At 37.7% G+C, this 57,671-nt stretch carries 54 protein-coding genes and 1 other annotated feature (1 of these 55 running past the window's edge); of the genes, 20 read left to right on the forward strand and 34 right to left on the reverse strand.

Annotation, left to right across the window (positions count from 1 at the left end; genetic code table 11):
* Positions 1-653 precede the first annotated feature (653 nt).
* Entirely contained in the window at positions 654-1,643 is a 990-nt protein-coding gene (gene trpS / locus MHH51_RS15820) for a tryptophan--tRNA ligase (protein ID WP_339282476.1), read from the forward strand.
* A gap of 79 nt (positions 1,644-1,722) precedes the next feature.
* On the opposite strand, the gene MHH51_RS15825 is transcribed toward trpS, so the two are convergent.
* The 6 genes from MHH51_RS15825 to MHH51_RS15850 form a co-directional block, all read right to left on the reverse strand.
* On the reverse strand, positions 1,723-2,484 hold the full coding sequence (locus MHH51_RS15825) for a DUF3603 family protein (protein ID WP_147210976.1): 762 nt from the start codon (positions 2,482-2,484) through the stop codon (positions 1,723-1,725).
* Positions 2,485-2,896: 412 nt separating this feature from the next.
* Positions 2,897-3,103, reverse strand: coding sequence for a hypothetical protein (locus MHH51_RS15830; RefSeq protein WP_147210975.1), 207 nt, complete (start codon positions 3,101-3,103; stop codon positions 2,897-2,899).
* A 284-nt stretch (positions 3,104-3,387) separates the two neighbouring features.
* On the reverse strand, positions 3,388-4,629 hold the full coding sequence (gene fabF, locus MHH51_RS15835; RefSeq protein ID WP_147210974.1) for a beta-ketoacyl-ACP synthase II: 1,242 nt from the start codon (positions 4,627-4,629) through the stop codon (positions 3,388-3,390).
* 191 nt (positions 4,630-4,820) lie between these two features.
* Positions 4,821-5,759, reverse strand: a complete 939-nt coding sequence (locus MHH51_RS15840; RefSeq protein ID WP_339282477.1) for a beta-ketoacyl-ACP synthase III — start codon at positions 5,757-5,759, stop codon at positions 4,821-4,823.
* 132 nt (positions 5,760-5,891) lie between these two features.
* Positions 5,892-6,848: a BMP family ABC transporter substrate-binding protein gene (locus MHH51_RS15845; RefSeq protein WP_339282478.1), complete on the reverse strand. Its 957-nt coding sequence runs from the start codon at positions 6,846-6,848 to the stop codon at positions 5,892-5,894.
* Positions 6,849-6,867: 19 nt separating this feature from the next.
* Complete coding sequence (locus MHH51_RS15850; protein ID WP_147210971.1) at positions 6,868-7,470, reverse strand: hypothetical protein; 603 nt, start codon at positions 7,468-7,470, stop codon at positions 6,868-6,870.
* A gap of 239 nt (positions 7,471-7,709) precedes the next feature.
* Between MHH51_RS15850 and MHH51_RS15855 the strand changes: the two genes are divergently transcribed.
* Entirely contained in the window at positions 7,710-7,886 is a 177-nt protein-coding gene (locus tag MHH51_RS15855; RefSeq protein WP_147210970.1) for a DUF2929 family protein, read from the forward strand.
* A 296-nt stretch (positions 7,887-8,182) separates the two neighbouring features.
* The gene (locus tag MHH51_RS15860) at positions 8,183-9,004 is read left to right on the forward strand and encodes an undecaprenyl-diphosphate phosphatase (RefSeq protein WP_147210969.1); all 822 of its coding nucleotides are present in this window, start codon (positions 8,183-8,185) and stop codon (positions 9,002-9,004) included.
* Between the two features lie 101 nt (positions 9,005-9,105).
* Here MHH51_RS15860 and MHH51_RS15865 read toward each other — a convergent pair whose 3' ends face one another.
* Both MHH51_RS15865 and MHH51_RS15870 read right to left on the reverse strand, forming a co-directional pair.
* Complete coding sequence (locus MHH51_RS15865) at positions 9,106-9,417, reverse strand: metal-sulfur cluster assembly factor (RefSeq protein ID WP_147210968.1); 312 nt, start codon at positions 9,415-9,417, stop codon at positions 9,106-9,108.
* Positions 9,418-9,625: 208 nt separating this feature from the next.
* Complete coding sequence (locus MHH51_RS15870; protein WP_147211078.1) at positions 9,626-10,390, reverse strand: alpha/beta fold hydrolase; 765 nt, start codon at positions 10,388-10,390, stop codon at positions 9,626-9,628.
* Between the two features lie 153 nt (positions 10,391-10,543).
* Between MHH51_RS15870 and MHH51_RS15875 the strand changes: the two genes are divergently transcribed.
* Together MHH51_RS15875 and MHH51_RS15880 are read left to right on the forward strand one after the other, a co-directional pair.
* The gene (locus MHH51_RS15875) at positions 10,544-11,386 is read left to right on the forward strand and encodes a Cof-type HAD-IIB family hydrolase (protein ID WP_339282479.1); all 843 of its coding nucleotides are present in this window, start codon (positions 10,544-10,546) and stop codon (positions 11,384-11,386) included.
* A 115-nt stretch (positions 11,387-11,501) separates the two neighbouring features.
* The gene (locus tag MHH51_RS15880) at positions 11,502-11,765 is read left to right on the forward strand and encodes a NifU N-terminal domain-containing protein (protein ID WP_077600915.1); all 264 of its coding nucleotides are present in this window, start codon (positions 11,502-11,504) and stop codon (positions 11,763-11,765) included.
* A 165-nt stretch (positions 11,766-11,930) separates the two neighbouring features.
* Here the strand turns inward: MHH51_RS15880 and MHH51_RS15885 are convergent, their stop codons facing one another.
* Together MHH51_RS15885 and MHH51_RS15890 are read right to left on the reverse strand one after the other, a co-directional pair.
* A complete protein-coding gene (locus MHH51_RS15885) occupies positions 11,931-12,362 on the reverse strand; it encodes a hypothetical protein (protein WP_147210966.1) in 432 nt (143 codons plus the stop codon).
* 15 nt (positions 12,363-12,377) lie between these two features.
* Complete coding sequence (locus MHH51_RS15890; RefSeq protein ID WP_339282480.1) at positions 12,378-13,220, reverse strand: YitT family protein; 843 nt, start codon at positions 13,218-13,220, stop codon at positions 12,378-12,380.
* A gap of 256 nt (positions 13,221-13,476) precedes the next feature.
* Here MHH51_RS15890 and MHH51_RS15895 point away from each other — a divergent pair, with 256 nt between their 5' ends.
* A complete protein-coding gene (locus MHH51_RS15895) occupies positions 13,477-14,334 on the forward strand; it encodes a DegV family protein (protein ID WP_156985964.1) in 858 nt (285 codons plus the stop codon).
* 99 nt (positions 14,335-14,433) lie between these two features.
* On the opposite strand, the gene tyrS is transcribed toward MHH51_RS15895, so the two are convergent.
* Positions 14,434-15,711 (reverse strand): tyrosine--tRNA ligase, encoded by a 1,278-nt coding sequence (gene tyrS, locus MHH51_RS15900; protein ID WP_147210965.1) that lies wholly within the window; start codon positions 15,709-15,711, stop codon positions 14,434-14,436.
* A 168-nt stretch (positions 15,712-15,879) separates the two neighbouring features.
* Positions 15,880-16,102 (reverse strand) — a binding site (T-box leader).
* A 124-nt stretch (positions 16,103-16,226) separates the two neighbouring features.
* On the opposite strand from tyrS, the gene MHH51_RS15905 reads away from it, so the two are divergent.
* From MHH51_RS15905 to MHH51_RS15920, 4 genes are all read left to right on the forward strand, one after another.
* Positions 16,227-18,725, forward strand: coding sequence for a transglycosylase domain-containing protein (locus MHH51_RS15905; RefSeq protein ID WP_339282481.1), 2,499 nt, complete (start codon positions 16,227-16,229; stop codon positions 18,723-18,725).
* Positions 18,726-18,892: 167 nt separating this feature from the next.
* On the forward strand, positions 18,893-19,525 hold the full coding sequence (locus MHH51_RS15910; protein WP_339282482.1) for a GNAT family N-acetyltransferase: 633 nt from the start codon (positions 18,893-18,895) through the stop codon (positions 19,523-19,525).
* A gap of 29 nt (positions 19,526-19,554) precedes the next feature.
* Positions 19,555-20,202, forward strand: a complete 648-nt coding sequence (locus tag MHH51_RS15915; protein WP_147210962.1) for an acetoin utilization AcuB family protein — start codon at positions 19,555-19,557, stop codon at positions 20,200-20,202.
* Entirely contained in the window at positions 20,199-21,353 is a 1,155-nt protein-coding gene (locus MHH51_RS15920) for an acetoin utilization protein AcuC (RefSeq protein ID WP_339282483.1), read from the forward strand. The genes MHH51_RS15915 and MHH51_RS15920 overlap by 4 nt, the downstream gene beginning before the upstream one ends.
* Before the next feature lie 104 nt (positions 21,354-21,457).
* Here MHH51_RS15920 and ccpA read toward each other — a convergent pair whose 3' ends face one another.
* The 9 genes from ccpA to MHH51_RS15965 form a co-directional block, all read right to left on the reverse strand.
* Positions 21,458-22,453, reverse strand: coding sequence for a catabolite control protein A (gene ccpA, locus MHH51_RS15925; protein ID WP_156985962.1), 996 nt, complete (start codon positions 22,451-22,453; stop codon positions 21,458-21,460).
* 695 nt (positions 22,454-23,148) lie between these two features.
* On the reverse strand, positions 23,149-24,225 hold the full coding sequence (locus MHH51_RS15930; RefSeq protein ID WP_147210959.1) for a bifunctional 3-deoxy-7-phosphoheptulonate synthase/chorismate mutase: 1,077 nt from the start codon (positions 24,223-24,225) through the stop codon (positions 23,149-23,151).
* 295 nt (positions 24,226-24,520) lie between these two features.
* Positions 24,521-25,117, reverse strand: coding sequence for a YtxH domain-containing protein (locus tag MHH51_RS15935; protein WP_147210958.1), 597 nt, complete (start codon positions 25,115-25,117; stop codon positions 24,521-24,523).
* Between the two features lie 19 nt (positions 25,118-25,136).
* Positions 25,137-25,550, reverse strand: coding sequence for a DUF948 domain-containing protein (locus MHH51_RS15940; protein ID WP_147210957.1), 414 nt, complete (start codon positions 25,548-25,550; stop codon positions 25,137-25,139).
* Between the two features lie 516 nt (positions 25,551-26,066).
* Positions 26,067-27,362, reverse strand: coding sequence for a UDP-N-acetylmuramate--L-alanine ligase (murC, locus tag MHH51_RS15945; protein WP_147210956.1), 1,296 nt, complete (start codon positions 27,360-27,362; stop codon positions 26,067-26,069).
* 382 nt (positions 27,363-27,744) lie between these two features.
* Positions 27,745-30,303, reverse strand: coding sequence for a DNA translocase FtsK (locus tag MHH51_RS15950; RefSeq protein WP_339282484.1), 2,559 nt, complete (start codon positions 30,301-30,303; stop codon positions 27,745-27,747).
* A gap of 132 nt (positions 30,304-30,435) precedes the next feature.
* On the reverse strand, positions 30,436-31,041 hold the full coding sequence (ytpR, locus tag MHH51_RS15955) for a YtpR family tRNA-binding protein (protein ID WP_147210955.1): 606 nt from the start codon (positions 31,039-31,041) through the stop codon (positions 30,436-30,438).
* An 11-nt stretch (positions 31,042-31,052) separates the two neighbouring features.
* Complete coding sequence (locus MHH51_RS15960) at positions 31,053-31,862, reverse strand: DUF1444 domain-containing protein (protein WP_147210954.1); 810 nt, start codon at positions 31,860-31,862, stop codon at positions 31,053-31,055.
* 315 nt (positions 31,863-32,177) lie between these two features.
* On the reverse strand, positions 32,178-32,501 hold the full coding sequence (locus tag MHH51_RS15965; protein ID WP_147211075.1) for a thioredoxin family protein: 324 nt from the start codon (positions 32,499-32,501) through the stop codon (positions 32,178-32,180).
* A gap of 270 nt (positions 32,502-32,771) precedes the next feature.
* Between MHH51_RS15965 and MHH51_RS15970 the strand changes: the two genes are divergently transcribed.
* Positions 32,772-33,212, forward strand: a complete 441-nt coding sequence (locus MHH51_RS15970; protein WP_339282485.1) for a YtoQ family protein — start codon at positions 32,772-32,774, stop codon at positions 33,210-33,212.
* Positions 33,213-33,268: 56 nt separating this feature from the next.
* On the opposite strand, the gene MHH51_RS15975 is transcribed toward MHH51_RS15970, so the two are convergent.
* A complete protein-coding gene (locus MHH51_RS15975; RefSeq protein WP_339282486.1) occupies positions 33,269-33,778 on the reverse strand; it encodes a DUF84 family protein in 510 nt (169 codons plus the stop codon).
* 4 nt (positions 33,779-33,782) lie between these two features.
* The gene (locus MHH51_RS15980; protein WP_339282487.1) at positions 33,783-34,847 is read right to left on the reverse strand and encodes a M42 family metallopeptidase; all 1,065 of its coding nucleotides are present in this window, start codon (positions 34,845-34,847) and stop codon (positions 33,783-33,785) included.
* A 183-nt stretch (positions 34,848-35,030) separates the two neighbouring features.
* Here MHH51_RS15980 and MHH51_RS15985 point away from each other — a divergent pair, with 183 nt between their 5' ends.
* A complete protein-coding gene (locus MHH51_RS15985; RefSeq protein WP_147210950.1) occupies positions 35,031-35,345 on the forward strand; it encodes a PepSY domain-containing protein in 315 nt (104 codons plus the stop codon).
* Positions 35,346-35,412: 67 nt separating this feature from the next.
* Here MHH51_RS15985 and MHH51_RS15990 read toward each other — a convergent pair whose 3' ends face one another.
* Positions 35,413-36,270 carry an MBL fold metallo-hydrolase gene (locus tag MHH51_RS15990; protein ID WP_339282488.1) on the reverse strand — a complete coding sequence of 286 codons (858 nt, stop codon included), beginning with the start codon at positions 36,268-36,270 and terminating at the stop codon, positions 35,413-35,415.
* 331 nt (positions 36,271-36,601) lie between these two features.
* On the opposite strand from MHH51_RS15990, the gene MHH51_RS15995 reads away from it, so the two are divergent.
* Entirely contained in the window at positions 36,602-36,784 is a 183-nt protein-coding gene (locus MHH51_RS15995) for a hypothetical protein (RefSeq protein ID WP_147210948.1), read from the forward strand.
* Entirely contained in the window at positions 36,781-38,250 is a 1,470-nt protein-coding gene (locus MHH51_RS16000; RefSeq protein ID WP_339282489.1) for a sodium:solute symporter family protein, read from the forward strand. Before MHH51_RS15995 ends, MHH51_RS16000 begins: the two co-directional genes overlap by 4 nt.
* A gap of 46 nt (positions 38,251-38,296) precedes the next feature.
* On the opposite strand, the gene MHH51_RS16005 is transcribed toward MHH51_RS16000, so the two are convergent.
* From MHH51_RS16005 to MHH51_RS16035, 7 genes are all read right to left on the reverse strand, one after another.
* The gene (locus tag MHH51_RS16005; protein ID WP_339282490.1) at positions 38,297-38,485 is read right to left on the reverse strand and encodes a hypothetical protein; all 189 of its coding nucleotides are present in this window, start codon (positions 38,483-38,485) and stop codon (positions 38,297-38,299) included.
* Between the two features lie 222 nt (positions 38,486-38,707).
* Positions 38,708-39,763, reverse strand: a complete 1,056-nt coding sequence (locus MHH51_RS16010) for an aromatic acid exporter family protein (protein WP_156985961.1) — start codon at positions 39,761-39,763, stop codon at positions 38,708-38,710.
* 279 nt (positions 39,764-40,042) lie between these two features.
* Positions 40,043-41,428, reverse strand: coding sequence for an NAD-dependent succinate-semialdehyde dehydrogenase (locus MHH51_RS16015; RefSeq protein ID WP_339282491.1), 1,386 nt, complete (start codon positions 41,426-41,428; stop codon positions 40,043-40,045).
* A gap of 193 nt (positions 41,429-41,621) precedes the next feature.
* Positions 41,622-42,788 (reverse strand): hydroxymethylglutaryl-CoA synthase, encoded by a 1,167-nt coding sequence (locus MHH51_RS16020; protein ID WP_147210943.1) that lies wholly within the window; start codon positions 42,786-42,788, stop codon positions 41,622-41,624.
* 301 nt (positions 42,789-43,089) lie between these two features.
* The gene (locus MHH51_RS16025; RefSeq protein ID WP_339282492.1) at positions 43,090-46,176 is read right to left on the reverse strand and encodes an SMC family ATPase; all 3,087 of its coding nucleotides are present in this window, start codon (positions 46,174-46,176) and stop codon (positions 43,090-43,092) included.
* 17 nt (positions 46,177-46,193) lie between these two features.
* Positions 46,194-47,360 carry an exonuclease SbcCD subunit D gene (locus MHH51_RS16030; protein WP_339282493.1) on the reverse strand — a complete coding sequence of 389 codons (1,167 nt, stop codon included), beginning with the start codon at positions 47,358-47,360 and terminating at the stop codon, positions 46,194-46,196.
* A 105-nt stretch (positions 47,361-47,465) separates the two neighbouring features.
* Positions 47,466-48,680, reverse strand: coding sequence for an EAL-associated domain-containing protein (locus MHH51_RS16035; RefSeq protein ID WP_339282494.1), 1,215 nt, complete (start codon positions 48,678-48,680; stop codon positions 47,466-47,468).
* 607 nt (positions 48,681-49,287) lie between these two features.
* On the opposite strand from MHH51_RS16035, the gene qoxA reads away from it, so the two are divergent.
* The 4 genes from qoxA (at position 49,288) to qoxD (ending at position 53,095) form a co-directional block, all read left to right on the forward strand.
* On the forward strand, positions 49,288-50,178 hold the full coding sequence (gene qoxA, locus MHH51_RS16040) for a cytochrome aa3 quinol oxidase subunit II (protein ID WP_147210939.1): 891 nt from the start codon (positions 49,288-49,290) through the stop codon (positions 50,176-50,178).
* 76 nt (positions 50,179-50,254) lie between these two features.
* Positions 50,255-52,204 (forward strand): cytochrome aa3 quinol oxidase subunit I, encoded by a 1,950-nt coding sequence (gene qoxB, locus MHH51_RS16045; protein ID WP_147210938.1) that lies wholly within the window; start codon positions 50,255-50,257, stop codon positions 52,202-52,204.
* The gene (gene qoxC / locus MHH51_RS16050; protein WP_339282495.1) at positions 52,204-52,806 is read left to right on the forward strand and encodes a cytochrome aa3 quinol oxidase subunit III; all 603 of its coding nucleotides are present in this window, start codon (positions 52,204-52,206) and stop codon (positions 52,804-52,806) included. Before qoxB ends, qoxC begins: the two co-directional genes overlap by 1 nt.
* A 1-nt stretch (position 52,807) precedes the next feature.
* The gene (qoxD, locus tag MHH51_RS16055) at positions 52,808-53,095 is read left to right on the forward strand and encodes a cytochrome aa3 quinol oxidase subunit IV (protein WP_147210936.1); all 288 of its coding nucleotides are present in this window, start codon (positions 52,808-52,810) and stop codon (positions 53,093-53,095) included.
* A 69-nt stretch (positions 53,096-53,164) separates the two neighbouring features.
* On the opposite strand, the gene MHH51_RS16060 is transcribed toward qoxD, so the two are convergent.
* Positions 53,165-53,395, reverse strand: coding sequence for a hypothetical protein (locus MHH51_RS16060; RefSeq protein ID WP_147210935.1), 231 nt, complete (start codon positions 53,393-53,395; stop codon positions 53,165-53,167).
* A gap of 198 nt (positions 53,396-53,593) precedes the next feature.
* On the opposite strand from MHH51_RS16060, the gene MHH51_RS16065 reads away from it, so the two are divergent.
* A complete protein-coding gene (locus tag MHH51_RS16065) occupies positions 53,594-54,352 on the forward strand; it encodes a processed acidic surface protein (RefSeq protein WP_339282496.1) in 759 nt (252 codons plus the stop codon).
* A 106-nt stretch (positions 54,353-54,458) separates the two neighbouring features.
* On the opposite strand, the gene MHH51_RS16070 is transcribed toward MHH51_RS16065, so the two are convergent.
* On the reverse strand, positions 54,459-54,689 hold the full coding sequence (locus tag MHH51_RS16070; protein ID WP_156985956.1) for a hypothetical protein: 231 nt from the start codon (positions 54,687-54,689) through the stop codon (positions 54,459-54,461).
* A gap of 412 nt (positions 54,690-55,101) precedes the next feature.
* On the opposite strand from MHH51_RS16070, the gene MHH51_RS16075 reads away from it, so the two are divergent.
* A complete protein-coding gene (locus MHH51_RS16075) occupies positions 55,102-55,917 on the forward strand; it encodes a ZIP family metal transporter (protein WP_147210932.1) in 816 nt (271 codons plus the stop codon).
* A gap of 70 nt (positions 55,918-55,987) precedes the next feature.
* On the opposite strand, the gene prpB is transcribed toward MHH51_RS16075, so the two are convergent.
* Positions 55,988-56,899, reverse strand: a complete 912-nt coding sequence (prpB, locus tag MHH51_RS16080) for a methylisocitrate lyase (protein ID WP_339282497.1) — start codon at positions 56,897-56,899, stop codon at positions 55,988-55,990.
* A 13-nt stretch (positions 56,900-56,912) separates the two neighbouring features.
* A protein-coding gene (locus tag MHH51_RS16085; RefSeq protein ID WP_339282498.1) for a bifunctional 2-methylcitrate dehydratase/aconitate hydratase crosses the window boundary here: on the reverse strand, positions 56,913-57,671 show its 3' portion. It continues 675 nt past the right edge of the window; only the last 759 of its 1,434 coding nucleotides appear in the window; its start codon lies off the right edge, out of view — the gene reads right to left on this strand; its stop codon occupies positions 56,913-56,915.

Genomic DNA, 57,671 nt, shown 5'->3' on the forward strand with positions numbered 1-57,671 from the left:
AACATTTTGTCATTTTCCAAATACTTGCATAGGCTGCTTGCAATTTGTCAAAAATAAATTTATAATAAACTTAATTTAATATTAGAAGCATTGAAGAAGTTATAGTGTGTGTTTAAAAAGTCCGATAAATAGGATCAAGAAGTTCAAGGCGACTAACTTTTTACGAACGGAGCGTATGCTTTATAATACGTGAGTAACGCTTTTGGTGGGGCGAGTAATCGCAAATGTTTTCGATGGGACGAGTAATCGCAGTCCCAGTCCCAGTCCCATTGGAAAAAGTTAATCAACATAGAAATTCCCCGTGTCATCTTTATTGGATTTTTTGAACATCCTCTTATAGTACATCTTTCCCGCTGATTTTTAGAGAGCTTGTGGTGCTGGAAACAAGTATCAAGGTTAGATGGAATTGGGCTTTGGAGCTTTGTTTTAACAATGAAGTGATTCTATTTATAGAATAATCAGGGTGGCAACGCGGTTCATTCGTCCCTATTTTTGGGAATGAGTGGGCTTTTTTTATTGCCTGGGAAATACTTAAACCAATCCCGGCTTATATCAAGTAAAGGAAACTGCTTCTTTGAAAAATGCTCCAGTCAGCTGAAGCATGGATAACAAATATCTTTTCTGCTTTTAAATAAATGAATGAGGTGAGGACATTGCAAACTATTTTTTCAGGAATTCAACCTAGTGGTACATTGACACTAGGAAATTATTTAGGTGCACTTCAACAATTTGTCGAATTACAGGACGAATATGATTGTTATTTCTGTATTGTTGATGAGCATGCAATAACTGTTCCACAGGACAGATTAGCTTTAAGAAAGAACATTAAATCATTAGCTGCGCTTTACTTGGCTTCGGGTATTGATTCAAATAAAGTAACACTTTTTGTCCAATCAGAGGTTTCAGAGCATACACAGCTGGCTTGGATTTTACAATCCATTAACTATGTCGGTGAGCTGGAAAGAATGACACAATACAAAGATAAGTCAAAAGGACAGGAAGCAGTTTCTTCTGCTTTATTGACTTATCCTACACTGATGGCTGCTGATATCTTACTATATAACACCAATGTCGTTCCTGTAGGAGATGATCAAAAGCAGCACTTAGAGTTGACTCGTAATTTAGCGCAGCGCTTTAATCATCGCTTTAACGATATCTTCACTATTCCAGAAATTCGCATCCCTAAAGTCGGTGCCCGTATTATGTCTTTACAGGAACCCACTAAAAAAATGAGCAAATCTGATACAAATCAGAAAGGCTTTATTTCTATGCTTGATGAACCAAAACAAATCGAGAAGAAAATTAAAAGTGCTGTTACAGATTCAGAGGGTATCGTAAAATTTGATAAAGAAAATAAACCAGGTGTCTCCAATTTATTAACGATCTATTCCGTATGTACAGGAGAGTCCATCGAGAGCCTCGAGCAAAAATATGCAGGTAAAGGCTATGGAGACTTTAAACAAGGTGTAGCAGACGCTGTTATCAGTGTTTTAAAGCCAATTCAAGACAGATACGAAGATTTAATTGATTCTGAAGAGCTTGACCTTATTCTTGATAAAGGGGCTGAAAAAGCTTCATTTACTGCTGGAAAGACATTAAAAAAAGCCAAAAAGGCTGTAGGGCTTGGCAGAGTTAGAAAATAAAAAAACAGCATATAGAGCTTAAATCCGAACTAATGAAAAATCCAAGGAAACAGAGATTGCCCATTTCCTTGGATTTTTTTCAATTTTGTTTAGAGGTATTTTCTTCAGATTCCATTTCAGACTCCCACATCTTTTCCAAGAAAGCCTGCCCCCGGATTAGTTTTCTGCAAAGCTCTTCATGTGCTTGGCTCCAGCCATCCTTCAAGCCATTATATAGTGCCTCCCAAACTTCCTCTTCATCCATATATTTGATATAAGGATATTTTTTGGGGTCCCATTCCGTAAGCCAGTATCTCAGCTCTTGCTTATTATTCGTTGTCTTTAATTGATCTAATCCAATCATTAACAGCTGCTTAAGCTGGCGCTCTCTCCTTGTCAGTCCATGAATAAAGGATGGCGGCATGGATAACATATGATAATCCTTTTGATAATTCTCACTTTTAAATGCGTATGATTTTTGTTCTGCTTTTTCAATCATGCTATACACTAATTGTTCCTGCCTTGGAATTAATCTGCTTTTTCTTACAGGAATATAATATCCCGCCGTATCAAAAGCTAGTATTTCCATACCATCTGTTACTACAGCAGCGTATTCCAGTACCGTTCTTTTTTGACCTTTTCGTATTGTCGCTCTTTTGTAAATACTATCGAGTAAATCTTTCGGGAGTTCACGAATATCGTTTTCAATGTATTCGAAAAGCTCACTCGATATGTACAGCAGCGGAACTTGATCTAACAATTCAATTGAATCAGACTTCCGCCATTCATGGAAGGGGCATACATTATACCCGTTCTCTTCCCCTTCAAACCAATTTACCCAAGCATCATGTAAATATAACATTTCCTAACCCCACCTTATCTTCCATTTAATATCTCTTAGTTCAAAAGAGGAGTATGTTCAACCTTTAAGATACGCTGTAATATCTATTAGTACGTATTCAAAAAGTTCGATAAAAAGGACCAAGAAGTTCAAGGCGGCATGTTTTTTACAAACGGGCTTCCACAGGATGTGGTGACTTCTGTGTTGTCCACAAATGTTTTCGGCGGGACGAGTAATCGCAGTCCCAGGACGTGGACGATTTTAATAGAAGTTCCCATATGTTTTCAAATACGTGAGTATTGAAAAAACATGTCAACGAAGAAATTCGCCGTGTCATTTTTGTTTGACTTTTTGAATGTCCTCTATTACTTCCTTTTGAACATGAAGGTTAAAATACATTATGACCATCTCCCATATTTTTATGCGAAATCCCTTATTTTTCTATGTTAAAATGACGGAGTGAAATCAATAAAAGCAGCAATCCTAAAGGAAAAAAATAACACTCCAGCCTTCCTGCTATAAAAATAAAGTAGTCTGCCCAGGTTAATCCGGCGGGGAGAAAATTAAAATATGCTATGATAGTAACACTTCCTGTAACTGTCATTCCAAATCCGACTAAAAATAAAAAGAAAGACCCCATGGTTTCGCCTCACTTGCTTGTCCATTTACTGTCATTCTATGTGCTTGTCCACCAAAAAATACGAAGTTTTATAAAATCCAAGAAAATCAATTGGTCTTTAAAAGATTGGTGTTCTTACCTAGGAGATGAGCTCGGGGTCCATGGAAAGCGCAGTGTATTTCTGGACCTAAGATCTAAAATTACTCCCCCCATGAAATCTGTTGCAGCGGCTATCTCCAGTATTTTATATACTTTCTTACTCTTTAAAAAAGCCTATCTCTAAAAAAGAGATAAGCTTTTTATCATTATGCTTCATATTTTTTAAACACAAGTGCTACATTATGTCCGCCAAAGCCTAATGAGTTACTTACAACCGCATTAACTTCCTGATGCCGGGCTTCATTTGGTACATAGTCCAAGTCGCACTCCGGATCTGGATGTTCATAATTGATTGTTGGAGGAACAATTCCATCAACGATTGCTTTAATGGAAATAATCGCTTCAATTGCTCCTGCAGCTCCCAATAAATGGCCAGTCATTGATTTGGTTGAAGAAATTGCTAAGCTGGAGGCTTTTTCACCAAAGACCGTTTTAATCGCCTCCGTCTCATATTTATCATTCAAATTCGTGCTTGTGCCATGTGCATTCACATAATCAATATCATCAGAATTCAGCTCTGCATCATCAATAGCATGCTGCATTGCACGGGCTGCACCTTCTCCATTTTCTGCCGGTGCTGTTATATGAAACGCATCCCCTGTTGCTCCATAACCTACAATTTCTGCATAAATCTTGGCTCCGCGTTCTTTGGCAGATTCCAATGATTCTAAAATAAGAATACCTGATCCTTCACCCATAACAAAACCATTTCTTTCTTTATCAAATGGACGGCTTGCTTTCTTTGGATCTTCTGTTGTGCTTAACGCTTTCGCTGAAGTAAATCCTGCAAATGCCATGTCGCTGATTGGCGCTTCTGTACCACCGGTAATCATTGCATCCGCATCTCCGCGCTGAATTACTTTGAATGCATCTCCTATGGAGTTCGCACCAGAAGAGCAGGCAGTTACTGTACAAGCATTAATTCCTTTGGCACCTAATTGAATGGAAACTTGTCCTGCAGCCATATCAGGAATCATCATTGGCACGAAGAATGGACTGACACGTTTAGCTCCCTTATCCAAAAACTTTGAATGCTGATCTTCCCACGTCTTCATTCCGCCAATACCAGATCCAATCCATACACCGATACGATCTGCATTTTCATCGGTAATTTCTAATTTTGCATCTTCCACTGCCATTTTCGCAGCCGCTACAGCGTATTGTGTAAATGGGTCCATCTTACGTGCGTCTTTCTTCTCCATATACGCAGCCGGGTCAAAACCTTTCACTTCTGCCGCCGCTTTAGCTGTAAATAGTTCTTTATCCACCTTTGTTACAAAATCAATACCCGACTTTCCGTGAATGATGCTTTCCCACATCGTAGAAACATCATTACCGACGGGAGTTACTGCCCCTAGTCCAGTTATTACGACTCTTTTTCCCACGATTTATATCCTCCTTTTTAGTACGTGTTCAAAAAGTAAGATAAAAAGGACCGAGAAGTTCAAGGCGACGTCATTTTTACGAACGGAGCGTATGCTTTTAAATACGTGAGTAACGTAAAAATGACGTCAACGCAGAAATTCGATGTGTCATTTTTATTTGACTTTTTGAACATCCTCTTTTTACTAGATGAGACTTACCTACCCCAGCGCATCGCAACCGCTCCCCAGGTCAAGCCTCCTCCAAATCCTACTAATACTATTAGATCATTATCTTTTATTTTACCCTCTTTTACTGCTTCAGATAAAGCCATAGGGATTGAAGCAGAAGAATTGTTTCCAAAACGTTCAATGGATTTCGCCATTTTATCCTCAGAAATTCCTAACCGCTCTCTTGCTGCCTCCATGATTCGAATATTTGCCTGATGTGGAACAAGATAGTCAACATCTTCGCGGGACAGTCCTATTTTTTCAACAACATTTATCGTAGACTCAGGCATCTGTCTCACTGCAAATTTAAAAACTTCTCTTCCATTCATTATTATATGTTCTTCCTTATTTAAGTATAGTTCTTTGCCACCGGCACCATTTGCACCAAGTTCAAAAGAAAGTATACCTTTCCCTTCAGATACTTCACCAATTACTGCAGCTCCAGCACCATCACCAAATAAAACACATGTAGAGCGGTCTGTCCAGTCTGTAATTTTGGATAGCTTTTCAGCTCCGACAACGAGTACTTTTTTATACGTGCCAGCAGCAATAAATTGATTTGCTGTAATAACTCCATACATAAATCCTGCACAGGCTGCACCTATATCCATTGCAGCGGCATTTACAGCACCTAATCTATCTTGAATCAGACAGGCAATTGACGGAAAAGCTGTATCTGGTGTTACTGTCGCCACCAAAATTAAATCAATATCCTCTGCTTTAACATCAGCTTCTTTTAAAGCTTCTACAGATGCATGATACGCCATATCAGAAGTATCAATATCGTCTGTAGCTAACCTTCTTTCAAGAATTCCTGTTCTGGTTCTAATCCATTCATCATTGGTATCAACGATTTTCTCTAAATCATGATTTGTAACTACATTTGTAGGTAAATAATGGCCGGCCCCTAAAATACCGATATTCATTTAACCGCGCTCCCCTTCTATATTACATTACTATCAAACATTATGACTTGGTACTAATTTTAAGACAAAATGAATTGGATAGCAAGTTACAATTTTAGCTTTACTCATGAACTGTACTATCCAATTTCACCGTTAATATTCGTTTGGTAACAGACCCGATTCAATATATTCTTCAATATCTTCCTCTACTTGCATTTTCACATATCTTGGAACAGAGGAATGGAACGCCCCGAGAGAAATATAACCATCTCTGAAATCATAGGTGTAAATTTTCCCTTCCAGGTCTTGTTTATTAAAATCATCTGCCGCTGATTTATACAGATCGCCAATCTGCTGAATGGTGCTTGTTAAAACAGCATCAGGAGCAACCTCCATCTGATCCATCATATAGCCAATTGCAAAAAGGCCATCATTTTCTGCCTCTTTTATAATACTTTCACTAAAAGCATCGCCGATCGGGTAAAAAATATCTACTCCTTCATCCTTCATTACATTATAATTATTCAGAGCAAGATCAACATTATTCCAATCATTTATATACTCCAGCTTTGTTTCCGCCTCTTTGTTTACGTAGTTAACTCCTTCAAAGAAGCCCTCTATCTCCGGCTGCCAGAAATAAGCAGCTATAATGCCTATTTCGTTACTGTTCGTCATATGTCCTGCAACCATCCCTGCAAAAAATCCCATTGCATGAGCATTAAAGTTAAGAGAAGTTACATTTTCCCGCGATTCTCCTCCGTTTACATACACAAAATGAACATCAGGGTAACTTTCTGCCAACGGCATAAAATACTCTCCATAAATATTACTGTGGCCGTAAATTAAATTAACACCATCATTCACAAATTGGTCGACAGCTTGCTGCACCTGATGCATTGTTTCTATATTCTCTTCATAAAACACATCGACATCGTACTCATCGCCAATCTCCTGCATCGCCTGGTATCCTTGTTCTGCCCAAGGATTATTATCTATTTCTGCATCCGTTATAAACCCGACATTTTGTATTTCACCTGTCTCAAAATAGGAACAAGCTGGCAGCGTGCAAAATATGAATAGAAGGATTATTGAATAGTAGATATATTTCACCTATAGCACACCCATTCTCTTACAGAAATCGCTTATTAAATTTTTTTATTGTTTTTATTGCTTCCTTTATATTTCTATTTTCCAGCAGAACCTGTTTTTTTTCAACTTTTGTGTTTGTTAAGTTATTGTTAACTGAAGTTACTTCAATTAATTTAGGCAAATGAGTCATTTGTATCCATTGCATAAATACGTTTAAAAAATCTTTAATATAAATGGCTTTATCCTCCCATCCTTTATCTGCATAAGGAATATGTGTGCCATCCATGACTAATCCGGCCTCATCTATTTCCATGCCTTCCCCAATAAGATAAGGCGCTGAAATCACGGAACTGTCTGCATTATCCGATACAATTTTCAGGCTGGAATCTGTTTGAATGTAAAGTATTTTCTCAGCACTTTGTTTTATATTCTTTATCTCTGAACCATCAATGATAATAACAAGATCATAATGATTTGCTATCTGATCTATTTCCTTGAAATGACTGTTCCTACCAAAAAAATCTTCCAGCCCAGTATCAATTCTTGTATCCCGGATGCCATCAACCTGACAGCCTTCATCCAACAACCTCGTCACCACATGGTAACCAACCCAATGGTTATGGGGAATAACTAATATACGCATGGAAAAACACTCCTTTATAGAGATAGGCTTCTAGTTTGCTCCTTTTTGAACAAATTCTAATAGAAACAGCATCACAATTTTTACAAACAGCTATACCTGTAAAATTTAAAAACCAGCCAGTTTATATTAATATTAATTTTTCATGAATTTTTTAGAATGTTTAAAGCAACGAAAAGCTTTTCATGTTAGAATAATATTTATAATGTGTCTTAGACAAGTTAGTAAAGTGAGGTGGACTTATGCGTTATATTATGACTATTTTTTGGGCTGTCGCAATTTCTTTAGCAGTCTCTTATGTACTGACAAGCATGGGTGCAGAACCGTTTGTTATACGTGATGCACTTATTTTAGCGGGAATTTTTGTTTTAGCTGTTTTTGCTTTAGCCGGTTTTGTTTTGAAAGAAGATACCGAGTAAGTAAAACCCCTTGTCTAAATATATGCGACAAGGGGTTTCTATATTTCTAAAAAACATTTGTGAAGCTTATTTGTTAAATGAAAGTTCTATGTCTATACTCTGTAGCATATTTACATAAAAGGACATGCTTCTAAAAACAGAATGCATGGATGCCGGTTCTTAAGCTTTTATCCCTAATAGACTGCAGGGTTAAAATGAAAGTCTACGGCATTTGTAAATTGATTGTACTTCAGCTTTGTCCATTTTAAAAAATAACTGTACAATCATAGAAGAAAAAATAAAGGAAGGTATAAAAAATGGATGCTTTAAGTAATTTATGGACACTGATTCAGTATTTAATTCTTGGTGTTGTTCAGGGAGTTACCGAGCCAATTCCGGTATCCTCCAGCGGACACTTAATCATTGTCAGAGAACTATTCAATATTGAAGCCAGAGGACTTTCTTTTGAAATCTTTGTAAACTTTGCCTCCCTTCTGGCGGTTATGCTGATTTACCGCAAAGATATTGTGCGTCTAATTGTTAACACATGGAAATTCTTATTCAAAGGGGATAAAACCGTTAAAAGTGACTTTATGTTTGTTATTTATCTCGTCATTGCCACCATTCCCGTGGGTGTTATTGGCGTATTATTCGGTGATGCACTGGGCGAGGCATTAAGCGGTACAAACGTAGTTGGTATCACATTATTAATTACAGCACTTTCTCTTTGGATTATCCGTAATCTGCGCGGGCGTAAACAGGATGGTGATTTATCAACAAAAGATGCCATCATTGTCGGACTCGTACAATCTATTGCTGTAACGCCGGGAATAAGCAGATCTGGAGCGACTATCGTAGCATCCATGCTTGTTGGAATGAAGAAGGAAACAGCTTTACGATTTTCTTTCCTGCTTTACATCCCGGTAAGTCTAGGAACAGCTATTCTTGAGATTCCTGAAATCGCTAAAGATCCGGCAATGAGCTATCTATGGGCTCCTTACCTGGTAGCATTTATTGCTGCTTTCATCGCCACCTATTTTGCTCTAAAATGGTTTATGAATATTATGCGCCACGGAAAACTGGAGTATTTTGCATACTACTGTGTAGTCGTTGGTATCCTGGTATTGATTTTCTTATAGAGGATGTCCACACTTATAATACTTAATAAACGAAGGCATCCGCTTTAAAAATTGCGGATGCCTTTGTTATATTTTGCAGTAATAAAATAGCTTCTCTTTTATCAATCCGGAATTCCTAAGGCAATTTTCGCATAACGAGACATGTTCTCTTTACCCCAAGGCGGATTCCAAACAATATTTACTTTTGTTTCTTTTACTTCTGGAATGTCTGATAGAGCATGCTTGATATCTGCTTCAATATGCGCAGATAACGGGCAGCCCATCGCAGTCAATGTCATCGTAACTACACATAAACCATCATCATCCAAATCCACGTCATATATTAAACCGAGATTGACAATATCAATACCTAATTCCGGATCAATAACATTTTCTAATGCACCCATTAAATTCTCTTTCATTGCTTCTTCCATATGTCATCCTCCTTTCCCTATTGCTATTAAACCATAATTTCAGTACGTGTTCAAAAAGTATGCTAATGCGATATTCTTTTTACAGAAAGTGCAATAGAATGCTGAACAGTTTACACAGCATCCGATTAATTCTCCGTCTGTCATTAGTATAAAATTCTCTTCTTAATACATGTTATATTGTCCTTCTCAAACATGTAATGGAATAATTTTACACCAAATGCCGTTCAAACCAGTCTGTTGCATGGTGCATTGCCGGAATGCTTACTTTATGCTCTCTGCCCTTCTCTCCAATAAATTGAAGATGGTCTCCTTTTTTATAGAAAGGCTTTACAGTTTGATAAAAAGAGCTAGAATGCTCAAATGGAACTACTTTATCATTCTCTCCATGCCAGAACATTAATGGCCGTTCATGAAGAGATTCCATGTGATAAGATAAATCAATTTCAGCCAGCTGTTTAAATAAATCATCTAATTCTTCTTTTGTAAACGGGGACTGGCCATTCTTCTCAACATAATACAGCAATTGTTTAGCGTATTCTTGTAATTTAGGTGTCCCCATCATAACAGCAGCTGCGTTCACCCATGAATATTTTACAAGTGCTGCGCTTGTTGTGATACCTCCCATGCTGGTCCCGGCAACTCCGAGTCTATTTTTCTTTAAAAGCTTATTTTTCAATAAGTATTGACGAATTATATCCAGTTCACTAATATTTTTTAATACAATTTCAAAGAAAGCCAGCTGCCGTTCATTATCAGATAATCCGCTGCTTCTCTCGCCATGGTGAAGTGCATCTGGTAAAAGCACACGAAATCCTTTATCTGCAAGCATATAAGCTATTGGCAAATTTTGTTCTTTAGCACTTGTAAAACCGTGAAAATAAACGACGACCGGCCGCTCTTCTTCCACAAACTTTTGATTAATAACATGTAAACAAGGTATGTCCCCGATTGGTTCCTGATAAATTCCTATCATCTTTGACACGCTTCCTTTCGCTTATCAACATCCTACCTCTATTGTAAAGTTTTTGTAATATCTTTCGCAAATAAAGCAGCTTTTATTTAACTTTTCTTTACTTTACATATTTTCAAATCATGGTAACATAAAATCATAATGAGAGGTGACAGAATGGAAAATAAAAATAGACACTTAATCGCACTCGATTTAGACGGTACGTTATTGACAGATGATAAGAAAATAAGCGCAAGAAATAAACAGGCTGTATTTCAAGCGATAGAAGCCGGCCACATTGTTGTGATTGCCACTGGAAGACCCGGCCGCGCCAGTATTCAGTACTATCAGGAACTCCAATTAAAAACGCCCATGGTAAATTTCAATGGAGCGCTTGTACACCATCCTTTGGATACCAGCTGGAAAGGTATTCACACACCGATGCCCCTGACTACTGCCCATCGGATTATTGACATCTCCAACGATATCGAAGTGAAAAATATATTAGCAGAAGTACAGGATCAGGTTTATCTAGACCAGTACAGTGAAGATATTATGACTATCTTTAAAGGCTTTCCTGAGGAGTCCCCTTACATTATTGGTGATATTAAATCAAAATTAAAACATGATCCTACGTCCGTTCTTATTCATCCAGATGCTTCACAGGTGGAGGAACTGCGGGATCATTTAAATGATTATCACGCTGAAGTCATTGAGCATCGTAAATGGGGAGCACCCTGGAATATAATTGAAATCATAAAAAAAGGAATGAATAAAGCGGTTGGCCTCAAACGTATTGCTGATGAATATAATATCGACCGGGAAAATATTATTGCTTTTGGCGATGAGGATAACGATTTAGAGATGATTGATTACGCCGGCGTCGGCGTTTCGATGGGTAACGCCATTGATGAACTTGTCTCTGTTTCCAAACATCAAACCTTAACCAATGAAGAAGATGGTATCAGTGTATTTTTAGAGGAATATTTAAACCTTAAAATGAAAAAAATCATTATTTAATCATCCTTTTATAAGGAAGGCTGGCATTCGAAATTTAAGCAGCCTTCCTTTCTTTATCTCTTCTAGATTTTCTGTTAATATGAACTTATGAACAATTACATGAGGAGGTACTCACATGGCAGTACATATTTCCCCCACACCGAATCCAAACGCAATGAAATATACATCGGATAAGGTTATTTTTTCTGGGACAAACAGTATTTCTGTTATGCCCGGTGATGTAAGTGAACATGAAATATTAAATGAATTAATGAAGCTTGAAGACGTTGATAATGTATTTGGTTATCAAAATTTTATTACAGTTAACAAACATTTTGACGCGGACTGGGAAAATATTAACCCAAAAGTGGAAGAATTATTTGTGAAATTTGGTTATTAAAAAGAGGCTGGGGATCACCCCGCCTCTACTTTTTTTATTAACTGATTAATTTCCAAATTGTTTCCTATAACAGGTAAGTCCGAATAACTCACAATTTCTAAAAATTGTCTAATCATCCGGCATCCTTATTTTCATACTATTTCAGGTCCATATTTATTCTGTAGATTACTGTTCTGTATCTATCGGTACAAAGTTTGCGTTAATTTCTTTATTATCTTCGTTTTTTCCATACATAATAACAATTGGCGGCTCCTCATGCTCTAATATATCGCCTGAAAAAGTCTCCATGATTCCAAAGTTTTGAAAAGCCTCTGGATCCTCCCCTTCAAGCTTTACACTTTCTTCCTCTTGAATAATTTCTCCACCCTGCTCAATTCTGTAGAAAAAAACATCTGCCGAAGTCTTCACCTGACCAATAATATGGAATTGTTCTCCTTCTGCTGTAACATCAATTTCCTGAAACATTACTGCATCCGTTGTCTGATTCTCTGTTTCAACACTGTCTTCAGGACCTGCCGGTTCAATAACTTCCTCTTCTCTATTCCCACAGCCTGCTAACAGCAGCGCCACGGCAATAACAACATACCAACGTTTCATACCATACACACCTTTTTAATCTTTTCTAAAGAACCCATAAATTCCGGCAGTTTCTACAATGTTTGTAAATGCCTCCGGGTCTACTTCATTAATTATTCTTTCTAAATCATACAATTCATATCTTGTAATAACAAGGTACATAAGACTTTTATCTGTTTTTGTATAAGCTCCCTTTGCAGGTAAAATTGTAATACCTCTTATCATCTTATCGTGTATAGCTTTTTGAAGCTCATCTGTTTTCTTTGTAACAATCATCGCTGTAACCTTCTCATAACGGGTATGGATTGTATCAATGACACGAGTAGTTACATAAAGAGTCAGCATCGTGTACAAAGCATTTTCAGGCTCATACATAATACCAGCTATAGCAATAATCAAGGAATTCATAATCAAAAAATAAGTTCCAATCGGTTTATCTTTCAGACGGGATAAAATCATTGCAACAATGTCCATCCCGCCGGTAGAAGCTCCGGCTTTTAATGTTATACCAACACCAATACCTGCAATAACGCCGCCAAAAACAGCGTTTAATATAATATCATTAGAAATTGAAACCAGCGGCAAAATTTCTAAAAAAAGTGTTGAGAAAAAAACAGATATAACACTATAAATGGTAAATCCTTTTCCAACCTTTACCCAGCCTAAAATAAGAACGGGTATATTTAAAAGAGCCAGTAAAATACCTGTAGACAGACCAATACCTAAGAAATCATTAAAAATACTGGATAATAGCTGGGCTGCTCCTGTAAATCCACTGGCATAAACATTTGCTCCAATAAGGAAAAAGTTTAAAGAAATAGCATTTAATAATGCCCCAATTATAACAATACTTATCCTTTTTGCTTCAATATAAAACACAAAACAGCCTCCTTTATTAAATTTTTTGACTAAACATTCAATTAAACGTAAACTTGATATACAATACTTATTTTAAGAGGATGTTCAAAAAGTTCCCAAATGATAAGCGGCGAATCTCTGCGTTGACGTAAATTTTCCGATACTCACGTATTTAAAAGCATACGCTCCGTTCGTAAAATTCACGTCGCCTTGGTCTTCTTGCTTCTAATTCGAAACCTTTTTGAACACACATTTTAAAGAAATGGATGTGATTATAATGTCAATCACCATTCTAGCTGACAGCGCATGCGATTTATCCGAACATTATTATAACGAATATAATATTGAAATGATACCATTAACTGTTCATCTAAAAGAAAAAGACTATCGGGACAGTATTGATATTAGCCCAAAGACGATCTATGATGCTATGCGGGAAGGCCAGACTCCAAAAACATCCCAAGCATCTGTCAATCAGTTTAAAGATATTTTTACTTCCTATGCAGAAGCGGAAAAACCTTTGCTCTATATCGCTTTTTCATCAGAATTATCAGGAACGTATCAAGCCGCAAAGATTGTTGAGCAGGAAATCAAAGAGAGCTATCCAGAAGCACAGCTACATATTATTGATTCCAAATGTGCTTCACTGGGACTTGGTTTAGTAGTATTAGAAGCTGCGAAAATGGCCCGGCAGAATATCTCCTTTGATGAGCTTATTGCGCAAACTGATAAAAATGCTGAACGAATGGAGCATATATTTACTGTAGATAATTTAGAGTATTTATATCGCGGCGGCCGTGTAAGCAAGACCGCAGCTTTAGTCGGAGGCTTATTAAATATCAAGCCTCTCCTGCATGTTGAAGATGGAAAACTCATTCCTTTAGAAAAAATTCGCGGATCTAAGAAAGTACTTAAGCGAATGATCGAGGTAATGGACAAGCGAGGCAATAATTTAGAAAACCAAATCATTGGTATCAGCCATGGTGATGATCTGCCTCGTGCACAGGAGCTTTCAAAAATGATACAGGATAAATTTAGCGTGAAAGAAGAGAATATTATTATAGAAATGGTTGGCTCTGTGATTGGCGCACATTCCGGTCCAGGAACTCTGGCCTTATTCTTCTACAATAAATAATAATCTATTCTTACTTTTTTACAATAAATGGATAAAAAATAGATTTGACGATAAAATAGTGTCAAATCTATTTTTTCATTTACTCTTTGAACAGTCTTTTTATTGAAAACGAATTAAGTAGTATTTTTTCTTTCCTCGGCGAATTACTGTGAAGGCATCCCCTAAACGATCCGCCTCATCTACAATGTAATCCAAATCCTGTACACGGTCTCCATTAATATAGATAGCTCCATTTTTCACATCTTCTCTTGCCTGACGCTTGGATGAAGAAATAGAAGCATTTACTAATAAGTCAATCAGACCGACAGGCTCCTTCAAAACATCATGATTAGGAACATCCTTAAACGCCTGTTCTACTTCTGTGACATTCAACTGCTTTATATCTCCGCTGAATAATGCTTCAGAAATTTTTTGAGCCTGAACCAGTGCAGCTTCATCATGTATGCTGCGAGTCATTTCTTCTGCCAGACGCCGTTGGGCAACGCGTTTTTCCGGCTGACTTTCCACCTCTTTTTCCAATTCTGCAATTTCTTCATCAGACAGGAAGGTAAAGTATTTAATAAAACGGATAACATCGCGGTCATCTACATTAATCCAAAACTGGTAAAATTCATACGGGGATGTTTTTTCTGGATCTAACCATATTGCATTACCAGCAGTTTTCCCAAATTTCACTCCATCTGCTGTCGTAATAAGAGGTACTGTTAAGCCGTACACTTCTGCTGTTTCACCTTGATTTTCTCTGGAGCGGCGGATAAGCTCCAGTCCGGCAGTAATATTACCCCATTGATCACTTCCGCCAATTTGCAGTGTACAATTTTCTTCTTCGTACAGCCGTAAAAAGTCTAAAGACTGCAGAATCATGTAACTGAATTCAGTAAACGTAATCCCCTGTGCAAGCCTTGCTGAAACGGAATCCTTTGACAGCATATAATTGATGCCAAAATGCTTCCCTGCACCGCGAAGAAAATCAATAATTGTCATATTCCCTAACCAGTCATGATTATTACGGGAAATAACCTGATTGTCATTGGATGTATCATCCATATCAACTATTTTTGCGATTTGATTTTGTATACTTTCCGTAAAACCAAAAACAACCTCTTCCGTATTTAGGCTGCGTTCACTTGACCGCCCGCTTGGGTCTCCAATCATCCCTGTTCCGCCGCCGACTAAAGCAATAGGCTTATGCCCTGCCCGCTGAAACCTGCGCAGCATGGTTAAAGGAACCAGATGACCAATATGCAGACTGTCCGCCGTCGGATCAAATCCACAGTATAATGTTACCTGATTATTTTTGAGATGGTTTTCTAAACCTTCTCTATCAGTAACTTGATTAATTAATCCTCTGTTTTCTAGGTCTTGTAAAATGCTCATGATTCTTCCTCCTTGATTTTTGTTTCACCTGTAGCTCTTGCTGTTTGGTCTCATAATTAGAATGTTCAAGTGTTCTCTATTCTTAAAGGAGAGTCTTACAGCCAGCTCCAGCTGCGATAAATCCATTTTTTAGATAAGAAAATAAAAAACCCGTCTCCTCTCATGAAAGAAAGGGACGAGTTGGATTCGCGGTACCACCCTTGTTGCTGTAATTTACAGCCACTTAAGGTTTGTTAACGATGTTTTACACCGTTCTTCTTATGAGCAAACAGTCAATAAGAAGAATAGCTCCAGATTGTAATTCGCATGTGAATGTATGCTGACTTGCACCAACCGTCAGTTCTCTAAAATAGGGACTCACAATACTACTCCGATCCTTCAATGCTTTTTAATTATATGATACTATTCATAGCACAAATAACATTTCTGTGCAACTATTTTCTTATCATCCTACTACCAAACTCCATTTTCTCTATGTTATAATAAATATAGAATTAGGAGGTCTAATGTAGATTATGAAAGAAAACCTGCAACGTTTTTTTAATACTATAAAGAACTGGTGGAAAAAAGGTGTTCTCCAGCAGGCATCAAGAATTACATATGACGTTGTTTGGAATATTGTATTATTTGTCATGATTATTGGTGTCATCGGAGGAATTTTCGTCGGTGGAATTGGACTGGGATACTTTGCATCACTGGTCCATGATGAACCATTGAGAAGTGAAGCATCTATGGCAGATGATATTTACAATTATTCTGAGACGTCCAGTATTTATTTTGCAAATGATGTTTACTTAGGAGATATCAGAAGTGATTTATATCGTGAGGAAGTAAAGCTCGATAATATCTCTCCTACATTGGTTGATGCTGTTATCGCAACAGAGGATGAGTATTTTCACGAGCACGAGGGTGTTGTGCCAAAAGCTATCTTAAGAGCAACGGCGCAGGAATTTCTAAATTCCTCTGTACAGACAGGAGGAAGTACTCTCACACAGCAGCTTATTAAGAATCAAATTCTGACTGACGAAGTATCATTTGATCGAAAAGCCAAAGAAATATTATTAGCAATGCGGCTGGAAAATTACTTTACAAAAGATGAAATCATAGAAGCTTATTTAAATATTATCCCTTACGGAAGAAATTCATCCGGCCGCAATATTGCAGGTATACAAACTGCATCCAAGGGTATTTTTGGCGTTAATGCTTCCGAACTGACTCTTCCACAGGCAGCCTATCTGGCAGGGCTCCCACAGGGACCTTCCTCTTACACACCTTTTACAGCTGAAGGAGAACTAAAATCAGAGGAAGATTTACAGCCTGGTATTAAACGTATGAAAACTGTTTTAAACCGTATGCATGATATGGAGTATATAACGGATGAAGAACTGGAAGAAGCTGCAAATTATGATATTGCCGGTGATTTTATAGATGCTGTCCCTTCTTCCACAGATCAATATCCTTATGTCACATATGAAGTGGAAAAACGGGCGAAAGAGATTATTCGGGGATTATTGATGGAAGAAGATGGAGTTACAAAGGAAGATTTGGCAGAAGATGATGATTTAAGGAAAGAGTACGCAGAACGCACAGAAAAAGAATTACGCGATGGCGGCTATCAGATCCATACTACGATTAATAAAGAAATGTATGATGCTATGGAGGATGTCGCAAAAAATTATTCAGACTATGGTTATGCCCAAACCTATACGGCTACAAACAGTGACGGAGAAGAATACGAAGTAACACAGCCTATTCAGGCAGGGGCTATCATGGTTGAAAATAATACCGGTAAAATTCTTTCCTTTGTCGGCGGCCGCGGTTTTGATGAAGAGCATCAGGTAAATTTTGCTACAGATACTAAACGATCTCCCGGCAGTACGATTAAACCTTTACTTGACTATGCACCAGCGATGGAGGAAGGCGTTATTCAGCCTGCAACATCTATTGCAGATTATCCACAGTCATTTCCAAATGGGGGCCCTCCGATAAGAAACTACGGCGGAGGGAATTATGGAATTGTTTCCGCACGCACTGCGCTTGCAAATTCATATAATATTCCGGCTGTAGATACGTATCTGAAAATCATTGATAAAGATCCTGCTGCTAAATATTTAGAAAAGATGGGTGTTACTTCTTTAACAGAAAGCGATCATACTATTCCTTCTCTCTCTATTGGAGCTATGGACTATGGTATGTCGGTAGAAGAAAACGTTAATGCCTTTTCTACATTTGGCAATAACGGCAAATTTGCAGATGCTTATATGATTGATAAAATTACTAACGCTGAGGGCGATGTCCTTTATGAGCATGAAACAGATCCTGTGGAGGTATTTTCTCCACAAACGACTTATCTGACTGTAGATATGATGCGTGATGTTATTGATAATGGAACAGCCAATTATATTAATTCCCAGCTTCAAAATACAAATGTTGACTGGGCAGGAAAAACGGGAACATCCAACGATTATCATGACGCCTGGTTTGTTGCGACAAATCCAAACGTCACATTCGGCACCTGGATTGGCTATGAAAAACCGGCATCGATTGATCATCCTTATCATCTCACATACAGTCAACGTAATATGAAGCTGTGGACAGAATTAATTAATGCCTCTGCAAAGGTCGATCCGGTTTTAGTAACACCAGAGAAGCGATTTGAGCGGCCGGACGGCATTGTCGAGCGAAGCTATTGTGCAGTATCAGGAAAGCTGCCATCTGATTTATGTAAAGAGGTGGGGCTTGTCAAAACAGATTTATTTGACTCGCGCTATGTACCTACGGAAGAAGATAACAGTTTAATAAAAGGCAGCAGGCTGATTCTTAAATCAGACGATGGCGGAAGCTCATTCAGTAAAGGAAATGGAATTATGTTTAACCCTGACTGGCTGAGAGAAGAAGGCTACGATGATATGGGCGACTTTTCAATGCTCTATCCAAGAACAGAAACTGATAAATGGTTGAAAATAGGTATTCCCGCCAGTATGTCATCATCCGGCTCAAGCGATGATGATTAAAAAATTATATTTTGAGTAAAACTTCAAACTATCAAGAGGTTCTTTGATAGTTTGAAGTTTTTTTGTCATCCGTTTCCTGCAATTATCAAAAAATACTAAAAAAACGTAACTATTTTCTGTATAATAGATGGTAAGAGCATTTTGTATTTCATAAAGGTGGTGAATGGATGAAACATACAAAGGAATTTGATTCAATTCTTTTAGAAACAGATGCAGGAGTATTAACAATTGAAGGGCCTGTTTCGCGCTCACAGCTGGAACAATATCATTTTCATGAGGAATTAACTGCATTTCGTCCTGCTGATAAGCAATTTGAAGCTCTCTTGGACATTTCAAAATTAAAAGAAGCACGGATTTTAATCGCCCGTACCACGGATACGATTATTGGGTATGTGACGTACTTGCACCCTGACCCATTAGAACGATGGTCCAAATTTCAAATGGAGGACTTAATTGAACTGGGAGCAATTGAAATTATCCGTAAATATCGCGGCGGCGGTGTCGGATCTACACTGCTCCGTCAATCTATGCAGGATCCATATATGGAAAATTATATTGTTATTTCAACGGAATATTATTGGCATTGGGACCTTGATTACAGTCAATTAAGTATCTGGGATTATCGTAAAGTGATGGAAAAGATGATGGCTGCTGGCGGCCTGCTTCCTGCCCCTACTGACGAGCCTGAGATCAACTCCCACCCTGCTAACTGCTTAATGGTCCGAATTGGAAGCAATGTTCCACAGAAATCGATTGAGTTATTTGATAAGATGCGTTTTTTAGGAGTAAACCATTATTAAAAGAGATATAACTGAAGGGGGATTTTACCATGCTGGTTGAAGAATTAATGAACCGAAATATGATAACGCTTCCACCAACAGCAACGATTAATGAAGCTCTGCAGCTGCTGGAAAAACATAAAATTAGACACATTACTATCGTTGACGACAATATGGAGATTCTTGGCATCGTTTCTGATCGTGATGTCAGAGATGCAAGTCCATCTACTTTTTTGGATACAAGTGACTTCCACATTCTCAACAAAGAAATCCAGACCATCATGACAAGCCCTGTTATCACCATTCATCCTATGGATTTTGTGGAAGAGATTGCTTATATTTTCTATGATAAAGAGATTGCCTGTCTGCCGGTTGTGAGCCGAAATAAGCTTGTTGGTGTTGTGACAGAAAAAGATATGCTTTATAAATTAATTCAGTTAACTGGAACGCATGAACAGAGCTCTCTCATTGAAGTAAAAGTGCCTGATAGACCTGGTGAGCTTCCAAGGGTTGCGGCTGTTTTCGGAAATCATAACGTAAATATTGTTTCTGTATTGCTCTATCCTTATAAAGACCCTGACTATAAAATACTTGTCTTTCGTGTCAAAACATTAAATCCTATGCCAATTATTAATGATCTCCGGGAAGCTGGTTATACACTGCTCTGGCCAAATAATATTATGGAGCCGAAAAAATGACAAAAAAGGCTGGTTTTATCTATACTCCAGATTTTTTAAATTATCAATTCTCAGCAGATCATCCATTTAATCATAAAAGGGTTCTGCTTACCAAAGAATTGCTGGAGGAGCAATCCACATTAATAACGGAGGATTTAATTACGCCGCGTATTGCTGCGGATGACGAGATTGCACTTTTTCATGATGCATCGTATATTGAAGCAGTGAAAAGAGCCGGCAACGGGGATTTAAAAGAAGATCGGGCACAGGAATATGGCTTGGGAACAGAGGATACTCCTATTTTTTCAAATATGCATCAGGCTTCCGCCCAATTAGTCGGAGGTACTCTCACAGCTGTTGATAAAATCTTAAATGGAGATTATAAAAAAATAGCCAATATTGGCGGCGGACTGCATCACGGGTTCCAGCGGAAAGCTTCCGGATTCTGTATTTATAATGATTGTGCGATTGCTATTAAATATTTACGTGAACAGGAGGATCTAAAAGTCCTCTATGTAGATACAGATGCCCACCATGGGGACGGCGTACAATCGGGCTTTTACGATGATCCAAATGTATGCACCTTTTCCATACATGAAACGGGACGCTATCTATTTCCCGGTACAGGCAATGTAAGTGAAAGAGGAATAAAAAGTGGACATGGCTACAGTTTTAATTTACCTATTGATGCATTTACAGAGGATGGATCTTTCTTAGAATTATATGAAACTGCTTTACGAAAAATTGCTGCATTCTTCAAGCCGGATATTATTGTGACTCAAAACGGTGCTGACAGCCACTGTCTTGATCCTTTAACTCATCTTTGTGGAACTATGAAGTCGTTTGAAAGGATACCTGCTATTGCTGCAGAAATCGCTGATACGTATTGCAATGGAAGATGGCTGGCTGTCGGCGGCGGCGGTTATGATATGTGGCGTGTTGTTCCACGTGCCTGGGGACAGGTATGGAATGTGATGAAAACGGGTATACCATGCAAGGGACCGTTACCTGAAACATGGCTAAAAAAATGGCAGCAGGAATCTCCTGTCACTCTTCCTGCAAGCTGGCAGGACGGGACGGATATTCAGCCGAATATTCCGAGGAAAGCGGAAATCACGGAGAAAAATAAATTATTGTTGGAAGACATGCTTAAATATACTGCTATTATTTAAGCATGTAAGTATTCATAGTGCTAAGCATTATAAATTACTTATGAAAAAGACAAAGCAGATTATCAGATGTCATCTCATAACTGCTTTGTCTTTTTAAGAATACTTTATTTCGTAGAATCTCTAAACTCCATACGATGCGGCAATACAACGTTCTTCTCTTCTACTTCTTCATCATTCATATACTTTGTCAGAAGCCGCATACCAACTGCACCAATATCATACGTTGGCTGAACAACTGTTGTCAGCTTCGGACGAACCATACTTGCCAAGCGGATATTATCAAATCCAAATACCTCAATATCTTCAGGTACATTCAGTCCATTATCCTGTGCACCGTGAATAACGCCTAAAGCAATCTCATCATACATAACAAATACAGACGCCGGACGGTTCTCTAATTTTAAAAAGTGCTCCATTGCTTCTATACCAGTAGAATAAGCATAAGAACCTTTATAAATGTAATCTTCATTTGGCTCCATACCAGACTCTTTCAATGCACGCAAATATCCATTTGTTTTTAATGTATTCACACTTGTATCTGCCTGGCTCCCTACTAAAGCGGGCAGCTGGTTTGTTTTCTCAATCAATGATTTAGTAGCTTCATATGCAGCCAGCTCATAATCAATATTAACAGAAGGGATGGTATCTGTCGGATCATACGTAGAAGCAAGTACAACCGGAACAGAGCTTGTCTGGAACTGATGAATATGCTCTTCTGTTATATTTCCGCCCATAAATAGAATACCATCTACCTGTTTTTCGAGCATCGTATTGATTAATTCTATTTCCTTGTCCTTGTTTTGATCAGAGCTGCTTAAAATAATATTATATTTATACATCGTTGCAATATCCTCTATTCCGCGAGCGAGCTCTGAAAAGAAAATATTAGATATATCAGGAATAATAGCACCGATTGTTGTTGTTTTCTTACTTGCCAGTCCACGAGCAACTGCATTGGGACGATATCCTAATTGTTCAATAGTTGCTAATACTTTCTTTCTTGTTGTTGGTTTTACATTTGGATTTCCATTGACAACCCGTGATACAGTTGCCATTGAAACATTTGCCTCTCTTGCTACATCATAAATTGTAACAGTCATATTTATCTACCTCCTAAAATTCAATTTAAACAAGAACTAATGCTGCATCTAATTATATATCATACGCTACCATGAAAAAAATTACAAAGTTTTCATGAAAACAAAATGAAAATTTTCATAAATACACTTAAGTAAGTGTCCAAAAAGTATCCAAATTAGAAGCAAGAAAGTCACGTCAACGTAGAAATTCGCCGCTTATCATTTGGGTACTTTTTGGATATCCTCTTAGTATAACATACCTTATTATTATTATATCCAAACCTGTACCTTTGAAAACCTTTTACATTATTTATAGATATACTCTTTTCTTGCATTAGAAAAACTAAGAAAATCATTTGGTCTTTAAAATACTGATGTTCTTGCCGTGGAGATGTCCGCTACGGGAAGTCGCTTTCCACGGGCCACGCCTCAGCCTCCTCGAAAGAAGACCACTTTCCGCGGGGTCTTCACCTGTTGCTTTTCCCGCAGGAGTCGACAACATCCGCTCCCATCTTTGAAGAAATATGTTTCATTTGCTTTCTTTCAAAGAAATGAAGATAATTCTAGCGACGCTTTTTGATGGGGCTTAAGATTACTCGCCCCATGAAAACCGTTGGAACGGCTATCCTCAGCATTTTATACTTTCTTACGCTTTAAAAAAACTACCTCAAAAATTATACCATTAATTTTTGAGGTAGTCTTTATAATAGTCTTTATTATTTTTTCAAACGATTTTCAACATCTTTAATTTCTTTAAAGAATTGATCAAAAGTAGGGATATCCATTTGCTGTGCCGAATCAGATAACGCAACTGCAGGGTCTGGATGAACCTCGGCCATAACACCATCTGCTCCAACAGCAATCGCTGCTTTTGCTGTAGGCAATAATAAATCTCTTCTGCCTGTTGAGTGGGTTACATCAACGAAAACAGGTAAATGTGTTTCTTGTTTTAAAATAGGTACCGCAGAAATATCTAATGTATTACGTGTTGCTTTTTCGTATGTACGAATTCCGCGTTCACATAGCATAATATTTCTGTTTCCTCTGGACATGATGTACTCTGCCGCATTGATGAATTCTTGAATTGTTGCTGATAATCCGCGTTTTAATAGTACAGGCTTGCCAGCATCTCCTGCAGCCTTCAATAATTCAAAGTTTTGCATGTTTCTTGCCCCAATTTGTACAACATCAATATAATCTACTGCTTTTTCTAAATCAGCAGGATTTACAATTTCACTAATAACAGCTAAATCATACTCATCTGCTACTTTTTTCAGAATCTCTAACCCTTCTATTCCAAGTCCTTGGAAATCATATGGAGAGGTTCTAGGTTTAAACGCTCCGCCACGAAGCAATTTTAATCCTTTTTCTTTCACGGAAGCAGCTACTGCAGCTACCTGCTCATATCCTTCTACTGCACAAGGACCAAATACATAACTGATTCCACCGGCTCCAACTTGTTCACCCTTCAGATCAACCACTGTATTTTCAGCCTGTTTTTTTCTGGATACTAAGAGTGCTTTGCTGTTATCTTCTTCCTGAAGCTCAAGACTAGCTTTAAAGATTTCTTTAAAAATATGTTCAAGGGTCGAATCTTGAAAAGGACCACTATTATTATTTTTAATTTTATCTAGCATTTCACGCTCACGCACTGGATCAAAGCGTTTAATACTCTGCTTGGTTTTTAAATCACCAATCTCTTGATTAATACTTGCTCTCTTGTTAATCAATTCTAGTATTTCCAGATTAACCTTGTCCATTTGCTGTCTTAACTGCTCCATTTCATTACTCATTTTACACTCTCCTCAAATCTCTTAATCATTTAGAATAATTAGAGACCATTATAGCTAAGTTTTTTCTATTTGTCACCACTTAATTAATGTAAAATTTTAATTCTTAAAGAAAATCGGAAAAAAGAAGCTTCTTTTTTGGATATGCCTGGAAATAAGATATTGAACGTTTCTGCTTTTAAGGGTATAAATACTGTATGTTTTCCTTGTGGAAACGATTAAGCTGTACTATTGTACCTGGAAAATTTATTCAAAAAAACATTGATGAGTATTTTCCTCATCAATGTTTCTTTAAGTATTATGATTTTTTATTTACTTCTTTTTTCACTTCATTGGCTGCCTGCTTTGTTTCTTTTTTTACTTCTGCTGTTTTTTTAGAAACTGTTTCTTCAGCTTCTGCTTTTTTATCTGCAGCCTCTTTTTTTACATCTTCTATTTTATCTGATATTTCTTCTTTTAAGTCAGATGCTTTATCTTTTGCATCGTCCAGTTTGTCTCCAGCAGTATCTTTTAAATCTTCTGCTTTATCCTGAGCATCACTTAGTTTGTCTTCTACAGCACCTTTTAAATCAGCTGTTTTCTGTTTTACGTTTTCTGTAATTTCCTGAGATTTACTCGCAACTGTTTTTGATAAGTCTGAAGTTACATCCACAGCTTTTTTTGTTAAATCAGAAGTTGCCGAGTATGCTTTGTCTTTTAATTCTGATCCTTTTTCTTGAGCTGTTCCTGCTAATTCAGTGGCACGATTTTTCACCTGAATTGCTCCATCATTAATATCCCCGCGCAGTTCTTTCCCTGATTTCGGTGCAAGTAATAATGCGGTAGCAGCCCCTACAAAGCTCCCTACAAGTGTACCAATAATAAAATCCTTCGTGTTAATTTGATTATCTGCCATCTTTATAACCTCCTGAGATTTAATTAGAATTCGTCTTGCGCTTATTCCAATACTCAAAAATCGAAGCGCCCCATTTAACTGCCTGAGCAGCTTTTTCCTGATCCTCTTTTGAGTGCTTAGAAATAATATTGGATAATTGCTGTAATGACTTATTAAAGTCCTCTACTGTATCACCTATTCCCTTTGCTCCCTGAATTAAACCATCAAGTTGAGAAGATTTTTGAGTTAAATCATCTACAAGTCCTTTAGATTTCTCAACAACCTCTGTTGCTTCTCCGGCAACTCCCTGCACTTGATGATTAATCTTACCTAAGGTGTTACGAACTTCGTCCATCGTTTTTTTAGTGTTAACTAATAAAATGACCATATAGACCATTAAAATGAGCAAGGCAACTATGGCAATCGCCAGTGCACTATAGAGGATAACTTCCATTATACTATCACTCCTTTGTTCCTTATTCGTCTGTGCCGATTAAAAGCTTTATAAGGGATAATATGTACTTCTTAAAAAGGTTGTCCGAGCAGCCAGATATAATGCAGCAAACAGTACACGTTCCCTGTTTATACCCGTTCTACGGAAAAGCACAATTATTTACCTCTTTAAAGTATGCATGATGGATGCAGAATCATTTCTCAGAAGCAGCTCTGCTTCAGCCAAACCACATTTCATGCCAGTTCAATCTGTGCCATAATTTATTCTTACCCTGCTTTTTCAAAGAATAAACTACATTTCCTCTTAAAAAGATTTAATCCTTATTTCTATTGTATCTTATTTTTCTGTTTAAATACAACATCAACCTTATTTAATAGCTGAGGTTAAATAAATATTATATGCTTTTAAGGCAGATTTCTATTTCCTAATTGAGATACTATATACTCGATATTACCTCCTCATAAATTAACTTTGCATAATAAAAAAGCAGTGAACTCAGAGTTCACTGCTTTTTTATTATGCAAATGTTTTTTCGTAGGATTTCTGGAATTTTTGGATATCTCCAGCACCCATAAAAATTAACACGCTGTCTTTATATTCTTGTAGTACCTCTGTATGTTCTAAATTTAAAATATCACTCTCAGGAATAAGATTTTGTAAGTCTTCAATGGTTAATTGACCGGATTGTTCACGCGCCGATCCAAAAATATCACATAGATATACTTTATCCGCCTGATTCAGACTATCTGCAAACTCTTGCAGGAATGTTTTTGTCCGCGTAAATGTATGCGGCTGGAATATAGCAACCACTTGCTTTTGGGGATATTTTTTCCGCGCTGTTTCAATTGTTACCGCAATCTCTTTAGGATGATGCGCATAATCATCCACTACAACCTGAGAACCAATTTCCTTCTCCGTAAAACGGCGCTTTACCCCTTTAAATGTACTTATTTCTTTCATACATTCTACCGGCAAGCCTTCATAATGGCATATTGCTATGACTGCAAGTGAATTTAAAACAGTATGGTTACCAAATGTAGGAATAAAGAAATGTTCATAGTAGGTGCTTCGAACAAACACATCAAATTCCGTACCATGCTCTGTCTCTACAACATTTTTTGCCTGGAAATCATTTGTTTCATTAAATCCATAATAAATAATTGGTACTTTTGTGTGTATACCCTGCAGCTCTTCATCATCACCACAGGCAACAATTCCTTTTTTCACGCGGTCAGCCATTGATTGGAAAGCATCTACAACATCATCTAAGCTTGTAAAATAGTCTGGATGATCAAAATCAATATTTGTCATAATCGCATAATCCGGCTCATATCTTAAAAAGTGTCTGCGGTATTCACATGCTTCAAAGGCAAAATATTTACTATCAACATGTCCACGTCCTGTCCCATCTCCAATTAAATAAGAAATAGGATAAGCACTCTCTAAAACATGCGATAGTAAACCTGTAGTTGTTGTTTTCCCATGTGCACCCGTAACAGCAATACTTGTGTATTGTTTTAACCATTCTCCTAAAAATTCATGATACCAATAAAATTTGCAGCCTTGCTCTTTTGCTTCTTTAATTTCAACATGATCCTCCGGAAAAGCATTTCCAGCAATAATTGTGTAATCTGATTTAATATTATCCTTTGAGAAAGAAAAGATAGGGATATTTTTTTCTTCTAAAGAGACCTGTGTAAAGATACGATTATCAATATCTGATCCTTGTACCTTCTCACCTGAATCATGAAGGATTTGCGCTAATGCGCTCATCCCTGTACCTTTTATACCTATAAAATGGTAAGTTGTCATAAAACGAACCTCCAACGTTTTTTCATCTATTCATTTTCATGTCATTTTGTCTATAATTATTAGCATTTTTTTCCATGGTGTGGGTAACCGCTATCCCATTCAATGGATTATAACAAATAAATTACTTATTTTAAAGCAAAATTTTTTATTTCAAAGCTTTTGAAAGCAAATGTAAGAATACTGACCGTTCTTATAAAGAAAAAAACTATTTCTGCATAACTGAATGCCTATATCTCATTCTATACAGATAATGTATCAGATGTGCTTTTGCCTCAAAATTTCTTCCCTTCTTAAAAAGCTCCCTTTATATTTTAGTAACTTTCTAGAATTATAGCAACTTTTTTCGCTCACTTTTTTCTTGCATCAAGAAAGAAGAGACAGCTTACATACTGTCTCTCTGTGTTTTTGTAATTAAAATCTCCCGCGCACGGCTTCCATTTTGACCAGAAATAATTCCTCTTTGTTCTAATGAGTCAATTAATCTTGCTGCACGGTTATAGCCTATTTTAAAATGCCTTTGCAAGGAGGACGTGCTTGCACTATTCTGTTGTAATACAAAGTCGATAGCAGCATCTAAGAGGTCATCTTCCTCTTCATCTATCTGTATTTGTTCTAACAGCTCTTCCTGTTCAAACAGATACTGTGGTTCAGCCATTGATTTTGCATAATTTGCAACACGTTCTATTTCCTCATCGGACACAAACGGGCCCTGTAAACGAACACTTTTACCAGCTCCATTTTCTACAAGAAGCATATCTCCTTTTCCAAGTAATTTTTCTGCACCACTGGAATCAATAATGGTTCGTGAATCTACTTGAGAAGATACACTGAATGCAATTCTTGTAGGTATATTTGCTTTAATCAGACCTGTAATAACATCTACTGATGGACGCTGTGTTGCAAGCAGAAGATGAATACCGCAAGCTCTTGCTTTTTGAGCAATTCTGCTGATTGCATCTTCGACATCCTGTGGAGACATCATCATTAAATCTGCCAGCTCGTCTATGACAATAACAATATACGGCATTTTTTTATCCGTTCTTCCTTCACGCATCATTTTTTGATTGTATCTGCCAATATCTCTTACTCCTTCATTGACAAAACGGTCATAACGATCCTCCATTTCTGCTACAGCCCATTTAAGACTTTGTGTAGCAGCTTTTACATCTGTAATAACAGGCGAAACAAGATGAGGTATACCATTATATGGAGCCAGCTCAACCATTTTCGGGTCAATCAAAAGAATCCTTACATCCTCATGACTGGCATTGTATATTAAGCTCACTAGAATTGTATTGATACAGACACTTTTACCGGAACCGGTAGCTCCTGCAATCAAACCATGCGGCATCTTATTAATATCAATTACTTTGGGCATCCCTTCAATCGTGAGACCTAGGGCTACACTCAACGGAGACCGGCTGTCTTTAAAATCATCTGATTCAATAATACGCTGGATCCCTACCATTTCAGGATGCAGATTAGGAACCTCAATACCTACAGTGTTTTTTCCCGGTATAGGTGCTTCGATACGAATATCCTTCGCAGACATATTTAATTTTAAATCATCTGCCAAATTTTTTATTTTACTAACCTTCACACCCATCTCCGGCTGCACCTCAAAGCGTGTTACAGCTGGTCCCTGCGTTGCTTTCACTACCTTCGCCTTTACCTGGAAATGCTTCAATGTTTCTTCCAGCAGATTTTGCTGCTCTTCAAGCCATTCCTCATCCTCTTCTGTGGATTTAACAGGAGGATCATTTAATAAATGTAAAGGAACATCTCTCGTTTTTTGCTCAAGAGGCGTAGCAGTAATTGTATTAGAAGGTACTGTGTTTTCAACATGTGCTTTGTTGATTTTTTCTTCTGCTTTACGCAGCTCCCCTTCCCGCTTTTGATGTGCTTCCTGCAATCGCTGAAATGTTTCCTCACGTTTTTTCTGTTCATGTAAATTCTTTTTATCCCGCGGAGTCATCATTACATTAAAAGCCGTTGCAGTATTGGTTCGCTTACTATAATCAGGTGTTTGGTTACCGGCTGTTGTATGAATTGGATTTCTTTTTTGAGATTGAGCATCCTTTTCCTGTATGGAAGTTTTTTCCTGATCAGCTGTTTCTTTTATTTCTTTATCCTCTTCAGTACTGACTTCCTGCTCTTCTTCTTTTATTTGCTCTAATTCTGTATCCTCTGCTGAACTATCCTTCTGGAAGCTGTTTGATTTACTTTCTTCCTTCAATAAATCAGTTTGTTCTTCCTCAGAATGATATATTGCATTATTTGATGACAGCAGTATCCCCTGCTCTTCCGCCAGTGCTTCAGAATGGACAGCTGTATCTTCTATAGCAGCGGCTGCTTCATAATCTGTTTGATAGTTCGTTTCTTTTCTTTGATAAGCAGGCACTTCATGAAGTAATTTAGACTCTCTTGACTGAAAACCGTAAATTGGGGATGGAACCTCAGTCGGCTGAAAAGGAACATCCGGATTTTTCTTATAAACTTTTCTGCCCGTTTTATTTTCTTCCTGCAATTTATTACGTGTATGCAGCGAAGGTTCTTTTCTTCTTTGATTTGGCAATGTACGGAGATTCTTTGAGTTTTTATCTGAAATGGTTTCTTTTCTTTGCCTGTTCTCTTTGTTCTCTCTATTTTCTCTGCTCTCTCTGATTTGCCTTCTTTCTCTTCTTTCCTGTACAATTTCTTGATTTCTTCTTTTGTAGCTTGGTTGTTTGTCAATTGGCTGTTCTTTCTTTTGATCAACAGTATCAGGAATTACCGGAAACTTAAATGTTCGTCCGGAAGGATAATGGTATGTCATTTTTGTCTGGATATTTGGTTGTTTTTCAAAGTCTTCCACTTCAACCTCAATTAATTCTTCTACTTCCACTTCTTTTGTAAATATGTTTTTGAGCCGTTCTTTCCATTGCTCCCACCACATATGCATTCACTCATTTCCTTAATTGTTCATACTGTTTATTTTAGCAGTTTTTTACGGGTATTTACATTATTCCTGCGATAAAGTTCAGCTTTGATCTACCTGTTAAAAAATCCCCTGCCGGCACAAGGGATTTGTAAGTTAAAATGTAAATTCTTCACCAATTTGATAAGCATCGTCTAGTACGTAAATACCTTTTTCCTGCGGTGCATTTGGTAAGCCCAGTTCTTTTTGCGAACAAACCATTCCATTGGAAGGTACGCCTCTTAATTCAGATGCTTTTATTTTCATACCGCTTGGCATTGTCGCACCTACTTTGGCTACCACAACCTTTTGGCCTTCATCAATATTAGGGGCACCACAAACGATTTGTAAGGTTTCTTCTCCAACATCAATTTGACATACACTTAATTTATCCGCATTTTCATGAGCCAGTTTTGACTTAACAAATCCTACTACAAATTTCGGACGCAAATCAAATTCAAGGGGGTCATCTATACCTTTTTGCTGGAAAAGTGTACGAATTTCTGCTAAAAAATCCTCTGTTAAAGGAATGGCACCCTTTTTTTCATCTAAATTAAAATATGTGGAAGCTTGAAAGATATTATATCCAAGCACTTCCCCCTCTATTGAAGTTATTTTTGTAATATCATCATTTGTTTCTTTCTTCCATTCGTATCGGTTTCCTTCTTTAATAGGGAGAATCAATACATCTCCGATTCCCTGGCGGTTATAAAAAACATCCATCACATTCACTCCTAATTTTTCTCAGGTCTATTTTTCGCCAATATAAATACTGGCTCTAATTTTTTATTTTCATAAACAAATGGCAAAGAAGTAATCGGAATTCTTCCATCTGCAAAAAACTTCATGGTCATCTGTGCTAAAATATCATAACCTGTTTTATTTTGAATGTCACCTAAAATAAGAACATCCTGATGTGGTACAGCAACGGTTAATTCCCCTTTTGCATTCGCAAGCATTTCTTCTAAGAATGCTTCATTTAAAATGCGGCTGGCATCGTAACCGTCCTGTGTTGCGAGAAAATAGAAATCATTTCCTGCTACCTGGTCCACTTTGGGCTGATAAGATAGAGAACGAATATTAAAAGCCGCTATTTCATCCAGCCTTTCCTTAGTCCATTCTTCTTCCCCTAATAATTCTTCATCAATAAGGCGGTAAGATTTTCCTAAATCAAGTGCATAGAAAACCCTTGTTTCCGCAGTGTGATCCTTAAAAATAAGCTTTTTTCCTGCCTTTGTTTTCGTTGGGAAAGAAGGAGAACGCAGCACTGGAAAAATCTGCTTCTCCATTCCTTTTAAATGCTGTGTCTGATTCATGATTTTCAGCGCTTCGTGAACATGCTCCACAATTTCATCGACAGCTTCCATACCCCGCTCATTGTATTTAGCAATTAAGTTAGGCAGGGAAACCGTCATTCCTTCTTTTGATTCTTTCCACTCAATTCGCACTGCATCATCATCACGCTTGTACACAATTCGATAATCGGGATTTTTCAATTCATCCTCCAGCAGATGCTTCATCTTGATGCTGGTCATTTTTGCCATAAAAATGCCTCCTTGTTTATTTAGAAAGCCCCTCTAAAAGTGCATGTTCAAAAAGTCCGATAAATAGGGCCAAGAAGTTCAAGGCGACGAATTTTTTCCGGACGGACTTTCACAGGACGTGATGACTTCTGTGTTGTCCACAACAGAAGTTCCTCTATGCCTAACAATACGTGAGTAACGCTTTTGGTGGGACGAGTAATCGCAGTCCCATCGGAAAAAATTCGTCAACGTACTTCCGCAGGATGCGGTGGCTTCTGCATTGCCCACATGACGTAGGCGTTCTTAGTAGAAGTTCCTTTTATCGCCGTGTCATTTTTATTGGGCTTTTTGAACATCCTCTAAAAAGGATTCAATTTCTTCTTTCGTTTTTCGATCCTTACTAACAAACCGGCCAAGCTCTGCTCCTTTTTCAAACACAAGAAAGCTTGGAATGCCATAAATATCATACTCCTGGCACAGTTCAATAAAATTGTCCCGGTTCACCTCAATAAATTCAAATTGCGAATATGCTTCTTCTATTTCAGGCAATACCGGTTCAATCACACGGCAATCCGGACACCAGCCTGCAGTAAATAAAAAGACAACAGGTCCTTCCTGAATATACGCATTAAATTCTTCTGTATTTTGTAATTCTTTCATTTTAAACACCCTTTCTCTTTCTCTATAATAGCTTGCTGCCCATTTTCTTTCAATCAAGTTACCTTGTTTCATCTTTCCCTGAAGAAAATCTGTTTAGCAATCGTTCCAGGTTATACTATGCTAGTTACATTAATTATCATAGGTTGTTATTTTTTCTTTTACACAAATAACATTTTCACAAAAAAGCCTTTTGTCACAAGTAATCAAATAACTTAACAAGATTTAAAAAAACATTTACTATAAAGATAACATTGATTGGGAGGGATTGGAATGAATTTAACTGTTTATCTGGCTGGACAAATTCATGATAATTGGAGAGAAGAGGTTAAAAAGCTTGCCGAGGAAAAAAAGCTTCCTTTAACATTTGTTTCCCCACAAACAAATCATGATCGTTCTGATGATATTGGTGAGGCAATTTTAGGAAAACAGCCTGGTAATTTTTATCGCGATGATGCTGCTTCAAGTGTTAATAATTTCCGAACACAGGTTTTAATGCAGAAATCAGATCTGGTTATTGTGTTATTCGGAGAAGAGTATAAGCAATGGAATACTGCCATGGATGCAAGCACTGCTATAGCTTTAGGAAAACCAACGATTATTATTCGCCCAGAGAAATTAATTCATCCTTTAAAAGAGCTGTCAAATAAAGCAAATATTACCGTAGAATCTGTAGAGCAGGCTTTAGATGTTATTGCGTATATCTACGAATAAGTAAATTTTGGTGATTAACAAAAAACAGGCCTTCGGGCCTGTTTTTTTATTGTTAACTATTTATTTGCAAAATCAAGCTGTCCTTTAAGAAGCTGTACAACATGTGTAAACATATCTTCTCTTGACACAAGGTTATTTGTAAAAATACCAATCGCACCTTCATGACTGCGGACATTTTCTTTTTTTGTATATGCGTCCATCACAACACTTAATTCACCAGCTGTTTTAAGTTCTTTTTCAATTTCTTTTGGAAGAGCTATTCTTGCTCCACTGGCTGTAAACAGTTCTCCGTCTGCTGTAGCCAATGCTCCCCAGTTACAGAGAAATAATGTATCATCTACATACATTACTCCTCCTTCTAAACCGATTCCTATTGAACCAGCCTCGCCTGATATGCACCCCTTCGCACGATTAATCGCACCAATCCGTGTTTCTTCATCTGAAAAAGGCTGAACAGAAACATTCGATGGAATTTCCAGTGAGTTCACCTCAAAATTAGAAAAGACATTTCTTACAGCCTCTACTTTTGTCGGATTCTTCGAGCCTATAATAACAGTTTGCTGCATTTTGTCAGCTCTGCTTTAACCCGGAAACAACTGTCTCATCAGTTGTTTTAACAAGTTTAACAATTAATTCTTTCGCGGCCGCATAATCATCTACATGAATAATGGATGCTGATGTATGAATATATCTTGAGCAGATTCCGACAACTGCTGAAGGGACTCCATCACCAGATAAATGGACACGACCAGCGTCAGTACCGCCTGGAGAAATAAAATATTGATAAGGAATATTATTCGATTCTGCTGTGTCGAGTACAAACTCTCGCATACCTTTATGCGTAATCATCGTACGGTCATAGATACGCAATAAAGCTCCTTCTCCTAATTGTCCAAATGCTTTCTTATCTCCGGATGCATCATTTGCCGGCGAAGCATCTAAAGCATAAAAAATATCAGGCTTTATCATATTAGCTGCCACTTGAGCTCCACGTAAACCTACTTCTTCCTGTACAGTTGCACCAGAATAAAGCTGGTTTGAAAGGGTTTCTCCCTGCAGTTCTTTTAAAAGCTCAATGGCTAAGCCGCAGCCATAACGATTATCCCAAGCTTTCGCCAGGATTTTCTTCTTGTTAGCCATTGGTTCAAATGGCGTAATCGGAACAATAGTATCTCCTGGTCGGACACCGATATGTGCTACATCCTCTTTATCATCCGCTCCGATATCAATTAACATATTTTTTATCTCCATCGGCTTGCCACGTTGTGCATCTGTCAGTAAATGCGGTGGAATAGACCCGATAACTCCAATAACCGGCCCTTTTTTTGTCATCACCTGGACACGCTGGGCCAGCATAACCTGACTCCACCAGCCCCCCAATGTCTGGAAGCGGAGCATTCCGTTATCCGTAATCTGTGTCACCATAAAGCCGACCTCATCCATATGCCCTGCTACCATCACTTTAGGCCCTTTACCATTTTTCACGCCAAATACTCCACCTAAATTATCCTGAATAATTTCATCGGAGTATTTTTCCAGTTCTTGTTTCATAAAATTACGAACGGCATGCTCATTACCTGGTGCGCCCTGTAATTCTGTTAAAGTCTTAAACAATGTAAGCGTTTCTTTATTCATTAAAAAGCCTCCTAAGTATATTACTGCATCGACTAAAAAACTGTATTAACACTACTGCAAGTATACTCGAAAAAGTGAAACTCTTTCCAGTATTTATGTTCAATTGTTTGTATTTCTCCGTCAAATTACGATATACTACACATATAGCAGACATTGAATCTTACTAAAACAGAGGTGAATAAATTGAGCAAAAAGAAGGTATTACTTGCAGCAGCAATCGGTATTGCTATCGGATATATTGCACGTGAACAAGTAAGTAATCAAACAAAAATCACTCCAGAAAAAGCATTAAATCATGCAAAAGAAATGTTTAAACGTAATGGACCTATCAGCGGCTCCTGGATTTACATGAAACCGGAAGAATTAGAAAGAAACGGTCTGCTTTACGATGTGTACCGCGGTGGAGTAACCAGAAATATTGATGGTGCTAACAAACAATTTGATTTCTACGTAGACATAGAAACCGGCGCAGTTATAGATACAGAAGCAGCCGTTTAATACAATGCTTATTCAGGGCAGCTTTCTCTTTTAGAGATTGCTGCTCCTTTTATTTTCACTCTACCGTTTATTTATAAGCGTAGCGCATACGCTTTATTTGATCTATTATTTCTCCTGTTTCATTAAACTTAATTGCCCTGAAATACGCATCATGATAAAAAGTAAACCATGCATTCTCTTTATAGCCCTGATCCATCCAGTATTCTTTTTGTAATACGGATTGGACAGGGTAATCATCATATGCAAGAACCCAGAGCTTATTTTGATGTGCATGCGTCGGCATAATATCTGCCATATGTAAAAAGCTCTCCTTATCATCTTGGAACCGAATAATAGCGTGTCCATCACTATGACCGCCGGTATGGACCATCGTTAATCCTGATAAAATTTCCACTTCATCTGTAAAGGTACAAATTTGTTCACTAATCGGCTTCCAATTTTCCTCCCAATACGTATTTACCGACCGGATATTAGGGTGCCGCATCTCATCCCACTCCACCTGAGAAACATAAATTTTTGCTTTTTTAAACACAGATTCATATTTTTCTTCATCAGTAAGCTTTGTTAAACCATTCGCGTGATCATAATGAAGATGTGTCATTAATACGATCTCAATGTCATCAACAGTAAGACCCAAATCCAGTAAAGATGCTTCTAATTTCGTTTCTTCCAACACCCCAAAATTTCTTTTCTGTTTCTCAGATAATTTATTCCATCCAATTCCTGAATCAATCAGCAAATAAGAGCCATCCAGCTCCATTAAAATAGGATCTGTACGCAGCTCGATTTGATTTTTTTCGTTATTTGGATATTTTCTCTCCCATAACGCCTTTGGCACCACACCAAACATAGATCCGCCATCCAGATGTGTTACGCCCCCGTTCAGCCAAGTGAGCTTCGCTCTGCCAACCTGTAAAGTTTCCATCTTAATCCTCCTTTTTTCTTCTAAGTTTATCTGATAAATCAACATCTCGCAAACGCTGTCATAAGAATCAAAATGTATGGTTTAAACACATATAACTAATCCCCTATTCTTTGGCTAAAGCTTTCCTTATCCCTTTACCAGAAGTCAGGTTTTAGCTGTTTTTTCATTTAAGCGTTGTTTACTTTCACCATTCGGAAAATCGCAGTTTAAAATTATATTTTCACATTCACAAAAAAATGTGGCAAATTTATGAACTATCTGCTATGATTGTTAATGAATTCACATTCTTTTCCTTGTGAATTGAATCACATATATAAATGGAGGTATTAACATGAAGGAAAAAAGCTTAGCGATTATTATTGGAATTATTGTTCTTGCTGCTTTTATTATTCCATTTACACTTCTTAAAGACGTTGAAAAATGGTATGGAAGCTTTCTTTTTTGGTTGATATTAACTTTAATTGTAATCGCATGCAATACAATACTGACAAAAGATTGGGGCAATGAGGAATGAATGTGTCGCTTATTTGGTGGGGATTAGGAATTTATATTGCTGTATCTGTTTTTATCGCTTTTTTATCACGGACCGGCAAACAGACTAATATGGGAGCTTATTTCCTGGGAGACCGAAAAATGGGAGGTTTTGTTTCTGCATTAAGCTATAGTGCTACTACATACAGTGCATTTATGCTGGTCGGATTAGCAGGACTCACCTATCGTGGCGGTATCGGTGCACTGGGCTTCGAATTAATTTATTTAATGGGTGTATCGTTAATCGCATTTTTTGGTCCCCGTTTTTGGATTGTGGGCAAAAAATATGGATATATTACACCTTCTGAAATGATTGGTGATCGTTATCAAAGTAAAGCTGTGGCCATTGCAATTGCTATTAGTAACTGTCTTTTTCTCATCCCATATAGCGCCGTCCAGCTGGCTGGTGTAGGATATTTACTACAGGGGGTATCAAACCAGCAAATCTCTTTCAGTAGCGGGGTAATTATCGCTGTCATTTTAGCAATTATATTTGCTTATATAGCCGGAATGCGCTCCGTTGCCTGGACAGATTCTCTGCAATCGCTATTTATGATTATCGGATCCACTTTGGTTGTCCTCTTTTTAATTCATGAGTTAGGCGGTTTCGCAGGATTCTTTCAGCAGCTGGAAACTAATCATCCTGAAATGCTGACAGTGCCTGGTAATGGCTATTTTAGTTTTTTAACATTTATTGGATTAACCATACCATGGTTTTTCTTTAGTATTTCCAATCCGCAAGTCAGTCAACGTCTGTTTATGCCCGCTTCTTTAAAAAGCATGCGGCATATGCTGTTAGGATTTATGATATTTGGATTGATTTATACCTTTGTATCCATATTCTGGGGTTACTCCGCTTTCTTACTGGAGCCAGGCCTGGATAATCCTGATTTAGCAACACCTGTTGTACTGTCCTCATCGGCAATACCGCCTGTTTTGGCTGTTATTGTAATGGTAGGTATTATTGCCGCTGCAGTCTCAACCATTGATTCTATACTGCTTACATTATCATCTATGTTTGCAAAAGACGTATATGGAAATATTCGCAAGGATACCACAGATCGCGTGCAGCTTAAGATTGGAAAATTTATTATTCCTGTTATTGCCTTGCTGGCTTATTTATTCGCAGAACTGCAGTTAGATTTGATCGCAGTATTATCCGTTGCTTCCTCTGCCGGCTTAATCGTTGTTGTTCCGGCTATTATCGGCGCATTCTTTTGGAAAAGAGGAACAGCTGCTGCTGTATTAGCGAGTACCATCATCCCCGGTACCCTTGTTCTGATTTTAGAGCTGCTGCAGGCAAAACCGTTCGGACTAGCTTCTGGCCTATGGGGGCTTATTCTATCAACATTACTGTTCATCTTTGTTAGTTTATTCACAAATGCTCCAACACAAAAGGCGAATGAATTTATTGATTATATAAAGGAAAACCTTCAAAATAAAAAATAATAAAATCCATAAAAAATCGTGTAGATAGAGTTACCTACACGATTTTTTATGTTAATGAAGAAAGCATTTGATGCTGCTGCTTTTTAACAATTTTCATTTGTTCTTCTATTTGCATCCGCAGATCTTCCGGGATATGCTCCTGTTTGCTTTGCTGTAAAGTCTGGTAGGTTTCCTCATACCGTTCATACATATAATAAAGATTTTCTAGTTCATGACGAGATAAAAAACGTACCAAATTGATACTCCCCCTTCTATATATAGTATTACTACTATATACAAAATAGGAGATAACTATACCCATTTTCCTGGTATTGACAAGCAAAAATTTACCGCAGATAAACTTTTTTATAGAGGAAGAACAAAAGCTCTTGCGAAATGAATTTTCGTTTTATGTTTCCTTAAACATAAAACGAAGGAGACTGCGATATCACAATCTCCTTCGTCTCATATCTATGCTTTATATCTTGCCATCTGCATGTAATCCTTTTTTACGGACATATTTTTCCAACTTATCCAGTTCATAAAAAAGTTCCACGATACTATTCGCAACAGGAAAAACATAATGCCATTTTTCATAGTCTGTACCCTGCAATGCATCAATTAAATTATTAATCGTTACACCCATCGCCTGTTTTGTCTCTTTTTGTAAATCTCGGTCCAAGACGATGCGGTCTTCATACATAAGGAAGACATTTTCACTATAGTTATTGATTTCACTGACCAATTTTTTAATCAAGAAGGATTTACCGGCTGCCATTTGTTCAATTTCCTTTAAATTTTTCTCCAGCTCTACAATCAGTGTATGCTTTTTCCGCAATACCTGTATCATTTGCTTATAGATCACAATATTCCGGAAAAACGATCTTCGTTTTCGAATAAATAATCTATTTTTTTCATCTGTAATAATATCAAAATAGTCTCTTATTTTATTTATTTGCTTCTCCACTTTTCTTTCTTCATCACGAATTTGCGGTACACTCATTGTATTGCTCGGAATAACCCGCAGAAGAAAATGAGAGCTCTCACTGGCTTCCTTAATCATCTGAAACAGAATCTTTTGATGGTTTGGGGGATTTACAAATACATTAACAATAAAAGCAGAAAGCACCCCAATGGCTACCAGAGATACACGGGATAAAATATACACAAAATTAATATGATCTCCGTGACTTGCTACCATCATACTGACAATGGTTAAAACCGTTAAATTAATTGTTTTGGTCAAGCCCAGCTTGATATTAATTGCAATTGATAAAATAACAACTGCCCCGACTGAAATAGGGTGACTGCCGAGTAAAAACACCCCTAAGATGGCGAGCGTTGCTCCGACAGAATTTCCAATAACTACTTCTTTAATATAATTAAATGAGCGCATAATAGACGGCTGCATTGCTATAACAGATGCAATCGCTGCGATAACAGCATATTCCATATCAAAAAAGCTTGTAATTAATAATGTTAATGTTACTGCCAGCCCTGTCTTTAACATCCTGGGGCCAATATTAAATTCCATTCACCTGCACCTCTCTAGAAGTAGTATACAGCTTTCCTTCAAACGTGTCACGGAAATAAAACACCGTTTTTTCTTGTGAATTTGAAAGTAAAATGATTCAAATACATTTACCTTCTATTTCATTTGATAAGCTTTATCAGACTGAATTCCGGCTTCTGAAGCCAAAGATTCAGTCTGTAAAGGATACTTGCCTGCACTTAGATATTTTTCAGGAATTAGAAATAATATATAGTTATTTTCAATTACAAGCATTTTACTGCATACATTTTCAGATGCGGATTATAGCTGAATGGACAGATATTTTACCTCAACATATTCATCAATTCCGTGGTGACCGCCTTCCCGGCCGAGTCCGCTCTCTTTAAATCCTCCAAATGGAGCTTGTGCTGTTGAAGGTCCTCCATCGTTAATACCCACAATGCCATACTCTAATTGCTCGCCAACCTCAATTGCTGTAGTAAGGTTTTCCGTGAATAAATATGCTGCTAATCCATAAGGAGTATTGTTAGCACGTGCAATAACCTCCTCCTTGGAGTCGAACGTGGTGATCGGAGCCAAAGGGCCAAAGGTTTCTTCCTGCATACACAGCATCTCATCATTTACATTAGTTAATACAGTCGGAGCAAAAAATAAACCTTCATTTGCTTTTTCATCACCTAACAGTTTTTCTGCTCCTTTGTTCAGAGCGTCCTTAATATGCTCCCGCACTTTTTCAACTGCTGACTGATCAATTAAAGGACCAATTTCTACTCCTTCTTCTAATCCATTCCCTACTTTAAGCTGTGCTGCTTTTTCTGCAAAAGCCTTTGCAAACTCCCGCTCAATAGACTCATGAACATAAATTCTATTTGCACAGACACAGGTTTGCCCCGCATTACGATATTTAGAAGCAATTGCTCCATCTACTGCTTTTTCAATGTCTGCATCCTCCATAACAATCAACGGAGCAAGGCCGCCAAGCTCCAGAGAAATCTTTTTCACAGTATCAGCAGATTTTCGCATTAATAATTTCCCTACCTCTGTCGAGCCTGTAAATGATATTTTCCGAACACGCGTATCCTCCATCCAGGCATCACTAATTTCACTGGAGCTTCCTGTTACAATTTGAAGCACGCCCTCTGGAATTCCTGCCTCTATCGCAAGCTCGCGCAGACGAATAGCTGTTAAAGGTGTGGCGCTTGCCGGTTTTACAACTGCCGTACAGCCGGCTGCCAATGCCGGTGCAACCTTGCGGGTAATCATTGCGGCTGGAAAATTCCATGGTGTAATCGCTGCAATGACACCAACAGGCTGACGGGTGACAACAATTCTCTTATCTCTCGCTGTTGCAGGAATTGTTTCGCCATAGAGCCTTTTTCCCTCTTCTGCGTACCAGGCAATAAAGCTGTTGGCATATTGAATTTCTCCGGCTGCTTCCTTTACAGGTTTTCCTTGTTCCATTGTCATGATTTCAGCTAATTCGGATTCATGCTGTTCAATAAGTCTGTGCCATTTATTTAATAAAGCACTTCTTTCATAGACGGATTGTTTCGACCATGCTGGAAAGGCTTCGTATGCTTTATCAACAGCTTGCTCAGCCTCCTTTTCCCCACCTTTTAAGACCGTATCCACTACCTCACCTGTTGCCGGATTCGTTACTTCAATAACTTCTTTACTTTTTGTCATTAGAATACCCTCCAACTTTCATGATATGCTTCACTCTACCCCAATTATACATCTTGAAATCATCAATTCCACCTATTTGAATGAATATAAAATGAATATAAGCTGATAAAAATACGTTTCCTTCACATTCACTTTTTATTTTTCAACAAAAAAACTCCCTGACAAAAGTTATTGCCCGGGAGATTTTATATTCCTATTTAGCTGCATAGCTGCGAATGTGATCTTTTACACCGGCTAAACAGATTTTTGCCGGATCTTCATCAATATTCAGCTGTTTCTCACTGCCATCTGTTGGAAGTGATTCTTCAAATACTTTCTCATATGCTGCTACAGAAATACATTTTCTATTTGCAAACATTGCTTGGTGCTCTGCTGTCTGCAGATGCTTTTTATAGTCCGGCTGCAGTTTTCCGGAGAAGAATTCACCGACAGCTCCAGAACCGTAGCTGTATAAACCGATCGTATCTCCTTCTTTTAACTCATCCTGATTTTCTAATAATGAAATCAAACTGAGGTAAAGAGAGCCTGTGTAGATATTGCCTACATTACGATTATATTTCGTACTGATTTGATAATTATTTTTTAACCTTTCCTGTACTTCCTCAGGTGCATCCTCAATCACTGTACGCAGTGCTTTCCAGCCCATTTTTGTATATGGTAAATGAAAAGCTATTGCAGCAAAATCCTCTAAGCTTCTACCAGTTTGCTCCTGGTAGTCTTTCCATACTTTTTGGAAGAAAGCAATATATTGTTCATTGGAGTATTTCCCATCCACATACGCTGTTGTGGAATATACCGGTCTCCAAAAATCCATAATATCCTCTGTATAATATGTGCTTTCACTTTCCAGATCCAGTAATCTTGGAGATGCACTTACTAAAATAGCCACTGCACCAGCGCCTTGCGTCGATTCACCAGGGGTATTCAACCCGTAACGTGCAATATCAGAAGCTAATACAAGAACTTTTTTATCCGGGTGAAGCGCAATATGCCCTTTTGCCATTTGAATTCCCGCAGTTGCACCGTAGCAAGCCTGCTTCAGCTCCACCGAGCGTGCCCTTGGATTCAAACCTAATAATTGATGTATATAAACAGCAGCTGATTTGGAATGATCTACTCCAGACTCTGTTCCAAAAATAACCAAATCTATTTTCTCTTTATCTTCATCATCTAAAATCTGTTCCGCTGCATTAGCTGCTAAAGAAACTGGATCTTGTGTCACTGGTGGAACAGCCATTTCATCCTGTCCCAAACCAACGGTAAATTTACCTGGATCAATTCCCCGTTCTTTTGCTAAATCATTCATATCTACATACAGATGCGGTGCATAAAACCCTAGTTTATCGATTCCAATCTTCACTATTATTCCTACCCTTCTCCTTACTAATATGAGGCTGCTTTAAAAAGCTCATATCCTGCGTTTTCAGTAAATCAAAACTTTATATACTTGGTGCAATAAAAATTCTCCCGAGATGTAAAACAATATCATATCGGGAAGAAGCCATTATATTTCCTTGGCAATATATTTCTTAATTATTCAGATGTCAATCCAAAACAATTATTGTCGAAAAATACAATAATTAAATGATAATACAAGGATTGTTTAAATAGCAAACAAAATAGCGTTATTTTATCTTTTAGCAGATTAATCACGGAGCCATTTATTTAACAATTATTTCTGTTTTACTGAATCCTTCTTTTGTTTTATGAACTTCTATCGCTGCCGGAAAAACATCCTTCAGCTCCTGCACATGCGAAATAACACCTATCATTCTTCCGGATTGCTGCAGCTGTATAAGCGCATCAATCGCTTTAAGCAAGGATTCTTCATCCAATGATCCAAAGCCTTCATCAATAAACATTGTCTGAATAACAATATTCCCCTGGAAGCTTTGAATGACATCACTCATACCAAGTGCAAGACAAAGAGAGGCATGGAATTTTTCTCCTCCAGACAATGTTTTTACATCTCTGGTCTGCCCTGTGTATTGATCATAGACATCTAATCCTAGTCCACTTTGTTTTCCACGTGATTCCTGGCGGTCACTTCTCGTCAGATAGAATTGTCCATTGGAAAGATCGTTTAAGCGCAGATTTGCAGCCTCAATAATTTGCTCTAGATACTCCATCTGCAGATACCGTTCAAAAGATATCTTTTTGGGATTTTGTCCCCGCAGAGTATCATATAAATCTGTTATTACCATCCGCTTTTTCTCCACATTTGCAGCTTGAAGATCAAATTCCTGTAACTGGTTTATATAAAATGTCATGTCCTTCTTTTCCTGCTGCAGCTGCTGCAGCTTTTCAAGATTGACTTTTGTTTCTTGCTTCCATTTTTCTAAGACAGTTTCTATCTCCGATACATCTTGTTTTGATTTTCCTTCCAGCTTCTTCTTAAGTTCGGAAATTTGTTTTTCTAATTGATAGCCTTGTTTTTCATAATCAGCAAGCCTTTTTCTCACAGACTCATAAGTAGATTCATCCCACTTTACTTGCTGATATGTCAGCTCTGTAAAATCTGCCTGCTCTAACTTCTCCTGAAAGATTTTCTCTAAGTTGTCTATTTTCTGTTTCCGTTTTATATGATTTTCTCGCAGGTTATGCACGTCAGCCGTCCATTTTGTAAATGCTTCCTGTACGTTTCTATAGTTTTCCTGCACATCTGTCCAGCGCTTTTCCATTTGTTGCTTTTTGGTTCTTAAATTGCTGATTTCAGCTTCCAATTTGGAAAGAATGCGTAAGCTCTCTGGAATCTGGGTGAATTGCTGCTGATAAACCGCCCTCTTACTTTGATAATCAGTTTGAAGCTGACTGACCCGGCTACTTTGTTCATTAACAGCAGTGTCACTTTGCTTTTGTTCCTGACGCGTCCTTGCTAATTCTTTTTTACATTCAGTTAAGCGTGCTTTAGATTGCTCCAGACGACCTTCCTCGCTTTTTTTCTTCTTCCCTTTCTCAACGATTTCCTGATATTTTTGCTCCGGGTTAGAAAATTCCAATTCGTGCTGAGTAAGCTCCTGTTCTAATGCTTGTTTTTCTGATTGATAAGCTTTTATATTTGCAGCAAGTTCCCGCCAAACAGCTTCTTTTTCATCCATCCGTTTTTTTGACTGTTCCAGCTCCTCTTTGGTGACTTCTGCTTCCTTTGTTGCAGCTGGCGATGGGTGCTTTAAGCTGCCACAGACCGGACAAGGCTCACCATCATGCAAATGCACAGCTAATACATGTGCCTGATTAGCAAACCAGGCTTGTTCCAGCCGTTTATAGCCTTCTTTCTCCTTCAGGTAAACAGCTTCTTTATTCTTTAAGGCTGCCTCACCTGTTTGTATTTGCACTACTTTTTCTTTATATTTTTTCATCAGCATTGCCTGCTCGCGGAGCAGTCTTAATTCGTCCCTTACTGCCTCCAGCTTATCTGAATCTTTATCTAACAGTTCTTCTTCTTTTTCCAGGCGGTCGATTTGTTTACTGCGTAACTCATGGCGCTCTTTTAATTTATCTAACTGTGATTCTCCCTGCTTTAATTGGGCATCTAGTTTCTGAATCTCCATTTTTTTTTCTTCTAATTCTTTTACAACAGGCAAAAAGCCTTCCAGACGATTTACTTCTATTGATATTTTATCCCGTTCTCCCGCATTTTCCTGTTCTTTTTTAAAATCAACTTCTGCCTGCTGTTTTTGATTTTCCATTTTTGTCTGTTGTGCTTCCAGCTGCTGCAGCGCTTTGTCACCTTCTTCGAACTCTTTACTTGCTTCTTTCAGCTGATGTTCATATGGAATAATCAACTTTGCCTGCTCTGCCGCAGACACTTCACTTTTTAATCTATCCATTTCTTTAGCTTGTTCTTTCCATGATGTGAAATGATTCTGATGCATCTCCAGTTCAGAAAAATTCTCATTAACCTGTTTTGCATGGAATAATTGATTTTGAACATATTCCTGCTGCTTTGTTGCTTCTTTATAGAAACTGTCCACTTCTTCGATAGTCTGTTTATTCTTTCTCAATTCTAATTCCAGTACCTCAATAATCTGATTTGCATTAACATGCTCTCTGCTTGCCAGTTCATGTATATCAGAATCATCCGCAAGCTCCAAAGAAAAAATTTGCGCACGCAGCTGCTCCATCCGATTTAAAATACGCTGATTTTCTTGCTCTAATTTTGCTTTCTTCTCTTTAAGCAGTTCATTCATATATTTATAATGCTCTGTTTTGAACAAGCGTCTTAATATTTCTTCTTTGTTTTCTGTACCGGAAGTAAGTAATTTACGAAATTCCCCTTGTGGAAGCATTACAATTTGTTTAAATTGATCCGGTGTCAGACCGATAATCTCTTCTACTTTTTGATCAATTTCACTTACCATTTGCCTGTCTACACAGGGAAATTCCCCTTCTTCTCGTATTTCATAAAATTCACATTTATCTCCAGTCTTACTTTTATTCCCTTTCTTAACATGACCAAGCTGACGAAAAATACGATATGTTTTATCCTGTATTTGAAAAACAAGCTCAGCCGATGTATGTATATCTTCATCTGCAAAGTCACTGCGCAGCATGCGTTGATCTTCCCGATCAGATCCACTTGCTTTCCCATATAATGCAAAAGCTATTCCATCAAATAACGTGGTCTTCCCTGCTCCCGTTTTCCCTGAAATCACAAAAAGTGTATTCCCCTGAAGCTCGTCAAAGTCAATGGTTTCTTTTTCTTTATAAGGCCCAAAAGCATTTAATGTTAGTCGTAATGGCTGCATTCTATTTTCACCTGCTTTTATCTGGATGCTTTCCGTTCACTGGCTGCATCCTGAATTTCTTGAAATAATTCATTCATAATTTGATTAATTTCTTCTGATGCTTCCTTCTCCGTCACTTCCTGATAAAAAGCATCAAATAATTCCATTTCACTTAAGCTCGTCTTCGGAGCCTGATTCTCTGTGTAATTATTTGCACCTGTTGTTGTTCTGATTCTTTCAACATGCATGGCGTTTGGAAAAATAGAACGTACCTTTTCCATTGGCGATAATACCGGCAGCTCATCCAGTAATTGCACAAATACATAATCTTCACTTCGCGGCTGTTTATAAATATCCTCCATCTTCATTTTTAAAGAACGGATTTCCCGTTTAGGAATAAGGAGCTTCTTCTCCACCTGAATTTCCCCTTTTTCATCCAATTCCACTACTAAATATCCTTTTTTATGATGTTCCTCTGATAAGGAATATTTCAGTATTGACCCGGAATATCGGATTTTTTCTTCTAATACATGATGAGCCTGGTGGAGATGCCCCAGAGCCGTATAATGAAAATCTTTAAACAGATGTGCATCAACATGCTCTGCACCGCCGATGGATAAGGGACGTTCAGAATCACTTGTATTTTCCTCTGTCTCGCCAAAAGGAGTTACAAAGGCATGTCCAACATAAACATGACGCGCTGCCGGATCCATATTTTCTTTTATGCGATTAACCAGAAAAGCATTTGCATCCTGATGATTGCGGATATCCTCTTCTTGAAACAAGGCTTTCACCACACTCGGATCCGCATACGGATTAAGATGAAAATGTACTTCACCAAATTCATCTGAAAGAATAATCGGCTTTCGATTTTCCGACAATTGCCCAATAATATGATAGCCATTTTCTTTCATCAGCCGGCTGCCAAAATGAAGTCTGCCTGGACTATCATGATTCCCCGCAATCGCTAAGACAGGTATACCTAATTGATTAATAATCCTGCCCAAAGTTCTATCCAATAAATCAACTGCTTCCACTGGCGGTACGGCACGATCGTATAAATCTCCTGCAATAATAACTGCATCTGGACTCTCTTTTTCTACCGTCTCAACAAACTGATCCAGAATAAACGCCTGGTCTTCAGTCATATACACTCCTTGTACCAGCTTACCTAAATGCCAATCTGCTGTATGAATTAATTTCATTTTGCAACCTCCCGACGAACCATACTTCCATTTGATTTTCATATTTCTTTTTCACAAAGTTATTCCGGCTTGTAAAGTCCTGTTGTATGTACAGAACCCTTTTATTTATAACAAGCCTTCTTTTTCAATCAAATAACTATAAGGAATATCAAAAAATATATAGCGCTGGTGCGACAACGGATAAGCATAGGTTCTAATCAGCTCTGAACGTTCAATATCTGTATATAAATCAGATAAAATTCCTTTTTTTTCAATATTCATCCGCATAATATTTTCGAAAAAATATGGACGCCAGCTCCAATTTTTATGCATTCCCTCTTGTAATAATATCCAATTCCCCTGACTATCCTTCTCTACATTTGCTGATACTTGTAATCCAACGCTATTACAGATATATATACGAAATACAAAATCTTCACAGCCTTTAGCAAGCTTTAGTAACCAGGCATCATCATTTCCTGGTCTCACCTGTGACAAAAGCCCGTTAATAGTTCCATGAACTAAATCTAATAATTCAAATTGCGCTTTGGCCTTCTGTTGTTCATAGGTTACGAATTCTCTAAAATACTCGGTTAATTTACTTTTACAGCAACCTTCCTCAATAAACTCCTGCTGCGGCGAAGTCAGGTAACTTCCCTGGTAATATTCTCCCCCGCTTTTCCAGGCAAAGTTCAATTGATTATAAGAACGTATTCCTTTAAATAATAGAGATGCACCTATTTTTCTGGATAGCATCGATACACCAAAATAAACATCCTTATACAAATGCGGCAGGAAATCATCCTTTAAAAATGATGTATCTACTTTTATAAAAGAAGGATGTAAAATAGCTAATTGATTTAAACTGCCATTCGGATAAGCTAATTCAATACTAATTTTAACTCCTAAAGTTTTTAAATATTTAATGATATGATTTAGCTGATCCATGTTGCCGGTCAGACAAATATCTTTAATTTCCAGAATTATTTTATTCAGATCTAATCCATTTTCTTGATAATCATGAAGTAAATTAATGAATGTTTCACCATTATCACGAACGAGTAATTCCGCATCATAATAAAAAGAAAGGTATCCTGGATAATTTTCCTGTAATTTCTTTTCAATCGCTTTTTGATGAATGTATTGATTAACTTCCAGACGAAATTCATCCGGTATAGAAGTATCATCGAAGAGCCAATCCAAACGCTGCTTTCTGCCATTTTCATCTAAAAAATAAGCAATTACTTCATAGCCGCTGATCAGCTGCTTGTCTGCACGGATAATTGGTTTATAATAAGGAAGTAATTGTTCTAAATCTATTAAAATATCTAGTGGATCCATACTGACTCCCCCTTCATGTCATTATATCATATTCCATTTTAAACCTTTTTGCGTATATTTTTATACGGATATTTTTACATACTCCTTCAATAATAACAAAATAATAAACTGAATCCTTATTCCATGATTTTTTACTATCATGAATTATTATTTAATCGTACAAATTTTCCAACAGAATATGGGAAATCCCATACTACCATTTTTTATTATTGTCAAGTTTTTTCGACATTTTTCGACACTTTTCAAAAATATGTAGAAGTTTTCTTGAACATTTTGTGAAGTGTTTCTCAATGTCTTGTAATTTCTTTACATCAGTATTAATATTGTTTCTGCTATAGAGTTATACTAAATTAATTGTGTGTTCAATAATCGAAAGAATATTTTCCAATTTTCTTTGAACAACCTCTTAATAAAGTGAAACTTCATTCGGCGGAGGATTTTCATCCCCGCTGAATGATAGTTGAACCAATCGGGCCGTTACTGGCTGTTTAAACTCCCATATAGAGCCTTTAATTCTTCTCAATTCTTGAAGTTGGAGTCTTACAGCCGGTTACACTTCGATAAAAACCAGACAATCTTATACACAATCAAGGGAAGGGGTATTAACATGAAGTTAAAGTGGGCCTATTTAGCAATTTTAACAGGTATTGCCGGATTACTGGCAGGCTGTGAACCATTACTCGTACTTAATCCAAAGGGTCCCCAGGCAGAGACAACTGCAAATGTGATTTGGTTATCTATCATTACAATGTCTTTCATTGTTGTTGTTGTCCTAGTAATGCTAACAGTTATTTTATTTAAATATAGAGCATCAAAACAAGATCCTGATTATGAACCTCCACATATTGAAGGCAATAAATATGTGGAAGGGATTATTGTCACAATTCCAATTCTAATTGTTGCTTTTTTATCTGTTGTTTCCACTATTTCAACGCATCAAGTGGAAAGTCCTCCGGAAGGATATGCTGAAGATGAACCAGTCGTTATTTACGCATCATCTTCTAACTGGAAATGGCATTTCAGTTATCCGGAGCAGGATATTGAAACAGTAAATTATGTTTTCATCCCAACAAATCAAAATGTGGAATTCCGTTTATATTCTCACGGAACAATTTCAAGTTTTTGGATTCCGCAGCTTGCAGGGCAGAAATATGCGATGGCTGATATGACAAACTACTTGAATGTTGTTGCAGAAGAGCCTGGAGAATATATGGGAAGAAACTCCAACTTTAATGGAGAAGGTTTTGCAGAGAATGAATTTACAGTAACTGCGCTCGCTCCAAGTGAATTTGATTCTTGGGTCGAAGATATTCATAATACTGCCGATCCGCTTACAGAAGAGAAATTTGAAGAATTATTAGAGCCTGGACATTTAGGACAAATGACTTTTAATGGTACTCACCAGGAATTTAAACCTGCGCCTGAAGGAGAAAACAGCCCTCATGATCACGGAGGTTCCTCAGATTCAGAAGAGGAAGGCGAACATCACCACCACTAAGTCATTTATTTGGCTAGCAGCACACTCCTGGAGTGTGCCTGAATATTTCTAAGCTCTAGAAAGGAGTTTTATCATAATGGATTTTTTTGATAGATTTACAATTCCACCCCATGATGATCCAATGCTTTATGCGTCCATCGTTGCAATTGGACTTGTAAGTATTGCGATTGTTCTCGGTGTTACCTATTTTAAAAAATGGGGTTATCTTTGGAGTGAGTGGTTAACAACAGTTGATCATAAACGTATTGGAATTATGTATATTATTTCAGCATTGCTGATGCTTTTCCGAGGTGGCGCTGACGCTGTTATGATGCGGCTGCAAACTGCTGTTCCGGATAATTCCTTCTTAGATGCACAGCATTATAACGAAGTTTTCACCACACACGGTGTTGTTATGATCTTTTTCATGGCAATGGCATTTATTATCGGTATGATGAACTTTGTTGTTCCGCTTCAAATCGGAGCAAGGGACGTTGCTTTTCCGCGTTTGAACGCGCTCAGTTTCTGGTTATATTTCGCTGGAGCTATGCTATTTAATATTTCCTTCGTTGTCGGAGGATCACCAGATGCCGGATGGACAAACTATTATCCGCTGGCAGGAACAGAATTCAGTGAACATGTCGGGGTTAACTACTATAACTGGGCACTGCAAATTTCCGGTATCGGGACCTTGATGACGGGAATTAACTTTATCGCTACAATTATGAAAATGCGTGCACCTGGTATGACATTAATGAAAATGCCAATGTTTACCTGGTCTGCATTAATTACAAACCTTATAATCGTGTTCGCGTTCCCTGTATTGACAATTGCTTTACTAATGGGAACATTAGACCGTCAATTCTTTACCAACTTCTTTACAACAGGAGACGGCGGTATGGATATGATGTGGGCAAACCTGTTCTGGATTTGGGGACACCCTGAAGTATATATTCTGATACTTCCTGCATTCGGGATTTACTCACAAATTATCGCTACATTCTCTCAGCGTAATTTATATGGCTATAAATCGATGGTTGCATCGATGGTTATTATTTCCTTGCTATCCTTTATGGTATGGGTTCACCACTTCTTTACTATGGGACAAGGCGCAGTTGCAAACAGTATATTCTCTATCACAACAATGGCAATCGCTGTGCCGACGGGAATTAAGATATTTAACTGGCTTCTGACGATGTGGAAAGGAAAGATACGATTTACGACACCAATGATGTATTCTGTGGCATTTATTCCGTTGTTTACCATTGGCGGGGTAACAGGTGTTATGCTAGCAATAGCAAGTGCTGACTACCAATATCACAACACAATGTTTTTAGTAGCTCACTTCCATAATGTAATCATCCCTGGTGTTGTATTCGCGATGATTGCCGGTCTCATTTATTATTGGCCAAAAATGTTTGGTTTCTTGCTGAATGAACGTATTGGTAAATGGGCATTCTGGAATATTGTTATTGGTTTCTGCCTGTCCTTCTTCCCAATGTACATTACCGGTTTAAACGGTCAGGCACGAAGAATGTACACTTATTCAGAAGCATCTGGGTTTGGTCCTTTAAGTATGGTGTCCTTCTTTGGTGCGTTGCTCTTAGCAATCGGGTTCGTATTGATCGTTTATAACGTTTATTACAGCTTCCGATATGCACCAAGAAATGTCGGGGACGACCCTTGGAATGCACGTTCTCTTGAATGGGCAACCCATAATCCAGTTCCAGAATATAACTTTGCTATTACACCAAATGTTAATTCAAGTGAAGCATTCTGGGATTATAAGAAGAACGGACATGACTTATTTAAAGGTGAAATTAAGGACATTCATATGCCGAATAACAGCGGCTGGTCCATTATTTTTGCCGGTATCTTCTTTGTTTTTGCCTTTTGCTTCGTATTCCATGTATGGGTAGGAGTGATTATCGCATTCGCCGGTATTATTGGCTGTCTGCTGTATCGTTCCTTCGAAAAAGATGATGGGCATCATATTCACAAAGAAGAAATTGAAGAAACGGAAAAGAAATTTGGAGGTGCTAAGTAATGAAACTTGATTCCAAAAATCTGCCTCTTGAATATAGCACCGAAACCAATAGAATGAATATCCTTGGATTCTGGATTTTCCTAAGTGCGGAAATCATGCTGTTTGCGACCCTGTTTACATCGTATTTTGTTTATGTAGACCGCGGCGTGGGCAGCGGGCCCGCCGGGGCAGAGATTTTTGAATTGCCACCGGTATTGATTGAGACATTCCTTCTCTTGACAAGTAGTTTTACGATTGGATTAGCGGTCCATGCAATGCGTATTAATCGTGTAAAAGCAATGATTGGCTTTATGGTAGTTACACTTCTCTTGGGTGCTGGATTCCTCAGCGTGGAAGTATATGAATTTATTCACTACTACCACATAGGTGCAACATTACAGACAAGCGGTTTTACAGCAACACTCTTAACAACGCTCGGGACGCATGGAGCCCACGTAACGTTAGGGCTGTTCTGGGGTATCATGATTATTATTCAAATCCTTCGCAATGGCTTAAATGCGCGGACAGCGAATAAAACATTTATATTCTCCCTTTACTGGCACTTCTTAGATGTTATGTGGATCTTCATTTTCAGCTTTATTTACTTGAAGGGAATGATGTAGCATGAAAGAACTTTTTCCACTAAAACAGGTTAACGGATATATCTTTTCGCTACTCCTTACTGTTGTTGCATTAAGTGTCTATTTCTTTGACATGTCTTTTGCAATGGGATTAACCATTCTTGTTGTTACAGCATTTATTCAAGCAGGGGTGCAGCTCGTTGTATTTATGCATGCCGGAGAAAGTGAAGATAAAGGCGGTATCTATGTCCATACAATTTATGGCGTAGTGCTGGCTCTGTTAACTATCCTTGGTTCATTACTGGCAATGATATGGGGATATATGTTTTAAATAAATTGAAAAGCTCAGGCATCGATGCCTGAGCTTTTTTATTACATTCAACTATCAACTTTTCACCGACTATAACTGCTTCTGATTTTGATTCTTTCTCCTAATATTCTCTTCCACTGCAACAAGGAACAACCCCATAATAAAGATAAATGTGCCGCCCTCTGCTAAGCCGATACCTATAGCTGTCACCAGTGGTATAGCGCTTACAAAGTAACCGTATATAAACATTATTGCACCAATTGTAATTAATGTCCCGCAGACTAGAGACAAGCCTTTTAATAATTTTTTGTTAATTTCCATGAATCTCATCTCCTTTAATTATAGTATGCCTTTTGTTCAATAATTTGTCAATATCTTTGTGTCAATTTATCGAACAAGCAAATTTACTCTTGACTCGTGACTTTCGGTTTATTTTTTTTACCTTATTCTTATAAGCATGGAATTTCGTCTTAAAACGCTTTATACTTAAGATATAGTATAGTTACAGGAGGATGAAGGATGAAAAAGAAATTATTATCTGTATGTTTTGCACTGGTACTTATGATTGGCCTTTTACCTTCCCAGGCATTCGCTATTGATGCTGATGACACTCAATTGGAAAGTTTTTTAGAATCCATTGATTGGGAATTGGAAGATTATGAAGGTTATCTGGCGGATTTTGGCCTTGAATTAGCTGATTTTGAGGATGCTTCCTATTTAGGTACACCGCTTACCGAAGAAGGTTTAGAAGAAATTTATGATACATATGATCTAACATATGATGAATTAAACAACCTGTTGTATGAAGAGGAAGGATTCCTTGAAGAGGATGAAGAATTTCCGGATAGTATCTGGTACATGTTTATCGAGGATATTGAATTCAGTTTAGATTTAATTATGAATGATCCTCTTACTGCATTGGATGAAGATCTTTCTGAAGAGAATTTAGAGGCTGCTGCGGAAGAATATGGTTTTGGATCTATCGAAGAACTGGAAGAACTTTTCAATTTATATGAAGATTCCATTAACAACTATACAACACTTTTTGAAATTGAAAATGCAACTGAAATTTATGTAGCAATGGAAGATGGCTCTGACTTAGATGATGAAACGTGGGGAGAAAATGACGATGTATCAGAAGATGATGATCTTTGGGAAGATAACACTGACCTTTCTTTAGATATGCTGGATACTTCAATATTATCAGATGAACCAATTTTTGATATTTACGCAATGATCACAGTTATGCTTTTAGAATCTGCATTAGATTTCAAATAATCTTACTTTCGGGAATTAATACTTATCCTTACGTTTTTTTATTTTATACAAAATAACCTTCTTCCAAGATGACAGATTAAATCTCTTCATGGAAGAAGGTTTTACATTATATAAAGCTCTTATTTTTTAATAACTGCCTGATTTCCATTAGATCGTACTCTTCTTCTATTTTTTCCTTTATAAATGTTAAAACCTCTACTGCTTCAATTTCAAAATATGTTATTTGGTCAACAATTTTTGTTGGTATATATCCTTTAAAAGAATCCAGCCACTCCCCTATTTTATACATGGGTGCTTGAATAACCTTACTCATTCCTAATAGGCTGATAACATACATCTTTATTTCACCGACCTTATATTTCTTTCATTTTTTCTTAAGTTTATTATACCTGTGAAGTTCATTTAAGGTATGGAATAATTAAGTAAAAATAATAACAATGAGGAGACATGCAGAAAGCCGGATTATTGTTAAAAACTATTCCCGATATTTACTATCCCATACTGTATCTTAATTTAAACTGCCAAATCCCTAAATAGTCCTTACTGAAATCTGCGATGATTGGGCTAGAAATGCATACAGTAAACAGACACTCAAACAAGTTCTCTTTTTTCCTTTTCATTCTTGTGTTCAAATATGTATGATTGTTTTTTCATCCTATTTAATGATAAAGTAATAAAGTTAGCATAATTATTAGTTCTTGAATAAAAAAATATATGATAAACGAATGGAAAAGAAAGGAATAGACATCATGTTAGAGATTTTTCAAAATTTTAGCCCTGTCATGCAGGCCTTATTAGCAACAATTTTCACATGGGGAATGACTGCACTCGGGGCAGCAATAGTATTTGCAACAAAAACCGTTCATCAAAAACTGTTAGATAGTATGTTAGGATTCGCTGGAGGTGTTATGATAGCAGCCAGCTACTGGTCATTACTCGGGCCGTCTATCGAAGCATCAACAGATAATGCCATTGGCCCCTGGTTTCCTGCATTAGTCGGTTTTTTACTGGGAGGCGGATTTTTATGGGTTATTGATAAAATCCTTCCCCATCTTCATCCAAACACAGAAAAAAAAGATGCTGAAGGGCTCGCACCATCTAAAAGAAAACGAAGTACATTACTTGTACTTGCAATTACAATTCATAATATCCCTGAAGGTCTCGCTGTCGGAATTGCTTTTGGCGCATTAGCAAATCATAGTACCGAGGCTGCTTTAGCGGGGGCAATCACTCTTGCCATCGGAATAGGAATTCAGAATTTCCCTGAGGGTGTTGCTGTTGCAATGCCGTTACGTGGTGAAGGAATGTCCCGAGGAAAAAGCTTTATGTATGGACAATTCTCTGGACTGGTAGAACCAATTGCCGCTGTAATAGGTGCATTAGCTGTTGCTCATATTGAACCATTGCTTCCTTATGCGTTAAGCTTTGCAGCTGGAGCGATGATCTTTGTTGTTGCGGAGGAGGTTATTCCAAGCTCTCAGGAGAATGGAAATAGAGATTTGGCAACCATTAGTCTGATGATTGGTTTTGCACTTATGATGGTGCTTGATGTCGCATTAGGTTAAGCTTGTATTCCTTCAAAAGAAAAGGATACCTGTTATTTTAGAATCTAAAATAACAGGTATCCTTTTTTGTTCACTTAAAATAATCCTCTATTACAGTCTTGGAAATTCCCTGATCAAGTGCTTCAAATTCACCATATTGAATAGCTTCATAGAGTTCTTTTCTGGTTTGCATATTCTCTAATCCATTTTTCTGTGTACCCTCATCCCGAATCAATTCAAAAATTCGTTCATAAGCTTTTGCAGCCACACGTAAAGAAGTTACTGGATAAATAACCATATCAAAGCCTGCATTTTCAAATTCTGACGCTGTTAAATAAGGTGTTTTCCCAAATTCTGTCATATTGGCCAACAATGGTGCATCCACTGCCTCAGCAAAAGCCTGGAATTCTTCATTATTTTGAAGAGCTTCCGGAAATATAGCATCTGCTCCAGCTTCAACATAACCTTTCGCACGATCAATTGCACTATCTAAACCTTCAATAGCTCTGGCATCGGTTCTCGCCACAATATAAAGTGTCGGTGCTACCTCTTTAATTGCGGCTATCTTTTGCATCATTTCTTCCTTGGTAACGACATTCTTTCCATTCAAATGTCCACATTTTTTAGGAAGCTGCTGATCCTCCAGCTGAACTGCAGCTACATTCGCTTCCACCATTTCTCTCGCTGTACGGACAACATTCAGGACACCGCCAAAGCCTGTATCAATGTCTACAAGCAATGGTAAATTGGTTGCCCGGATAATGTCCTTTGCCCGGTCAGCTACTTCCGCAGAGGTTACAATCCCTAAATCAGGTAATCCCCTGCTTGCAGTATAAGCAGCTCCGGATAAATACAGCGACTGAAATCCAGCCTGCTTTGCTACTAATCCTGCCATTGCATCATGTGCTCCAGGAATTTGCAAAATTCCCTTTTCCCCTGCCATCTGCCGAAACTGTTCAGCTAGTTCATTTTGTGGGAATGGATTATCTACAATCCAAGCCATTTTTTCTCACCCTCTAATCTAAAAATAATTCTATAAAATCAGTAATTGCCATTTGCTTTATCGTATCATAATTTATCGTCTGTTGTTTAATACGCTCTGTCTGTTTTTCTGTAAACTGCGTTGCTAAATTAGCTTCATACTTTTTAATTATTTGCGGGAATGCTTCCTTCCTGCGGAATCGATGCCCTAAAGGATATTCACAATCAATGATATCTGTGGAAGTGCCATCCATAAAATGAACCTGCATAGCATTCGCAATAGAGCGTTTCTCCGGATCCAGATAATCCTCTGAATACTGTTTATTCTCTGTTACTGTCATTTTAGCGCGAAGCTCATCAATACGCGGATCTTCCGCCACATCGTCTTCATAATCCTCTGCAACGATATTTCCTTTTAATAATCCAATCGCTGCAATGTACTGCAAGCAATGATCTCTATCTGCCGGATTATGGAGCGGTCCTTTTTTATCAATGATACGGATAGCTGATTCATGCGTTGATATAGTAATTTCTTTAATTTCATCAATGCGGTCTATCACTTCTGGGTGTAATTGAACAGCTGCTTCTGCTGCTGTTTGCGCATGAAATTCTGCCGGATAGGAAACCTTGAACAATACATTTTCCATCACATAGCTATCAAGCGGTCTCTTTAATACAAGTTCTTTTCCTTTAAAAAGAACATCCTGAAAGCCCCATCCTTCTGCACTTAAAGCAGTTTGATAACCCATTTCCCCCTTTACAGCCATGAGTGCCAGCCGGACCGCACGGCTTGT

Origin of the sequence: Oceanobacillus sp. FSL K6-3682 (genome assembly GCF_037976165.1) — a bacterium.
Classification (GTDB): Bacteria; Bacillota; Bacilli; order Bacillales; family Amphibacillaceae; genus Oceanobacillus; species Oceanobacillus sojae.

Coding starts and splice junctions, on each gene's coding strand:
- MHH51_RS15825 (WP_147210976.1), bottom strand. CDS start 2,484: ATGTTATATTTACATGATGCTTGGGTAAATTGGTTTGAAGGGGAAGAG.
- MHH51_RS15830 (WP_147210975.1), bottom strand. CDS start 3,103: ATGGGGTCTTTCTTTTTATTTTTAGTCGGATTTGGAATGACAGTTACA.
- MHH51_RS15840 (WP_339282477.1), bottom strand. CDS start 5,759: ATGAATATCGGTATTTTAGGGGCCGGCCATTATTTACCTACAAATGTA.
- MHH51_RS15850 (WP_147210971.1), bottom strand. CDS start 7,470: ATGCGTATATTAGTTATTCCCCATAACCATTGGGTTGGTTACCATGTG.
- MHH51_RS15855 (WP_147210970.1), top strand. CDS start 7,710: ATGCGTTATATTATGACTATTTTTTGGGCTGTCGCAATTTCTTTAGCA.
- MHH51_RS15860 (WP_147210969.1), top strand. CDS start 8,183: ATGGATGCTTTAAGTAATTTATGGACACTGATTCAGTATTTAATTCTT.
- MHH51_RS15865 (WP_147210968.1), bottom strand. CDS start 9,417: ATGGAAGAAGCAATGAAAGAGAATTTAATGGGTGCATTAGAAAATGTT.
- MHH51_RS15870 (WP_147211078.1), bottom strand. CDS start 10,390: ATGATAGGAATTTATCAGGAACCAATCGGGGACATACCTTGTTTACAT.
- MHH51_RS15875 (WP_339282479.1), top strand. CDS start 10,544: ATGGAAAATAAAAATAGACACTTAATCGCACTCGATTTAGACGGTACG.
- MHH51_RS15880 (WP_077600915.1), top strand. CDS start 11,502: ATGGCAGTACATATTTCCCCCACACCGAATCCAAACGCAATGAAATAT.
- MHH51_RS15885 (WP_147210966.1), bottom strand. CDS start 12,362: ATGAAACGTTGGTATGTTGTTATTGCCGTGGCGCTGCTGTTAGCAGGC.
- MHH51_RS15895 (WP_156985964.1), top strand. CDS start 13,477: ATGTCAATCACCATTCTAGCTGACAGCGCATGCGATTTATCCGAACAT.
- tyrS (WP_147210965.1), bottom strand. CDS start 15,711: ATGAGCATTTTACAAGACCTAGAAAACAGAGGATTAATTAATCAAGTT.
- MHH51_RS15905 (WP_339282481.1), top strand. CDS start 16,227: ATGAAAGAAAACCTGCAACGTTTTTTTAATACTATAAAGAACTGGTGG.
- MHH51_RS15910 (WP_339282482.1), top strand. CDS start 18,893: ATGAAACATACAAAGGAATTTGATTCAATTCTTTTAGAAACAGATGCA.
- MHH51_RS15915 (WP_147210962.1), top strand. CDS start 19,555: ATGCTGGTTGAAGAATTAATGAACCGAAATATGATAACGCTTCCACCA.
- MHH51_RS15920 (WP_339282483.1), top strand. CDS start 20,199: ATGACAAAAAAGGCTGGTTTTATCTATACTCCAGATTTTTTAAATTAT.
- ccpA (WP_156985962.1), bottom strand. CDS start 22,453: ATGACTGTTACAATTTATGATGTAGCAAGAGAGGCAAATGTTTCAATG.
- MHH51_RS15930 (WP_147210959.1), bottom strand. CDS start 24,225: ATGAGTAATGAAATGGAGCAGTTAAGACAGCAAATGGACAAGGTTAAT.
- MHH51_RS15935 (WP_147210958.1), bottom strand. CDS start 25,117: ATGGCAGATAATCAAATTAACACGAAGGATTTTATTATTGGTACACTT.
- MHH51_RS15940 (WP_147210957.1), bottom strand. CDS start 25,550: ATGGAAGTTATCCTCTATAGTGCACTGGCGATTGCCATAGTTGCCTTG.
- murC (WP_147210956.1), bottom strand. CDS start 27,362: ATGACAACTTACCATTTTATAGGTATAAAAGGTACAGGGATGAGCGCA.
- MHH51_RS15950 (WP_339282484.1), bottom strand. CDS start 30,303: ATGCATATGTGGTGGGAGCAATGGAAAGAACGGCTCAAAAACATATTT.
- ytpR (WP_147210955.1), bottom strand. CDS start 31,041: ATGGATGTTTTTTATAACCGCCAGGGAATCGGAGATGTATTGATTCTC.
- MHH51_RS15960 (WP_147210954.1), bottom strand. CDS start 31,862: ATGGCAAAAATGACCAGCATCAAGATGAAGCATCTGCTGGAGGATGAA.
- MHH51_RS15965 (WP_147211075.1), bottom strand. CDS start 32,501: ATGAAAGAATTACAAAATACAGAAGAATTTAATGCGTATATTCAGGAA.
- MHH51_RS15970 (WP_339282485.1), top strand. CDS start 32,772: ATGAATTTAACTGTTTATCTGGCTGGACAAATTCATGATAATTGGAGA.
- MHH51_RS15975 (WP_339282486.1), bottom strand. CDS start 33,778: ATGCAGCAAACTGTTATTATAGGCTCGAAGAATCCGACAAAAGTAGAG.
- MHH51_RS15980 (WP_339282487.1), bottom strand. CDS start 34,847: ATGAATAAAGAAACGCTTACATTGTTTAAGACTTTAACAGAATTACAG.
- MHH51_RS15990 (WP_339282488.1), bottom strand. CDS start 36,270: ATGGAAACTTTACAGGTTGGCAGAGCGAAGCTCACTTGGCTGAACGGG.
- MHH51_RS15995 (WP_147210948.1), top strand. CDS start 36,602: ATGAAGGAAAAAAGCTTAGCGATTATTATTGGAATTATTGTTCTTGCT.
- MHH51_RS16000 (WP_339282489.1), top strand. CDS start 36,781: ATGAATGTGTCGCTTATTTGGTGGGGATTAGGAATTTATATTGCTGTA.
- MHH51_RS16010 (WP_156985961.1), bottom strand. CDS start 39,763: ATGGAATTTAATATTGGCCCCAGGATGTTAAAGACAGGGCTGGCAGTA.
- MHH51_RS16015 (WP_339282491.1), bottom strand. CDS start 41,428: ATGACAAAAAGTAAAGAAGTTATTGAAGTAACGAATCCGGCAACAGGT.
- MHH51_RS16025 (WP_339282492.1), bottom strand. CDS start 46,176: ATGCAGCCATTACGACTAACATTAAATGCTTTTGGGCCTTATAAAGAA.
- MHH51_RS16030 (WP_339282493.1), bottom strand. CDS start 47,360: ATGAAATTAATTCATACAGCAGATTGGCATTTAGGTAAGCTGGTACAA.
- MHH51_RS16035 (WP_339282494.1), bottom strand. CDS start 48,680: ATGGATCCACTAGATATTTTAATAGATTTAGAACAATTACTTCCTTAT.
- qoxA (WP_147210939.1), top strand. CDS start 49,288: ATGAAGTTAAAGTGGGCCTATTTAGCAATTTTAACAGGTATTGCCGGA.
- qoxB (WP_147210938.1), top strand. CDS start 50,255: ATGGATTTTTTTGATAGATTTACAATTCCACCCCATGATGATCCAATG.
- qoxC (WP_339282495.1), top strand. CDS start 52,204: ATGAAACTTGATTCCAAAAATCTGCCTCTTGAATATAGCACCGAAACC.
- qoxD (WP_147210936.1), top strand. CDS start 52,808: ATGAAAGAACTTTTTCCACTAAAACAGGTTAACGGATATATCTTTTCG.
- MHH51_RS16060 (WP_147210935.1), bottom strand. CDS start 53,395: ATGGAAATTAACAAAAAATTATTAAAAGGCTTGTCTCTAGTCTGCGGG.
- MHH51_RS16065 (WP_339282496.1), top strand. CDS start 53,594: ATGAAAAAGAAATTATTATCTGTATGTTTTGCACTGGTACTTATGATT.
- MHH51_RS16070 (WP_156985956.1), bottom strand. CDS start 54,689: ATGTATGTTATCAGCCTATTAGGAATGAGTAAGGTTATTCAAGCACCC.
- MHH51_RS16075 (WP_147210932.1), top strand. CDS start 55,102: ATGTTAGAGATTTTTCAAAATTTTAGCCCTGTCATGCAGGCCTTATTA.
- prpB (WP_339282497.1), bottom strand. CDS start 56,899: ATGGCTTGGATTGTAGATAATCCATTCCCACAAAATGAACTAGCTGAA.